The sequence below is a fragment of the Streptomyces sp. V3I8 genome (genome assembly GCF_030817535.1).
In the GTDB taxonomy this organism is placed as follows: Bacteria; Actinomycetota; Actinomycetes; order Streptomycetales; family Streptomycetaceae; genus Streptomyces.
The window spans coordinates 792,471-849,762 of sequence record NZ_JAUSZL010000002.1 but is presented as its reverse complement, the minus strand read 5'-3'; the positions used below and the strand labels follow the sequence as shown (position 1 = coordinate 849,762).

Sequence of the window (57,292 nt, the reverse complement as noted above, 5' to 3'; positions counted from 1 at the left end):
GACCCACGGACCCGTCCGGTCTCGAGCGCTACTACGTCCTCACGGGCGGCCGCAGCGGACCGGGCGGTTCGTCGTCGAGCCTCGACGTGGCGACCCTCATCACCTCCCGTGCGGCGGCCGGCCCCGGCATGCAGCACGAACACGAGGAGATCCTCCGGCGCTGCCGTGAACCGTTGTCGGTCGCCGAACTCGGCGCCCACCTCGGACTGCCCTTCAACATTCTCGCGGTGCTCCTGGCCGATCTGCTGGACGCAGGCCGCGTTGAAGCCCGTGATCCCATCCCGGCGTCAGGCGCCGGTCGCGGGCCCGACCTCGCGCTCCTTGAGGAGGTACTCAGTGGACTTCAAAGGCTTTGACCATCCCGACCGCCCCCCGGCCGACGGCACGGCCGGTGCCCGCTCGGTGAAGGTGATGATCGCCGGCGGGTTCGGTACCGGGAAGACCACCATGGTCCGCTCGGTCAGCGACATCAAGCCGCTCACCACCGAGGAGACCCTGACGCAGGCCGGCGCAGACGTCGACAACCTGATCGGTGTGGCGGACAAGCAGGAGACCACCGTCTCCCTGGACTTCGGCAAGATCGGCATCAACGACCAGCTGATGCTCTACCTGTTCGGCACCCCCGGGCAGGAACGATTCTGGTTCCTGTGGAACGGCCTGTTCAAAGGCGCCCTGGGGGCCGTGGTCCTGGTCGACACCCGCCGGCTGGCGTCCAGTTTCCGGGCCATCGAGGAGATGGAGCGGCAGGACGTGCCGTTCGTGATCGCCCTGAACGTGTTCCCGGACTCCAAGGACCACCCGGTCGAGGAGATCCGGGACGCCCTGGACATCCCCCCGGACGTTCCGATCGTGGCCTGCGACGCCCGCGACCGGGCCTCCAGCCGTGATGTGCTCATCGCACTGATACGGCACCTCAAGGAACGTTCCGCAGTGGCACTGGAGTCCCGATGACCGACCAGCCCTCAAACGGTCCCGACGCCCCGCGCGGCTGCCCGGTGGCGCACGGCGGCGGGGGTGACATCACCCGTCTCTACGGACCCGAGGCGGCCGTCGACCCGATCGGCATCTACGGGCGGCTGCGCAAGGAGCACGGGCCCGTCGCCCCCGTCCTGCTGGAGGGCGACGTGCCCGCCTGGCTGGTGCTCGGCTACCGGGAGAACCGGCGGGTGCTCGACAACCCCCGCCAGTTCAGCCGGGACTCGAGGATCTGGCGGGACTGGAACGAGGGGCGCGTCGAGAGCACCTCCCCGCTGATCCAGATGGTGGGCTGGCGGCCCGACTGCGTCTCCCAGGACGGCGAGCCGCACCGCAGACTGCGCAGCGCGGTCACCGACAACCTGCACGCCGTCTCGGGCCGCGGCATCCGCCGGCACGTCATGCACTTCGCCAACAAGCAGATCGACGCGTTCGCCGGCACGGGCAGCGCCGACCTGGTGTCCGAGTACGCCGAGTACCTGCCGATGCTCGTCCTCACCAGGGTGTTCGGGCTCGCGGAGAGCGAGGGGCGGCGGCTGGCCGAGTCGTCCGCGCAGGTGATCAAGGGCGGCGCGGAGGCCCTCGCCCACAACGAGCGCATCATGCGGATCCTCGGCGAACTCACCGAGCGCAAGCGGGCGGAGCCGGGTTCGGACTTCACCACCGGTCTGCTGGAGCACCACGCCGACCTCGACGAGGACGAGATCGTCAACCACCTGCGGCTGGTGCTGATCACCGCGCACACCACCACCAGCAACCTGCTGGCGCGGGTGCTGCAACTGGTGCTGACCGACGCCGCCCGGCTCTCCGGTCTGGTCGGCGGGCAGCTGAACATCTCCTCCGTCGTGGAGGAGGTCATGTGGAACACACCGCCGCTGGCCGTCCTGCCGGGGCGGTTCGCGACCGCCGACATGGAACTGGGCGGGCACCGGCTCCAGGAGGGCGACCTGCTGGTGCTCGGGCTGACCGCGGGCAACATCGATCCGGAGATCCGGCCCGACGTCGGGGTCTCCGTGCACGGCAACCAGTCGCACCTCGCGTTCAGCGGGGGACCGCACGAGTGCCCCGGGCAGAGCATCGGGCAGGCGATCATCGAGACGGCCGTGGACGTGCTGCTGCACCGGCTTCCCGGGCTGCGGCTCGGGGTGACCGCGCAGGAGCTCACCTCCACCGCCTCCACGTGGGAGGCGCGGCTGGACCGGCTTCCGGTCCTGTTCGCCGCGTAGGCCCCGCCCGCCGGGGAGGGACCGGCCGGCGTCCGTCGGACGCCGGCCGGTCGTGGCCGGCCGCGCGGTTCCCCGCGTCCCTTCCGGGGCGCGGGGAACCCGCTCTCAGACTGCCAGCAGGTCGTCCAGGGAGCCCCGGCCCGCCAGTTCGGCCGTGGCCGCCGGGGACTCCTTGTCGGCGGCGTAGCGGCCCGAGGTCAGGGCCCACTCGTAGTTGCCGTTGATCCAGTGCTGGATGGCCTCGACGCCCAGCCGGACCCGGGCGCGCTCCCCCTCGTCCAGTCCGAGCTCGTCGCACATCCGCGGTACCTGCGACTCCAGTTCGAGGTACTCGGCGAGGCGGTCCGAGGTCATCCGGTACGCCTCGTCGGCGGCCTCCTGCCAGCTGCACCGACGCTCGCGGTGCAGCACGGCTATCAGGTTGTGGCCGTCCCCCCGGCGCTTCTCGCGCTCGAAGGAGTGGATGTCGTTCATGAACCCGATGGTGTCGGCGGCCCGGTCCCGCATCCGCTCCATCAGCGGGTGCGCCTGCACCTCGGCGGGCACCTCGAAGCCCCGGCTGCGCTCCCCGGCGTCGATGCTGTGGTGGATGCCGACCGTACGGCGGCGGAAGGCGGCGTACTCCTCGAGGTCGAGCGTGCCGGCCAGACCGCGGGCGGCCAGGTCGACCTCCTCGGTGTGGGCCACGAGGAAACGGCCCCAGGAAGCCGCGAACCGCGTCCGCCATGTCAGAGACATGCCATCCGAAAGATGGGTCCAGACCTCCGCCCACGCCACCGTGACGGGGCAGACCACCCGGGGGGTGATGCCCGCGGGCCGCAGCGGCGTGACGATGAGCTCCCGCGCCACCTCCGCTATCCGGTCGGCGCGGTCGGGCCTGCCCGAGTCGAACTGGTCGTCGAAGAGGAAGGCCAGCGAGAACCAGTTCATCAGGACGACCATGTCGGCGGCCGAGGCGTGGGGGTAGGTGCGGGCGGCCGCCTGGGGGAGGTCCCAGGAGCGGTACTCCTCGAAGCCGGCCTGGCTGCGCACCAGGCCCCTGTCCCACACCCAGCGCAGATGGCGGGCCCGGGCGTGTTCGAGGTGCTCGCTGACGGGGGTGGCGAAGGGGAGATCGAACCTGACGTCCTGCGGCATTCGCGTCCTCTCTTGCGGCGGTTCGCAGGGCCCCCACCCCCGCGCGCGGGCATGCGAAAGTGCCGCCCACTGACTCGAACTGCGTTTCCCGAGGCGAAAGTTGACCCGAATTACGCTACGAGGCTGCCCTGATCGTAAATGATCTGTGCGACGACCCCGGTGACGCTGCCGTGACCTGCGTTACACTCCCGCGGGTCCCCGGCGATTTGTCGGCCTCCGTGGCCGAATGCGCGTGGTCGTCCCCCGCGGCCCCCTCGCCGGCCGCTCGCGCGGGCTGTTCCGCGCACGACGGGGTACCCGGACCACGGAGCAGCGGACGGACGGCCGTTCGCGCTCGGTCGGTCTTCGGAGGAGATATGGCACTGGTAGTGGCAGGCTTCGTGGTGTTGGACTGCTCCGAGCCCGAGAAACTCGCCGCGTTCTACACGGAGTTCCTCGAGGGCGAGGAGAGTGACGCGACGGCGAACCGCGTGGAGATCCGGGGCGCCGACGGGATGCGGATGGCGTTCCGCCGGGACGTGAACGCCACCCCGCCCAGCTGGCCGCGCCCGGAGAACTCCCTCCAGGCCCACCTGGACTTCTACGTCGAGGACCTGGACGAGGCCGAGCGCAAGGTCATCGCGCTCGGCGGGCGGCCGCTGGAGACCAAGGACGCGGGCGGCCCGTACGAGGAGCGGGGCTACTCCGACCCGTCCGGGCACTCGTTCACCCTGCGCTGCACGCGCGTCACCGCGCCCAAGCAGGGCTGAGCAAGCAGGGCCGAACCACGCACGGACGCCGGGCTCGTTCAGCCGCGGCGCGCACGCAGGGCCGCCAGGGCGCGGTCCGCGTGCGCGCTCATGCGCAGCTCGCTGCGCACGACCTCCAGCACCGTCCGGTCCTCGGCGATCACGAAGGTGACCCGCTTGGTCGGCGCGAGCGAGAAGCCGCGCTTCACCCCGAAGCGCTCGCGGACCGCGCCGTCCGGATCGGACAGCAGCGGGAACCCGAGCGTGTGCTGCCGCGTGAACTCCTGCTGGCGCTCGACCGTGTCACCGCTGATCCCCACCGGCCGTGCCCCGGCGGCCTCGAACTCGGCGGCCAGGTCGCGGAAGTGGCATGCCTCGGCGGTGCAGCCCGCGGTGAGCGCCGCCGGATAGAAGAACAGTACGACGGGGCCCCCGCCCAGCAGCTCGGAGAGCTGCCGGGGCGTGCCCGTCTCGTCGGGGAGGGTGAAGTCCTCGACGGTGTCACCCACCGCTGTCCGGTCCGTCACGACGGGCTCCCTCGACTGTCGGCCACCTGGACGAGGACCAACCGTACTGGACGGTAGGGCGCGTCAGTCGCGGCCCCCCTTGTCGTCGCCGGGCCACACTCCGGTGGACCGCTCGATGGCCGTCGCACCCGTGCGGTCCACCGCGCTGCGCACGACCGCGAAGATCGCGCCCTGCACGGCCGCGGCGAGCAGCACCTCGCCCCAGCCGCGGTCCTTGTCCAGCGCGTCGGGCGCGTCGTCCTCGTGGCGGATCATCTTCCAGGTCTTCTGGAACGCCATGCCGGCGAGCGTTCCGCTCGTCCAGCCGAGCAGGAACCCGATGGGCTTGTAGACGACGGGCAGACTCTTCTTCTTCGGCACCTGACTCTCCTTCGGATCGTGTTCCCGGTCCGTGTTCTCCGGGACAACTGGCGAGTGTCCAGTTCAGCGGCGAATACGCGGCCCCGCCCCTCAGGGGCGGCCGGCCGCCGGTACCTCTTCCCCTTCGGGGACGGGTCCCGGCGGGCTCCCGTCCCCGAAGGGGCGCCCGCCCAGCTCCTCCCGGCCGTGCGGCGTCAGCCAGCCGGACAGGTCGGGACCGAGCGGCACGATGCGGGTCGGGTTGATGCCCTCGTGGACCTGGTAGTAGTGCCGCTTGATGTGGTCGAAGTCGACGGTGTCCCCGAATCCGGGCGTCTGGTAGAGGTCACGGGCGTACGCCCACAGGACCCGGTCCTCCGTCAGTTTGCGCCGGTTGCACTTGAAGTGGCCGTGGTAGACGGCGTCGAAGCGCACCAGTGTGGTGAACAGCCGGACATCCGCCTCCGTGATGGTGTCCCCGACCAGGTACCGCCGGTCCGCCAGCCGCTGCGACAGCAGCTCCAGACGGCGGAACACGCCCTCGCAGGCGGCCGCGTACTCCTCCTGGCCGGTGGCGAACCCGGCGCGGTACACCCCGTTGTTGACGTCTTCGTAGACCTCCTCCATGACCTCGTCGATCTCCTCGCGGGACCCTTCCGGATAGAGGTCGGGCGCCCCTTCGCGGTGCAGGTCCCGCCACTCGGTGGCGAGGTCCGGGGTGAGCTGCTGGTAGTCGTTGGTCACCAGGCGCCCGCTGGGCACGTCCACCAGCGCGGGCACGCTGACGCCGCCCGGATGGCCCGGCTCGCGCGCCTCGTACGCCTCGGCGAGGTACCGGATGCCGAGCACGGGGTCACGGTCGCCGGGATCCAGGGTGAACCGCCAGCTCCGGTCGTCCTGGACCGGGTCGGTGACCGCCATCGGCAGGGCGTCCTCGAGCCCCAGCAGCCGCCGCGAGATCACCGCCCGGCTCGCCCACGGGCAGGCCCGGCTGACGACCAGCCGGTAGCGTCCCGCCTCGACCGGCCAGCCGTCGCGGCCGTCGGCCGTCACCCGGTCCGCGAAGTGGCTCCTGGACCGCTTGAAGGACTTCTTGCCGTACGCGCTGTTGCCCTCGGTGGCGCTCATCCCACGTCTCCTTCCACAGGTGTGCTCGGTGAGGGTTCCCCCAAATCGCCCGGCACCTCGTGTGAGGCCCGGGGAGCGGGGCATTCGGCGGAGGTGAATCGTGAGTCTTCCTCCCAGTCGGACCGCCGGACCCGTGTCACCGTGCTGGTGGCGCTGGCCGCCAACCTCGTCATCGCCGCGGCCAAGGCGGTGGGCGGGCTGTTCGCCGGATCGCCCGCGCTGCTCTCGGAGGCGGCGCACTCGGTGGCGGACAGCCTGAACGAGGTCTTCCTGCTGGCAGCCCTGCGCCGCAGCCGGCGTCCCGCGGACAGCCGTCACCCGTTCGGTTACGGGAAAGAACGCTTCTTCTGGTCCCTGCTGGCCGCGGTCGGCATCTTCCTGATGGGCGGCTGCTTCTCCTTCTTCCAGGGTTTCGAGGCCCTGGGCAGTGAGAGCTCGGAGTCCCGCAGCGGATACGTGGCGGGGCTCGCCGTCCTGGTGGTCGCGCTGCTCGCGGAGGGCGGGTCCCTGCTGCGCGCGCTCCACCAGGTGCGCCGGCAGGGGGGCTTCTCCGCCGAGATCCGGGACCCGGCGCTGCGGACCGTCATAGCCGAGGACGGCACCGCCGTGCTCGGCGTGCTGTTCGCCATCGCCGGCATGGCCCTGCACATGGCGACCGGCCAGGTCGTCTACGAGGCCTCGGCCTCGATCGCCATCGGGGCGCTCCTCGTCTACGTGGCGTACCGGCTGGGCCGTGACGCGCGCGACCAGCTGATCGGCCAGGCCACCGACGAGGAGTCGGCCGGCCGTATCCGCGCCCTGCTGGAGGCCCAGCCCGAGATCGACTCGGTGGAGTCCCTGCTGACCATGCAGCTCGGCCCCGACTCGACCCTGGTGGCCGCCCGCGTCGACCTGACGCCCGGCCTGGACAGCGAGGAGGTCGAGCTCGTCGCCGTGCGCATCAAGCGGTCCGTCGCCAACCTGGTCCCGGAGGCCGACCAGATCTTCCTCGACGTGACGGACGCCCGTACCGCACGGCACGCGGCCGCCGCACACGAGAATGGCCCCGCCGCGACGGGGGAGCGCGGCGGGACCTGACCTCCGGGTGCCCGGCGGTCCACGGTTCATGCGGACCTTTCCGGGACCGGACCGCGTCATTCAGCGGTGATGGGCTCCAGGACGAACAGCGGGATCTCCCGGTCGGTCTTCTTCTGGTAGTCGGCGTAGTCCGGGAACGCGGCAACCGCCCGCTCCCACCACAGGGCCTTCTCCTCGCCGGTCACCTCACGCGCCGTCATGTCCTGGCGGGTCGCGCCGTCCTGCAGCTCCACGTGCGGGTCACTGATGACGTTGTGGTACCAGACGGGGTGCCGGGGCGCGCCGCCCAGCGAGGCGACGGCGGCGTACCGGCCCTCGTGCTCGACCCGCATGAGCGGTGTCTTGCGGATCTTCCCGCTCCTCGCCCCACGGGTGGTCAGCACGATCACGGGAAGTCCCGTGTCCCGCAGCGTCGTTCCCTCGGTACCGCCGGAGCGCTCGTACAACTCCACCTGCTCGCGCACCCACTGGGTCGGGCTCGGCTCGTATGCGCCCTCAAGAGGCATGACATCCATCCCATCGATCGTCGTCGTGCACGGCACGTGCCGTTTCGCGATTCAACACGCCCGCCCAGGACATTTCATCCCGCACGGACCGTTTCACTCCGACGCCCGCCCCGGGTGCGGCCGGACGAGTCGGAGAGCCCTACCCGGCAGGTAATTGTCGTACGTTCCGAAGATCGGCAGTGTGGGGCGTCCGAGAGCGAGCCGGTTCCGGAGAGGAAGCAGATGACCGTCCCCAGCGCGACCCCCAGCACCATTCCCGGCGCCACCACCGGCGCCACCACCGGCGCCGCCACCCGCACCGTCGTCGAGGAGCTGCTGCGCCGCATCGGCCGGGGCGACCCCGCGTGGATCGCCGAGCTGTACGCCGAGGACGTCGACTGGAAGCTCGACTGGCCGCAGAGCGAGCACGGGCGGGCACGGACGCCCTGGATCCGGCGGCGCTCCACCCGGGCAGGCGTGGCCGACCACTACCGCCTGCTGGCCGGGTTCCACGTGCCCGGACAGGCGGCCACCGAGATCGAGCGCATCCTCGTCGACGGCGCCGACGCGGTCGTCCTGGGCGAGATCCGCCAGACCGCGGCGCCGACCGGACGCGCCTACCGCGCCCGGTTCGCCCTGCACCTCACCGTCGGGAACGGCCTGGTCGTACGCCACCACGTGTACGAGGACAGCCTGGCCGTGGCGCAGGCGTTCGGCACCGACCGGGCACCGGCCGCCGGACCCAGGGCCCGGGCCCGGCACGGCACTAGAACGGGAAGTGCGCCTGCTGGGTGGCCAGCGTCACCCAGCGGGTGTTGCTGAACGCCTCGATGCCCCAGCGGCCGCCGAAGCGCCCGTAGCCGCTGCCCTTGAACCCGCCGAAGGGGGCGTTCGGCTCGTCGGCGACGGACTGGTCGTTGACGTGCACGATGCCGGTCCGGATCCGGCGGGCGACCCTGAGTCCGTGCGTGCCGTTCTCGGTGATGATCCCGCAGGTCAGCCCGTGCTCGGTGGCGTTGGCGAAGGAGACCGCCTCGTCGTCCGTGGCGAACGTGCCGAGCACGGCGAGCGGGCCGAAGGCCTCACCCCGGTACAGCTCGGCCTCCTCCGGCAGGCCGGTCAGGACGGTCGCCGGGTGCACGGCCCCCTCGGGGGCGCCGCCGCCGGTCAGGACGGTGGCTCCCTTGGCGACGGCGTCCTCCACGAGCGCCGCGACCCGGCGGGCCGCGTCCCGGGTGACGAGTGGGCCGACCACCGTGTGCGGGTCGGACGGGTCGCCGGACGCGAGCGCCTCGGTCCTCGCGGTGAACTTGGCGGTGAACTCCTCGGCCAGGCTCTCGTGCACGAGGATGCGGTCGGCGGACATGCAGATCTGGCCGGAGTTCATGAACACGGAGAAGACGGCCGCGTCGACCGCGTAGTCGACGTCGGCGTCGTCCAGCACGATCACCGAGTTCTTGCCGCCGAGTTCGAGGACCGCGGGCTTCAGGTGCCGGGCCGCGTGCACGCCGATGATCCGGCCGACCCCCGTGGAGCCGGTGAAGTTGACGGCCCGTACGCGCTCGTCGGCGATCAGGGCCTCGGCGACGGCGGCCGCGTCCTCGGGAGCGTTCGTGATCACGTTCAGGACGCCGTCGGGCAGGCCCGCCTCGCGCAGGACGTCCGCGATGAACAGACCGCACGCGATCGGCGCGTCCTCGCTCGGCTTCAGCACCACGGTGTTGCCCGCGGCGAGCGGCGCGGCGACCGCCCGCACCCCCAGGATGACCGGGGCGTTCCACGGTGAGAAGGCCGCCACGACGCCGACCGGCTCGCGGACCGCGAGGCCCAGCACGCCCTCCTCCTGCGCGCTCAGCACCTCACCGCGCGGAGCGGTCACCGCGGCGCCGGCCTCGCGCAGGATGTTCGCGGCGAGGCCCACGTTGAACATGGCCCAGGGCCGGGTGCCGCCGACCTCGCCCGCCATGATCCGTACGGCGTCCTCGGTGCGGGCCTCCAGCAGGTCGGCCGCGGCGAGGAAGATCCCGCGCCGCTGCGCCGGACCGAGCGCGGCCCAGCCCTCGAACGCGGCGTCCGCCGCGTCCACGGCCCGGGTGACGTCCCGGGCGTCCGCCGCGGCGACCGTGGCGTACACCTCCGCGCCGTAGGGGCTCACGTCCTCGGCGGTGCGGCCGGAGGCCGCGGGCAGCTCCTTGCCGCCGATCAGCAGGTCACGATGGAGGGTCATGTGCGGCTCTTCCCGTCGGGCGACGCGACGCGCCGCGCTCCGCGACGGAAACGCCCGCGTTCGTCTGGTGAACAATTGTCCATTTGAATCTTCAATCGGAGTCTGCAACCCGCCGCGTCATCAGTCAATGCCGGCGGACCCGCCGCGCGGAGCGTCGTGGGCGGTGCCGTAGGGGCCGGCCAGCACCCGGGCCGCCCGCCCGGCCCGGGCCGCGGGCTCCGGGCTCCGTCCGATCGCGGCGGTGACCATGGCGCCCTCCGCCAGCAGCTGCAGCTGACCGGCGAGGTCCGGCGGCAGGCCGGCGTCGCGCACCAGCCCGGCCAGGTACTCCCCGAAAGCCCGCTTGTGACGTCGGACCTGCTCGGCGACCGGCTCCGAGACGGCCCCCAGCTCCCCGTACGAGTTGATCCAGGCGCAGCCCCGGAAGTCCGGCTCCCCGAACCACCGCTCCAGCCATGCGAAGACCGCCGGGATCCGCTCCCGCGCGTCCTCGTGCCGCTCCACGTACTCGGCGAGCCGCCGCCGCCACCGGACGTCGCGCCGCTCCAGGTACGCCACCACGAGGTGTTCCTTGGCGGGGAACAGCTGGTAGAGCCGCTTGAGCGAGACCCCCGAGGCGCCCCGGACGTCGTCCATGCCGACGGACTGTATGCCGCGCCCGTAGAACAGGGCCTCCGCCGCGTCCAGGACCCGCTCCCTGGCGACCGTGCTGTCCATGTACCCGCCCACTCCCTGCCGTCTTGACGCGAGAACCACCGTTCTCTAGGTTAGCGGCGACACCGGAGAACGCCCGTTCTCCATCCTGCCGCTCCCGAGGGACCCCGCCATGGCCGACCGTCCGCCCCTGCCGCCCTTCACCCGTGAGACCGCCGCGCAGAAGGTCCAGGCGGCCGAGGACGCCTGGAACACCCGCGATCCGGAGAAGGTCTCGCTCGCCTACTCGCCGGACTCGGTCTGGCGCAACCGCGACACCTTCGTCACCGGCCGTGCGCAGATCGTGGAACTGCTCACCCGCAAATGGCGGCGCGAGGAGGAGTACGCCCTGCGCAAGGACCTCTGGGCCTTCGACGGCAACCGCATCGCCGTCCGGTTCCAGTACGAGTGCCGCGACACCGACGGCCGGTGGTGGCGCTCGTACGGCAACGAGCTCTGGGAGTTCGACGAGCGCGGCCTGATGACCCGCCGCGAGGCCAGCATCGACGACGTGCCGATCGAGGAGGGGGAGCGCCGGATCCACGGCCCGCGGGCGGACTCCGAGCGGGGGCGGCCGCTCCCGGTGCGGTAGGGACGTTCAGTAGGGTTCCCGGGTGACCGAACAGGCCCGTGAACCCTTCCTCTACGTCGTCGTCTGCGCGGCCGCGGTCGCCGACGGCATCGGCGAACTGATCACCCTGGCGCAGGAACGGGGCTGGGAGGTCGGCGTCATCGCCACCCCGCTCGCGACGGGCTTCTTCGACACCGCGGCGGTCGAGGCGCGGACCGGCCGGCCGATCAGGTCCGCCTGGCGCGCGCCGGGCGACCCGCGGCCGTTCCCCGACCCGGACGCCGTCGCCGTGGCGCCCGCGACCTTCAACACCGTCAACAAGTGGGCGGCCGGTATCTCCGACACGCTCGCCCTCGGCACGCTCTGCGAGGCGTCCGGGACGGGCGTGCCGATCTCCGTACTGCCGTGCGTGAGCCGGGCGCTGACGGCCCACCCCGCCTACCGGGACAGCCTGGCACGGCTGCGCGGGATGGGCGTCCGGTTCGGCGAGCACGCCTTCGGCGGCCCCGAGGAGGGCGGATTCCGCTGGGAACAGGCCCTGGACCTGCTGGCCCGCTGACCCGTCGCCGGCCGACGACGGGCCGGCGCCTTGCTCAGCGGGTCCTGCGGACGTAGTCGTCGCTGTCCGGCGTCGACACCTGCACGTCCCGGCGCACGATGCTCAGCCGGTCGCCGAACCCCGCACGGGCCTTGCGCATTCCCTTATCGGTGTACTCCACGACGACCACCCGGTCGTCGAAGGCGTCGGCGTACTCACCGCACTCGTCGTACGCCCCGCACTCCTCCACCACCGCGAAGTCGAGCCCGGCGCGCACACGCTGCCCGGCCAGCTCCACGGTGTTCTTCTGCGCGATCGCCAGCCCACGCGCGTGCGCGTGCGTGGAGAGCAGCTTGATGAACGCCATGGCGTCGTTCGCGTCCAGCAGCTGGTGGGAGCGCGTGTAGCTGTCGTAGTTGTCCGGCTCGACGGCGTCGTAGCCCTTGTCCGCGCAGCCGTCGATCCACTGGTCGACCCGGGCCGCGACCCGCTTCCGCTTGGCGGGGGTACCGATGTCGAGCAGCGGCTCGTCCCAGTCGGCGTCGATGACGACCTCGCCCTTCCCGTCCCGCAGCAGCAGGTCGTCGGGCCAGTCGTCCTTTTCGTCGGGCTGGGCCTGGAAGGCGTTGACGTAACAGATGTTGTAGAGGCCGCGCGCGGGTTCGGCGCCGCGGTCACGGGCGACGATGCGGACGCCGGACGGCGGCGGGTAGGCGCCGCCGATCTGGTAGTCGAAACCGGCGGGCACGGGGGGCAGCCGCACGGCCCCGGAGCCCGGCCCCGTGGGGGAGGCGGACCCCCCGGCGTCCCCGTCGGACGACGAACAGGAGGCCAGGGCGGCGAGGGTGAGCAGGGCGGCGGCCGCCCGGATGAATCCCGCGCGGGGGCCACGCTTGGCGGGCATGTCCGCTCCATCGTTCGCGAGTACGACCCCGCCTCGGACCGTGTGAGGGTCCTGGCGACTTCGGCCGGACTGGGAATCGTTCCGCCACCGGCTGGGCGCACCTCTGGTGCCGGGCTGCGCGCCTCGGCACGTCGCGATCAAATCGCGCGGAAACCCGCACGTCAAATCCGCGCGACCGGGGCGCGCGGCCCCCGGTCCCGGGGGACACACGCCGGATACGGACGCGTACGCCGGGTACGGATGGCGGGGAGAACCGTGACGGATGCAAGGAGAGCCGTGAGCACCCCGCACAAGCCGCTCGTGATCCTGCGCCCCGACCCGCACCCCAGGGAACGCATCTTCCGCCCGGACACGCTGGCCCGGCTCCACGACCGCTTCACCGTCGTCGAGCCGGACACCGAGGAGGCCCTGGACCGCGCACTGCCGGAGGCCTTCGCCGTCGTCGGTCAGCCCGGCCTGCCCGCCGCCCGCCTGGCCCGGGCGGGCCGGTTGCGGGCCCTGCTCAACGTCGAGGGCAACTTCTTCCCGAACGTCGACTACGACGTGTGCTTCCGCCGCGGCATCCACGTCCTGGGCTGCGGGCCCGCCTACGCCCAGGCCGTCGCCGAGTACGCCCTTGGTCTCGCCCTGGACCTGGCGCGCGGCATCAGCCGCGAGGACCGCGCGTTCCGCGCCGGACGGGAGCGGTACGTGTCCGACGGCAACGCCGACGCCGTACTGCTGCGCGGCGCGGACGTCGGCCTGATCGGATTCGGGAACCTCGGCCGCGCCCTGCACCCGCTCCTCGCGCCCTTCCGCCCGACCACGCGGGTGTACGACCCCTGGCTGCCGCCCGCCGTCCTGCGCGAGCAGGGACTCGTGCCGGCCACGCTCGACGAGACCCTGACCCGCAGCACGTTCGTCTTCGTCCTCGCCACCGTCACCGACGACAGCCGCCACCTGCTCGGCGAACGCGAACTGGGACTGCTGCCCGACGGCGCCCGGCTGGTCCTCGTGAGCCGGGCGCCCGTGGTGGACTTCCCCGCGCTGCTGGCCCGGGTCGCCGGAGGCCGCCTGCTCGCCGGGATCGACGTCTGGCCCGACGAACCCGTCGCCGCCGACGACCCCGTCCGGTCCCTGGAGGGCCTGGTGCTCTCCGCCCACCGTGCGGGCGGCGTCCCGGACGCCTTCCTGAGCATCGGCGACATGGTCGTCGACGACCTGACCCTGCTGGCCCGGGGGCTGCCGCCCGCCCGTATGCAGGCCGCCGCCCGCGAACTGGTCGGCCGCTACCGCAACCGTCCCGTCACGTGAAAGGTCCGTCCATGAAGATCCCCTGCGAGGGTCTGCTCCTCGACAACGATGGCGTCCTGGTCGACTCCGACCTCGGCGTCGACCAGGCGTGGAGCCGGTGGGCCCGGGCGCGCGGACTGGACGCCGAACGGGTCACGGCGGCGGTCCACGGGCGGCGCTCCGCCGACACCGTCGCCCTTCTCGTGACCGACCCCGCCGAACGGCCCGCCGCCCTCGCCGAGATCGACCGCCTGGAGATCGAGGCGGCCGCCACCACGACCGCCCTGCCCGGCGCCCTCGACCTCCTGACGGGCCTGCCGCCGGGCAGCTGGGCCGTCGTCACCTCCGGGGTCACCGGGCTGGCCCGGGCCCGTCTCGCCGCCGCGGGCCTTCCGCTGCCGCCCGTGCTCGTCACCGCGGACGACGTCGGCCACGGCAAACCCGCCCCCGACGGCTATCTGGCGGCGGCGGGGAAGCTCGGCGTCGACCCCGCGCGGAGCGTCGTCCTCGAGGACAGCGCCGCGGGCGCCACGGCGGGGAAGGCGGCCGGCGCGTACGTCATCGGTGTCGGACCGCGCGGTCTGCACACCGACGCCCCGGTCGTCGTACGCGATCTGCGCGGGCTCACCTGGCACGAGGGCGTGCTCGACCTGGGCGCGGCCTGCCTGCTGCGCTCCTGACCGCGCGGACCCGCCCGGCTCAGTGCGGCCCCGCCGGCGCGAACTCCGTGCCGCACGGCCCCGCGCCCGCGCTCTGCGGCAGCGGGACGGGATCGCCGCCCATGGTCAGGGTGGGGTAGTGGCGGCCGATGCGTCGCGTGGAACGGCCCACGTAGTGGCCGATGAACGAGCGGCGGAAGCGGTCGGCGCTGCGGTTGGGAGGGGAGCCGTGCACCAGGCTGCCGTTGAAGAAGAGGACGTCCCCCGGCTCCATGCCGACCGGGACGGCGGCCAGACCGGGCGGCGGCGGCACGTACTCGCGCGCGAACGACAGCCCCTCGTCGGCCTCCTCGGGACAGAACACGTCCATGCGGTGGGTGCCGGGGACGACCTCCAGACCGCCGTTGCCCCGGTCGATCACGTCGCAGGCGACCCAGGCCGCCACGCACGTGCCCGGCTCGGTCCGCAGATAGAAGTTGTCCTGGTGCAGCGCCTGCCCGCGGGCCCCGGGCGGCTTGAAGTAGAACATGCTCTGCGCGGCCAGCACCTCCTCGCCCAGCAGGATCTCGAGAACGCCGCGCAGCCGGGGATCGAGGAGGAAACGCCTGGCCAGGGCGTTGATGCGGTGCGGCTGCATGACCCTGGGGCGGACGTGCAGCGGGTCGACGGGCCCGGCGGCCCCGGTCGCGCGGGGCTCGAAGTGCCCGGGCACCGGTCCGGCCGCGTGCAGCGCGGTGAATTCGTCGCACAGCGCGTCGATCTCGGCCGCGGCGAACAGGCCGCGCACCACGACGAAGCCGTCCTCCGCGAAGCGCCGCCCGAGGTCCCGGCCCCGGTCCCGCCGCGCACCTCCCGGCCCGTCCTCGTCCGTCCCGTCCGTACGCCGGTCCGCGCGCCCGCCGGAGTCCGTGTCCGTGCTCGTGCTTGCGCTCCTGTCCGTGACTGCCATGCGACCGCCCTTCGCGCCGGTGTCCTCGGTGCCCTCCGTACGTCACGCTAGGCATGAGCACTTTCCGGGAGGATGCCTGTGCGTGCTGACGCGTTGCCCGAGACCGCCGCGCCGTCCCCTCCGCCGGGCCTGGTGACCGTCGGCCGCTTCGACGAGCGCCCGGGGTACGGCGTCCACCGGCCGCGCGGCGCCGACAGCTGGCTCTTCACCTGGACCACGGGCGGTACGGGGCAGTTGACGCAGGGCGCCACCGGGACCCCGGCCGGCGCGGGCGACCTCGTCGTCCTCGGCCCCGGGGTGCCCCACCGCTACACGGTCGCGCCCGGCGCCCGGCGGTGGACCTTCTGGTGGGTCCACTGCCAGTCCCGTCCGGCCTGGACGGACCGGCTGCGGCCGTACCTCCTCGGCGACCGGTTGCACGCCGTCACGCCGGTGCCGGCCGCCGTCCGGGACCGGCTGGAGCGCTCCTTCCGGCGGATGCTCGCCGACGCGCGGTGGACCGGCGAGGGCGCGCCGCCCGCCGGGGAACCGGGGGAGCCCGGGGCCGGCCGGGTCGCCGTGGCCCACGGCACCGCGGCCCGCGAACTCGCCCTGTGCTCCCTGGAGTCGGTCGTCGTGCTCACCACCGCCACGGCACGCGGGGCGGCGGACCGGTCCGGTGTCGACCCGCGCGTCCGCCGGGCCGAAGCACGCATCGCCGCGGACCCGGGCGCCCCGCACACGGTGGCGACACTGGCCGCGGAGGTGTCGTTGTCGGCCTCCCGGTTCGCCCACCTCTTCACCGGGCAGCTGGGCCAGTCGCCGATGCGGGCGCTGCTCGCCGCCCGGCTGCTGCACGCGGCGCGGCTGCTGGAGGCCACCGACCTGCCGGTGGAACGGGTCGCGGCGGCGGCCGGTTTCGCCAGCCCGTTCCACTTCAGCCGGGTCTTCCGGCAGCGCTACGGAACCCCGCCCGGCGCGTACCGCGCGGGGCTCCGGCGCCGAACGGGAATGTGACCACAGGGCCTAGGAGCGCGGACGGCGCTCGGCGGCGAAGGCCGCCAGCCAGGCCAGCGGGGCGTTCCAGTTGACGGTCACCTCGTTGGTGGAGTACGAACCGATGTCGTCGATGTAGCAGGCCGCGGGCGCGCACCCGGCCAGGTGCTCCTGCGCCACCGGATCCTGCAGACCGCTGTTGGGACCGCCCGCGAGGGAGCCCGTCGGCGGGTTCGGCAGCGAGGCGTCGTACTGGTGCGCCCAGAACCGGTGGTGCTGGTTGCGGGCGTACGCGTCGCCGTAGCCGGTGACGTACGACAGGTCCAGGGTGTTGCGGCCCAGCAGGTAGTCCATCGACTCCAGCACGCCCGCCCGGTACCGCTGTCGTCCGGTCAGCGCGTAGGCGGTCGCCACGACGATCGCGTTGTTGGTGACCTGGCTGTTGGAACCCCACACGTATCCGGTCGCGGGGATGGGTACCGCGTAGCCCTGCCCGGCCATCGTGGCGAGATGCCCGTCGGCGGCGGCCGTCACCGAGGCCCGTACCCGCCGGATGTCGGAGGCGGGCAGCCCGTTCGGCGCGGTGGCCAGGGTCAGCCGGCCCAGGGCGGCGGTGTCGGCCCAGTTGAAGCCGCCCGGCGTGAGCGCGTCGGCCGAGGTGTGCCAGGGGGAGGAGGTGACGGCGTCCCGGTAGGCGCGCTCCCCGGTGGCCGCGTACAGCTCGCTCGCCGCCCAGTAGAAGTCGTCCGTCACCCGGGTGTCGTTGTAGGGGCCGCCGCCCGTGCTGTCCGTGTCCGGCGCGTACAGCGCGGGCTCGGCCTTCGCCGCGGTCCACGCGGTACGGGCCACGCCCAGGCACCGCTTCGCGTACGCGGGGTCGTACGGACGGAAGACCCGCGCGCACTGGGCCGCCGTGGCGGCGAGGTTGAGCGTGGCGGCGGTCGACGGGCGGTGCAGCTCGCGTGCCTGGCCGTCCAGTTCGGGCCGGGTCGGGATGCCCGTCCAGGCCGCGTCATGGATCTTGTGAAAGGCCATGCCCGCGTAGGGCTTCCCCGCCGGGACCTGCATCCGCATCAGGAAGTCGAGCTCCCAGCGGGCCTCGTCCAGGACGTCCGGCACGCCGTTGCCGCGCTCCGGGACCCGCAGGGTCGAGTCGCCGAGCGCGGACGCGGTGCCGGCCCGCTCGGCCCGTGCGAAGGAGTCGACCAGGAGCCAGACGGAGATGCCGCCGTTGACGACGTACTTGCCGTGGTCGCCGGCGTCGTACCAGCCGCCCCGCACGTCCTGGGAGTAGTCGCACACGCCGGCCTGGCACGGCACGTCCGTGTCGCCCTGGTTGGGGGCCATCCCGACGTGTCCGGCGGGCCGCGCGTAGGCGGGACCCACCAGCGAGGCCTCGATCGGGGTGCCGCTGCGCTGGTGGTAGAAGAAGGCCATCGCGTCGTACCGCAGGGTGTCGTACAGGTCCGCGCGGATGTCGAAGGGCGCGCTGCTCCACCCGTCGACCACCAGGACGAAGCCGGAACCGGACTTCCGGTAGGCCGAGAAGTCCGCCAGGTGGGTCGCCTCGCCCGAGGCCGCGTCGGCGCCGCGCACGACGGTCCTGCCGGAGGCGGCCACGGCGCCCGACGCACCGCGCAGTTGCCAGGCCAGCGGCTCGGCGGCCGTCGTGACGACCGTGGCGCGCTTGGGGCCGTCGGGCAGGTAGCCCGCCTGGTTGACGCGTACCGGTGTGGTGGCGGCGGTGCCCGGATCGGCTACGGCGTCGGTGGCGGCGGACGGCGCTCCGGCGGCGCCGGGGGCGAGGGCCAGTGCGCCCGACAGCAGGGTGGCTGTCAGCAGGGCGGCCGTCACGCGTCTGGTGGTGCGCCGCCCCGTAAGGCGGCTGTGCACGTGCGGGAACGTGAGCATGGAGCGCCTCCCGGTGTCTGGATCGGGGTCCATGGATGCCGTCCGGTGGGCCGGTGGGCTGATGGACCGGCGGGGACGACAGAGTAGTGGGAGCGCTCCCAGGACGGGAGCATTGCATGGTCATGTCACAGCGTCAATGCTCTGCGCGCGACACCCCTCGTACGGGTGATTCAGCTGCCGAACACGGTCAGTGAGACCCAGAGCGCGGCCACCGCCGGGACCAGGGTGGCGGGCACGGTGACCAGGCCGAGCCGGGTGAACTCGCCGAGTTCGACCTCGTGGTCGTGCTGGTGGACGATCCGCCGCCACAGCAGGGTCGCCAGTGAACCGGCGTACGTGAGGTTCGGGCCGATGTTCACCCCCAGGAGGACGGCGAGGATCGGCCCCGGTCCGCCGGCCGCGGCCAGGGGCAGCAGGACGAGGACCGCCGGCAGGTTGTTGATGAGGTTCGCCAGCAGGGCGGCGAGGACGGCGATGCCGAGCAGCGCGGGCAGGCCCGCCGAGTCGGGGACCAGGTGCCCGATCGCGTCCGACAGGCCGTTGTCGACCACCGCCCGCACCACGATGCCCAGCGCCAGGACGAAGGCGAGGAAGGGCAGCGAGACGGCCCGCACGACGGCGAGCGGGGTGGTGCGTCCGTGGGCCAGGGCCCGCACGGCCAGCACGAGGGCGCCCGCGAGCGCCGCCCAGGCCGGCTCGATGCCGAGCGCCGACGTCACGACGAAGCCCGCGAGGGTGCACGCGACGGTGGCGAGCGCGAACACGGGCACCTCGACGGACTCGGCTCCGGACTCGGCTCCGGGTTCGGCTCCGGACCCGGCCGCTCGCGCGGAGTCCGCCTTCAGGTCGTCGGCGAAGAACCGCCGGAAGACCAGGTACTCGGCACCGACGGCGACCACCCACGCGGGCCCCATCAGCAGGGCGAACCGCGTGAAGCTCAGACCGCTGGCCGTGAACGCGAGGAGGTTCGTCAGGTTGGACACGGGCAGCAGCAGCGACGCCGTGTTCGACAGGTGCGCGCACGCGTACACATGGGGTTTGGGGCGGGCGCCGAGGCGGGCCACGGTCACGAACACCACCGGCGTGAGCAGGACGACCGTGGCGTCCAGGCTGAGCACGGCCGTGATGACCGAGGCGAGCAGGAAGTTCGCGGCCAGCAGCCGTTGCGGCCGCCCTCCGGACGTACGGGCCAGCCAGGCGCCGCAGGCCTGGAAGAGCCCTTCGTCGTCGCAGAGTCTGGCGAGCACGAGCACCGCCGCCAGGAAGCCCACGACCGGGCCGAGCAGTTCCGCCTCGGCCCGCGCGTGGTCGAGCGGGATGGCGCCGGTGACCATCACCAGAGCGGCCGCCGGGACGGCCACGGTGGCCTCCGGCAGACCGAAGGGGCGGATCACGGCACCGGCCAGGACCGCCACGAGCAGAACGGCGGAGAGGATGGTCGCGAGTGCGGGGCTCAGGGTGCGTCCTTCGGAGGTGCATGTCGGATTCGTCCGGCCCCACTGAAGCAGACGGGGGGCCGGTGGCGTGAACGGGGGCGCGGGTGTCGCCGCCCACTCCTTCTGCTCGCTCCCGTGTTCCGTATTCCGGCGGAACGGCGAGTGCGTCCGGTATTCCGAACCGGCACCGGGTTCCTGTTCTCCGCAGGTCCGGTTCCGCACGAATGGCACGCCTCGGATCAGCGGTCCGGAGGTCCCGCCCGGCCGGCCCGGCGCCCGTCGGCGGACTCGACGGCGAAAGGCGCGGTCTCCGACACGGGTTGACCCGGGTGAACACTGACTTTCCTTCAATACGCGGATGTTGCCGAAGTGGCCCCGAATACCTTGTTGGGCGAGAGCGGGATGTGCAAGGGTGAACGTCCTCGCACATGGCCCATGGCCAGGTCTGATTCACCGCCCGGGATTCCCTCGTGCCGCCGGGCCCCAAAAGGCTCGCGGCCGACGGCCGACTCCTCTGTGCCATTTTGTGCCTTGGAAGGAAACCGCTCAGTGCACACCCCCCACCCTCCCCGCCCGCCCTCTTCGCCCGGCCCGGGTGACGTTCCCGGAGAATCCGACGAGAGCCTCGTGGCCGCCCTGCGGGCGCGGCCGGAGGGCGAACCCGCCCACTCCGTCGCGCTGCTGCTCGCGCGGCACTGGCAGCCGGCCCACGACTACGCGGTCATCTGCCTCGCCTCCTCCGCGAACGTCGCCTCGATGGTCACCGCGGCCGCTTTCCAGCAGGTTCTGGAGCGGCTCGGGAACGCCGGGTCGGCCGTCGCCCTGCGTCCGCAACTCCTCCTGGCCGTACGGGACATCGTCAGGGTCTGGTCCGCGGACGACCGGATCTCCGAGGTGCTGCCCGAACTCGGGAAACCGGCCGGCGGCCGCGGCATGCGCGTCACGAAGTCCATGACACCGGAAAACCGGAAGCTCGCGGAACGTTCTTTCCAGGCCCTTCCCGGACTCGCCCAGTGCGTGCTCTGGCACACCGAGGTCGAGGCCGAGCACATATCCGTACCGGCCGGTCTGCTGGGTATGGACGCCGACACCGCGTCGATGGTGCTGGAGCAGGCCCGCGAGAAATTCCGTGAGGGCTGTGTACGGGCCCATCACGAACTCGCGCCGAACAGGGAATGCCGCCACTACAACCGTCTCCTCGACATTCCGATTCGACGCGGCGGTGCCCTGCTCCCCGATGTGCGGCAGCATCTGCTGTCATGCCGTTTCTGCCGCCACGCGGCCGAACAGCTGAGCCATTTCGAAGGCGGGCTCGGCGGCCTGCTCGCCGAGGGCGTGCTCGGCCGGGGCGCCCGGCGGTACCTCGAGTCGCGGCCGAGCCGCGGCCACCCGGGCTTCCGGACGGCCCGCCACGACGGCAGCCGTCCCGGCCGACGGGGCCGCCTCCGTCCGCCGTCCCCGTTCTCCGCCCGGCCGGGGCGCCACTCCTCACCCGGCCCGCGGCACTCGAAGGCCCTGCTCGCCGGGGCGGGCCTGGTCTCCGTGGCGCTGCTGACGACCGTCCTGGTCGCCACCCTGTGGTCGCCGGACGACGGCGGCGCGGACCCCTCGGCCAGCACCGGGGTGTCCGGCAGCCTCACCCCGGGCGGGCCGGTGCCGCCCGCCAGGTCCTCGTCCCCGCCCGACTCGGCGGGCCTTCCCACCGGTCCGGTCCGGACCCGGCTGCGCAACCTCGCCGCCGACCTCTGCCTCGACATCAAGGGCGGCACGGCGAGGGCGGGCGCCGGCACGGAGCTGGACACGTGCTCGGCGGCCGGCACCCAGAAGTGGACGTACGAGAAGGACGGGCTCCTGCGCAGCGCCGCCGAACCCGGGCTGTGCCTGGACTCCCGGGTGGACGCCGGAGTGGTGGTCCTCGGCCGGTGCGTCGCCGCGTCCGCGGCGCGGGGCGACGACGTGCGCTACGACCTCACCGTGCAGGGGGAGCTGCTGCCCCGCTGGCAGGCGGGGCTCGCCGTCGCGCCCGCCTCCGACGACGTCCGGGCGGACGTCGTGGTGAAGATCCGGGACCGCGGTGACGACCAGCGCTGGCGCACCGACACCACCGCGGCCGGCCCCGGGTCGCTGTCGATAGCGGGCACCGGGTCGCCGTCCGACGGCTCGGCCGCCGAGCCCCCGGCCGCCGGCACCCGGGTCGGCTCGGACTCCGCGTGCGCCGACGCGACGTGCGTGGCGCGGCCGCGGTCCCGCGCAGCGGACGAACGGACGGAACCGGACGCGGACGCGGTCACCGAGCCGGCCCCCGCCGCGTCGAGTCCCTACGCGCCGCGCCGCGCCACCACGGTCGACGACTCCGACCCGCCGCCCGCCGGACCGCTCCCCGCGGGCCCGCTGCCCTCGCTGCTGGTGGGGGCGCTCACCGGCCTCGGTCTGTGACGGAACGGCCGGGAGGCGCGGGCCGTACGGGACCGGGTGCGCGACCTCCTGGCGACGGGGCCCGGACCGCCGTCACGCGGTCCCCTCCTCCAAGTCGTCGGCGCCGAGGTCCGCAGGGCCCGCGTGCCCCGACAGGGCGAGGGTGAGGTCGAGTTCGGCGAGCAGGCAGCGGATGACGTGCTCGACGCCCGCCTGCCCGTCGAGGCCGAGCCCGTAGGCGTACGGGCGTCCGACGAGGACCGCCTCGGCGCCCAGGGCCAGCGCCTTGAAGATGTCGTCGCCCGTGCGGATCCCGCTGTCGAAGAGGACCGCCAGCCGGTCCCCGGCGGCCTCGACCACCCGGGGCAGGGCGTCGGCCGCGGCGACGGCGCCGGCCACCTGACGGCCGCCGTGGTTGGAGACGACCACGCCGTCCATCCCGGCGTTGACGGCCCGCCGGGCGTCGTCCGGGTGCAGGACGCCCTTCAGGACGATCGGGCCGTCCCAGTTCTCCCGCAGGAACTCCAGGTCGGGCCACGTCTTGGCGGGATCCGCGAACATCCCCACGAAGTGCATGACCGCCGCGTTCGGGTCCTCGTGCACGGGCTTGGCGAGACCCGCCCGGAACGCCGGGTCGGAGAAGTAGTTGGCGGTGCCCACACCGTGCAGGAACGGCAGGTACGCCTGGTCCAGGTCGCGTGGCCGCCAGGCCAGCAGGGGCGTGTCCAGCGTGACGAACAGCGCGCTGAACCCGGCGGCCTTCGCCCGGTCCAGGAAACTCCGCGTGACCTCGCGGTCCTTGGCCCAGTACAGCTGGAACCACCGCTCCCCGTCGCCCATCGCCTCCGCGACCTGCTCCATCGGCGTACTGGACGCCGACGACAGGATGAACGGAACTCCCTGCGCGGCGGCGGCCCGGGCCGCCGCCGACTCGGCGTCCGGGTGCATGATCGACAGGACTCCGACCGGTGCGAGCGCGAGGGGCGCGGGCAGCGGGCGGCCGAACACCTCGACGGACAGGTCGCGTTCGTGCACGTCGCGCAGCATCCGGGGCACGATCCGGCGGCGGTCGAGCGCGGTCCGGTTCGCCCGCGCCGTGCTGCCGCTGCCCGCGCTGCCCGCCACGTAGCCCACCGGGCCGGGGCCCAGCCGCTGCTCGGTCAGCTCTTCCAGCCGGGTCAGGTCGGTGGGCAGCCGCGGCACCGCGCCGGTCATCCCGTTCAGATAGATCTCGTACTGGAAGTCGGCCCAGTGCTTCGTCATCCGTACGCTCCGCCTCTCGCCCTGGATCCCGTCGCCGGGACCGCGCCGTTCGCGTTCCGCCCGGGACCGCGCGTCCCGCGACGATCCTGACGAGCGGGACAAGATCCGTCCAGCACGGGGGCGTGCCCGGCGCGGAGACGGAGGCGAAGAAGGAGGGGAGGAGCGAGAGGAAGAACGGGGGAAGAGCGAGGGCGGGGCGGCGTCTACTCCGGGAAGGACACGCGTACGGTGACCGGTCGGCCCGTCGGGTCGAGGTCCGCGGAGACCGGGAACCAGCCGTCGCCCTGGCGGGGCATCGCGCACAGCACACGCGCGCCGCCGACCTCGACGGTGCCGGCCTGCAGCGGGGAGGCGCGGACCGCCCGCATGATCTGCCAGTGGTGGGAGTGCGGGCGGAAGTCCACCATCAGCCGCCGCGCCGGGTCCGCGTCCTTCCAGTCGAAGAGCGCCCCGGCCAGCCGCATCGCCTGCGCCACCGGCAGCCCCGTCCAGCCCCGCACCCCGTCCTCACCCGGTTCGCCCAGGCAGGGGGCCTCGAACTCGACGGCGGCGGCTTCCTCGGACGCGCCCCAGAACGCCACGTCGGCCTGGTCGTCGACGGGTTCGTCGTGCCGCCAGGCGCTCAGCGCGTCGGCGTCCCCGAAGAGCAGACGGGCCCAGTCGACGCGGATCTCCCCGAGCTCCACGGACTTGACGACGGGACAGTCGGCAGGGGAGGGAGCGAGGGGGATCACGATGCCGGTGTCCGTCCCCAGCACCGGCAGCGGCCGGTCCCGGGGCATGCCGCCGACGGCCACCACCGGCACGCCGTGCATCAGGAAGCGGCCCCCTCCCGCTTCCGTACAGCGCCGTACCCGTTCCCGGTGCGGCACCCGCCCGGCGGAGGCGTCGAGCCCGGCGTCGAAGCCGTGCTCCCGGCAGTGCGCCTCGAAGAGGTCGGCCAGCCGGGCCGCTCCGGACGCCGGGATGTCATGGAGTGTCAGGCCGGGCTGGCGGCCGAAGGAGTGGGCCGCGGTGGCCGCGTCCGGACCGGTGACGACGAAGTCCGCCGCCGCGGTCACATCGGCCGCGACCGCGGGGTCGCGGACACCGAACGCCGCCGGGTCCACCAGCGCCGGTGAACCCTCCCCGCTCCACATGCCCAGATGGCCGCCGTCGACGATCACCAGTTCACCGGACGGACAGGTGATCTCGCCCAGCCCGTAGATCTGTCCCATGGCGGGGCAGTCTACGAAGGCCGAGATCCCGGACAGCACCCCTGCCGCAGGAGCTGTCCGGTTTTCGCCCTGCGCCCTCACGCCGCTCGCAGAACCGGCCCGGGACATCGGTGAGGAGGATGCGAGGCGGGCTCAGGCACCGCGGACGGTCGCACCGGGCAGGGGGCCGACCCGGCCCCGGACCGAAGCGGAATGTTTCAGGCCTATTGCTGACCAGGGGAGATCCGGCCAGCGGGCCTCCGGTGTGACCTTGGAACCGCTCAGTTCCAAGGGCGACCTGTTCGCATTCCGTCACTTCGCGCCACTGATTCAATACGCAATGTTACCGAAACGCATGGGGTCGACGTGTGTTTCCGGCGCCGACTCGGCAGACTCGCGCTCGCCGCACCGGCACCACCGAGTCGGTACGGCGACCGAACGAGCGGAAGGATGCACACGATGCCGAACACCGCGCGCTGGGCAGCGACGATCACCCTGACGGCCACCGCCGTCTGCGGTCCCCTCACCGGGACCGCCTTCGCCACCCCTTCGCCGACCTCGCTCTACGCCCCCTCGTCCCTGGTGCTCACCACGGGGCACGGCGAGATCGCGGCCGAAGCCGCACCTGAACGCGCGGTCACCCTGAGCTGTGCGCCGACGGCCTCGGGCACCCACCCGGCCGCGGTCCAGGCCTGCCGCGAACTGCGGGCCTCGGGCGGGGACCTCGACGCCCTGACGGCCGGATCCGACGTCCTGTGCACCCGCGAGTACGACCCCGTCGTCGTCACGGTCGACGGTGTCTGGCAGGGCAGACGGATCTCCTACGAACGTACCTTCGCCAACGAGTGCGTGAAGAACTCCTACGGGACGACCGTCTTCACGTTCTGAGAGCCGGGGTCGCGCGGTCTTCCGGGTGCGTCGACGGAGGCCCGCCGTAGCGGATGGGGAGTGCGAGTCCCGTCGCGGAGTGCCGCGCGACCTCGCCACAGGGGCCGGTGGAGACGGAGTGGGGCCGTCTCCGCCGGCCCTGGCGTCGTCGCGGGGCCGGCGTCACCGGCCGGCGGTGTCCCACGCGGCCGGCGTCACTTCCCGGGTGCCTGCGGCGCCCCGTTCTCCCGCGCGGCCGGGGGCGGGAGTTCCGCCAGGGGAGGGAAGCGGCCGAGCAGGCCGCAGGCGCGCAACAGCCGGTGGATCCGGGGCTGGTCCGAGACCAGGCGCAGGCCGCCGCCGCGCTCCCGGGCCCTGCGCTCGGCCCGGCACAGCTCCCGCAGTCCCGAGCAGTCGAAGAAGTCGACCCGGCGCAGGTCCACCACGACCTGCGGTGCCTCGTCCGAGGCGTCCGAGGTGAGGGCGTCCAACTGCTCGCCGAGGGCACCGGCCGTCGCCATGTCGATCTCGCCCAGCACCTCGACGACCGTGTACCCGGGGCCCGGGCGGCTGCGGGCGTACGGATTCGGCGGCGGGGGATGGGACTTCCGCACGTCACCCTCGGGCGGTCCGGCGGCATGATCGTGGCATTTCGCTGGCATAGGCTCCACCTCGACAAGGGCGGGCACATTAGATCCCGGTAGTTACCCCCATCGCGTCGGAACCATCCATACCGCGCAGTTCGCAAGATCTGGTTCACTCGAGTAAGTGAAATTCGGCTTCAACTATTGACTTTTGGTCTTTGTGTTTGCGCAATACGGCCTGTTCACCCGGATGTTGTGGTCGTACAGTCGCCGTGCTGCCCCGGACCCTGGCCGCATCATGTGCACACGACTGTCTGGCCGAGGGGGTTGGCGGTGGGAACGCCGGTACGCGATTCGACGGACGGGCCCGCGCTGCTCACCGAGCACGGGCTGATGGAACCCGTCCAGGAGATGGAGTTCACGGCCCACTTCGCCCGCGCGGACGGGGAGTTCGCGGCCCAGGCGGCCGCCGTGGCGGTCACGCAGGTGATCGAGGCCCCGTTGTCGTTCGTCTCGCCGGTCCTCGACGCCGGCTGCTCCGCTAGCAGGTGCCTGCTGGCGCGCAGTGCCGCCGACACCTGCCGGATCGTGCTCACCGCGGACTCCTCGGGCATCACCGTCGCCGCCACCGACGACGTCGCCGTCCCGCTGGACGCGGGCGACCGGGCCGGCGCCAGGAACCTGCCGCTGCTCGCCGTCGTCGACGGACTGAACGTGCACCACGGTCCCGACGGCCACGTATGGGTCGTGTGGAAGGGCTCCTGGCGACGGACCGCCTGACCCCCGGCGGACCTGTGCCCCCTTAATGCATATGATGCGCAAGTGCGTGACTACTGCATAAGAACGGCGACCCCCGACGACCTCGACGGCGCCCGGTCCGTGATGCTCGACACCGTGTACCGGGACTTCGGCACCGGGTACGTACCCCGCTGGCACGGGGACGTCATCGACCTCCACGGGGCCTACCTCGCGCCCGCCCGGCACACCCTGCTGGTCGCGGCCGACCCGCGCGACGGCACGGTGGCCGCGACCGCCGCGCTCGACTCCCGCGGCCCCGCCCACCCGCCGAACCCGCGCCACCTCGCCGAGCGCTACCCCTCCGGGGAGACCGCGCAGCTGCGCCGGGTGTACGTCCGCCCCGGGGACCGCAGGCAGGGTCTGGCCCGGCGGCTCGTCGGCGGGCTGCTCGACTTCGCGGCGGCCGACGGCGGCTACCGCTCCGTCTATCTGCACACCGACCCCGCGGTGCCCGGCGCCGAGGCGTTCTGGCGCTCGCTCGGCAAGGCGGTCCACGACGAGCGCGAGGAGCCGGGCGGCGGCCAGGGGATCGTGCACTTCGACGTCCCGCTGCCCTGACGTACCGAGGTCTGACGCCCTGCCGACCTGACGTACCGATGGTCCGGCGTCCCGCTGCCCGTGTCCCGCTGTCCCGACGGCCCGGTCTCCGCCGCCCCGAGCCGGGCCGCCCGCCGGTGTGTCACATCCGCACCCGAACGAAAGTCACCATGCTCCCTCTGCCGCGCCGTCGCCGGTTCGCCGCCGGACTGCTGCTCGCCCCCCTGCTCGCCGCGCTCACCGGCTGCTTCGCCTCCGACGGCGGCGACGCCCCCTCCGGCAGCAGTGAAGGGTCCCGGCTGAAGGTCGCGCTCGCCTTCCCGCCCGCCGAGAACTTCTCCCCGTACGGCGCCGACGCCACCCTCCTCAGCAGGCTCGGCGTCACCGAGGGCCTGACCCGGCTGGACGCCAACGGCGCCGCCGCCCCCGCGCTCGCCGAGTCGTGGAGCCGCGACAACGACCGCAGCTGGCTGTTCAGCCTGCGGGACGCCACCTTCCAGGACGGCGCCGAGGTCACCCCGAAGGCCGTCGCCGCCGCCCTCACCCGCGCCGCGGACGCCGAACCCGTGACCGCCGCCCTGTCCGGCGTCGAGCTCACCGCCGAGCCCGCGGGCGACCATCGTGTACGCGTGAGCACCTCCGACCCCGACCCGGTCCTGCCGCTGCGCCTCTCCAGTCCCGGCCTGGTGATCCTCTCGGCCGGGGCGTACGGCGGGAAGGACGCCGTCAGCCCCGTCGGCACCGCCACCGGGCCCTTCGAACTCACCGAGGTCACCGGCACCACCGCGGCCACCCTCGACCGCTTCGACGACTACTGGGGCGGCCGTGCCCAGGCCGCCGGTATCGACGCGAGGTTCATAGCAGACGGCACCGCCCGGACGAACGCGCTGCGCACCGGAGCGGCCGACATCGCCGAGGCCGTTCCCGTCTCGCAGGCCGCCTCCCTCGACGGGGGGACCCGCCGCGAGACCGCCACCACCCGCACCACCAGCCTGCTGCTCAACACCAGGTCGGGCGCGTTCGAAGACCCGCGGACACGTGCCACCGCCCGTGAGGCGATCGACACCTCCGCCCTCGCCGAGGGGGTCTACGAGGGGTACGCCGACCCCGGTGCCGGTCTCTACGGGCCCGCCCTGACCTGGGCCGCCGACAAGCGCGTGCGGCCGGCCGGCCGGGCCGCGGCGGGCGGCGCCGGCGGGAGGACGCTCACGATGGCCACGTACGACAACCGGCCCGAGCTGCCCGAGGTCGCCCAGGTGCTGGAACAGCAGCTGGAGAAGGCCGGGTTCAGGGTGAAGCTGGAGGTGCGCGAGTACTCACGGCTGGAGAGCGACGCGCTGGCCGGGAAGTTCGACGCGTTCGTCTCCGCCCGCAACACCATGCTCGACACCGGCGACCCCGTCTCCGTCCTCGCCAGCGACTACACCTGCCGGGGCAGCTACAACCTGGCGCTGCTGTGCGACAAGAAGGTCGACAAGGCCGTCTCCGGGGCCGAGTCGACCGCCGACACGGCCGAGCGGCGGGACGCGGCCATGACCGCCGAGGCGGCGCTCCTCGGCACGGACGCCCTCGTGCCGCTGGTCCACCAGCGGATCATCACGGGCGTCGCCGCCGAGGTCAGCGGTGTACTGCTCGACCCGTACGAGCGCAGCCTCGTCGGCGTCGGCACCCGGCGCTGACGGGCGGCCGCACACGTGCTCAAGACCGCCGCGCGAACCCCCGCGCGAACCCCCGCGCGAACCCCCGCACGGGCCGTCGTACGGACCTCCGCGAGGGCCGTCCTGCGGGGCGGGGCGCCGGTGCTGCTCTGGCGCGCCGCCCTCCTCGCGGCCCTGCTGTGCGGCGTGGGGCTGCTGCCCTGGCTCTCGCACACGGATCCGGCGCTCACCGTCCTCCGGGCGCGGTCCGCCGAGCGCGCCCCGACCCCCGAGGTGCTGGACGCGATCCGCGCCGGGCTCGGCCTGGACGCCGGACCCGTGCGGCTGCTGGGCGACTGGCTCGGCGGGCTGCTGCACGGTGACGCCGGCCGGTCGTGGATCTCCGGCGCCGAGGTCACGCCCGCCGTCCTCCAGGCGCTCGGCACCTCGCTGCTGCTGATGGGCGCGGCCCTGGCCGTCGCCGCGGTCACGGCGTCCGCCGTGTGCGCCCGCACCCTGTGGCTCGGAGCCGCGGGGCGGCTCGACGAACGGCGCTCCGCGGGCACCGGCTCGGCGGTCCTGGCCACCCTGCCCGACTTCCTGACCGCCTCGGTGCTCGCCTCCGTCGTCGGTGTGCAGCTCGGCTGGCTGCCCGCCCTCGGTTGGTACGGACCCCGGTGGATGCTGCTGCCCGCGCTCTCGCTCGGCCTGCCCGCGGGCGCGCTGCTCGGCCGGATGCTCGACGACCTGCTGCCGGGAGCCTTCGCCGAACCGTGGGCGCTGGCGGCGGCCGCGCGCGGAACGCACGGCCGGAGCGTCGCCCGCCGGGCACTGCGCCGCTGCGTACCGGGACTGCTGCCGAACGTGGGGCTGTTCGTCGTCGGGCTGACCGGCGGCGCGGTCGCCGTGGAGCAGGTCTTCGACATCCCGGGCCTGGGACGGCTCTCCCTGCAGGCCGCGGTGGCGCAGGACCTGCCCGTCCTGCAGGCCGGCACCCTCGCCCTCGTCGTGCTCGCGGCGGCCGTCGGCGGCCTCGCCCGGCTCACGGCGCGCCTCCTGACCGGTCCGGCCCTGCGCGACGGCGCGCTCCCCTCGCTGCACCGCCCGGCACCGTCCCGCCGCACGACAGCGCCTCTGCTGTACGGGGGACCACTGCTCGCCGTCATCGTGTCGGGCCTCGCCCGCGATCCGCTGGCGCTGGACACCACGGCCCGGCTCCGGTCCCCTTCCCGGGCGCACCCGTTCGGCACGGACGCGCTGGGGCGCGACGTGCTGGCCCGGGTCGGCCACGGGGCGCTGGACACCCTCGCCCCGGCCGCCGCCGTCAGCGCGGCCGCCCTGGTCCTGGGCGTACTGCTGGGACTGCTGCCGCGGCTCTCCGGACCGCTGGTCGACACGGTCAACGCCGTGCCGCCGGTCCTCGCCGCGCTCCTCGTCACCGCGGTCGCGGGCGGTGGCCCCGCCACCCCGGCCCTCGCGGTGACCGCCGTCGCCTGGACGCCGCTCGCGGCCCACACCTCGGCCCTGCTCCGCCAGGAACGGGCCACCGCCCACCTCGCGGCCACCCGGGGCCTGGGCGCGGGCCCGCTGCGACTGCTGCGCGACGAACTCCTCCCGGCCGTCCTGCCCCCGGTCCTGCGCCACGCCCTGCTCCGGCTGCCCGGGGTGGCCCTGTCCCTCGCGGCCCTCGGTTTCCTCGGCCTCGGCGCGCAGCCGCCGTCCCCGGAGTGGGGCCTGCTGCTCGCCGAGAACCAGCCGTACGCGGAACGGGCCCCGTGGGCGTCACTGGCGCCCGCGGCGGCGCTGGCCCTGCTGGGGGCGGTGGCGGTCACGGCCGGCGGCGGGGTCCGGTGGCCCCGGGCCCCGCGGATGCGGAGGCGACGTGCCTGAACAGGCGACACGCCCCCGCGGGAGAGCCCACCCGTCCCACTTCCTGGGAACCTTCACGTCCCTCTCGCCGCTGCTGCGTCTCCTCGTCCTCACCCAGCTCGCCTTCAACATCGGCTTCTTCGCGGTGCTGCCCTTCCTCGCCGGGCACCTGGGCACCGCGATCGGCATGGCGGGCTGGCTGGTCGGGCTGGTGCTGGGGTTGCGGACCTTCAGCCAGCAGGGGCTGTTCGTGGTGGGCGGCGCGCTGGCGGACCGGTACGGGGTGCGCCCGGTGGTGCTCGCCGGCTGCGTCCTGCGGATCGCCGGCTTCGGCTGGCTCGGGTACGCGCGGACCACCTGGCAGGTCGTCCCAGCCGTACTCCTGACCGGGTTCGCCGCCGCGCTCTTCTCACCCGCCGTCGAGTCGGAGGTGGCCCGGCAGGCGGTGCGCCGGGAGGAGGCCGGGGAGGGTCCGCGCACCCATGTGCTGGCCCTGTTCACCGTGGCGGGCCAGGCCGGCGCGTTCATCGGCCCGCTCGTCGGCGCGCTGCTGCTGGCCGTGGACTTCCGCGCGGTCTGCCTCACCGGGGCGGGGGTCTTCGTACTGGTCCTGGCCGGACACGCGTGGCTGCTGCCGCGGCACGTCCCCGGCCGGACCCGCACCCGCCGCCGCGGCGGACTCCGGCGCCTGGTGCGCACCCGCGGCTTCCTCGCCCTGTGCTGCGCGTACGGCGTGTATCTGCTGGCGTACAACCAGCTGTACCAGCTGATGCCCGTCGAGGTGGAGCGGGCGGCGGGCTCGCAGGCACCGCTGGCCTGGCTGTTCGCGCTCTCCTCGCTGCTGGTCGTGACGGCCCAGCTGCCCCTCACCCGCTGGGCGGGCGACCGGCTCGGCCTGCGCCGGTCCATGGTGGCGGGGCTGCTGCTCGTCTCGGCCGGATTCGCCGTCGTGGCCGCGGCCCGGCCCGCCGGGTGGACGGGAACGGTGGGGCTCCTGCCTGTGGCCGGTTACGTCGTGCTGCTCACCCTGGGCCAGATGCTGATCGCGCCCGCGGCCCGCGCCTGGGTGCCCGACCTCGCCGAGGACGGCAGGCTCGGCCTCTACACGGGCGCCCTGTCCTCGGTCTCCGGCCTCGTCGTCCTCGTCGGCAGCGCGGCCACCGGCTCCCTCCTGGACACGGGTCTGCCCCCGGCGGTCCCGTGGCTGGTGCTCGCGGCGATCCCGCCGGCAGCGGCAGCGCTGCTGCCGCGCCCTCCAATGGCACGAGCAGGGGCGAAGCCCCGCTTCTGAGGGGCACGGGGAACTGCGCGACCAGCCCTCACGCCGCCGCACCCGACAGCACCACCTGGGGTCGCGCAGGAAACGAGGGGCCGCCGTCTCCCTGAAGACGGCGGCCCCTCGGCCTTGCGGCGACGCGGATGCGTCACATGTGAACGACCGGCGCGGCGTCAGGATCCTGCTCCGGGACCCCGGGCCGGAACAGCAGGAACGTGACCAGCGCACCCGCCGCGAAGAACCCGGCCGACCACCAGAAGGCGGTGGTGTAGCTCTCGATGGACGCCTGGGCCTGGACCAGCTTGTCGGCCGGGTTCCTGCCGACCAGGTAACTCGTCGCGGCGCTCGCGGCGAGCGTGTTCAGGAGCGCGGTGCCGATGGAACCGCCGACCTGCTGCATGGTGTTGACCGTCGCCGAGGCGACACCCGCGTCCTGTGCCGCCACCCCGCTCGTGGCCAGGGCCATCGCGGGCGGCATCACGATGCCGAGTCCCGCGCCCATCAACAGCAGCGGCGGCAGCACGGCGGTCGAGAAGGCGGAGTCGACGTCGATGGCGGTCAGCCAGACCATCGCGACCGCGGCGAGCACGAAGCCCGCCGGGATGACGGTCTTCGGTCCGATCCGCGGCACCAGGACCGTGGTGGACACCTGGGCCATGACCATCAGGGCGGCCATCATCGGCAGGAAGGCCACACCGGTCTTCGTCGGGCTGAAACCGAGGTTCAGCTGCAGGTAGTAGGTGAGGAAGAGGAAGACACCGAACATGCCGGCGCCGGTCACCAGGACGGCGATGAACGAGGCCGCGCGGGTGCGGTCCAGCAGGACGCGCATCGGCAGCAGCGGGTGCGCGGCACGGGTCTGCCACCAGCCGAACACCGCCAGGAGGATGCCGCCCGCCACCAAGAAGCCCCAGGTCCGGGCGGAGCCCCAGTCGTGCGTCTCCGCGTTGGAGAAGCCGTACACCACGGAGAAGAGACCGGCGGAGACCAGCAGCGCGCCCGGCAGGTCGAGCCTGGAGTTCGCGGCGTCACGGTGGTTGTTCAGCAGGATCCAGCCGCCGACGAAGGCGGCGACGGCGAAGACGACGTTGACGTACAGCGTCCAGCGCCAGTCCAGGGCGTCGGTGAGCACACCGCCGAGCAGCAGCCCGAGCGCGCCGCCGGCTCCGGCGATCGCGCCGTACACGCTGAACGCCTTGGCCCGCTCCTTGGCGTCGGTGAACGTCGTGTTCAGCAGCGAGAGCGCGGCGGGCGCGAGGAGCGCGCCGAAGACACCCTGCAGGGCGCGGGCGACGACCAGCATCCCGAAGCTGTTCGCCGCGCCGCCGAGCACGGAGGCCCCGGCGAATCCGGCGACACCGATGAGGAAGGCGGGCTTGCGTCCGAAGAGGTCGGCTATCCGGCCGCCCAGCAGGAGCAGCGAGGCGAAGGCCAGCGCGTACGCCGTGACGATCCACTGCCGGTTGCCGTCGGTGAATCCGAGGTCCGCCTGCGCCGAGGGCAGCGCGATGTTCACGATGGTCGCGTCCAGCACGACCATCAGCTGCGCGATGCCGATGATGGCGAGGATCCACCACCGGTTCGCCGCCGGCGCCGTCGCGCCGGGTGCGTCCGTGGTGCCCTTGCGGGCGCCTTCGGACAGGGTCCGGGTCTTGGACATGAGAGCCACTCCAGGGAAAGTTCACTCGGAACGGGGAGTACGTAAACGAAACTGTTTCGTACCCTTCGAGGCTAGACCACTTTCATCGAAACGACAAAGTTTCGCTAGGAGAGGGACATCACACGCGTGCAGGTCAACCCGTGCGCCCCGGCCCGGGTCCTAGCGCAGCTGTCGCCGGACCAGCTCGTGCAGACGGCCGCCGGTGTCCGCGAGGAGCTGTGCGGGCGTGCCCTGCTGGGCGATCCGGCCGTCCTCCATCACGATGACGCGGTCCGCGTCCATGACGGTGGACAGACGGTGCGCGATCACCACGCGGGTGGCCCGGAGCGCGCGGGTGCTCTCGATGACCGTGCGCTGGGTCTCGTTGTCGAGGGCGCTGGTCGCCTCGTCGAAGAAGAGGATGCGCGGGCGGCGGACCAGGGCCTGGGCGATCATCAGCCGCTGCCGCTGGCCGCCGGAGACCGCGTCGCTGCCCGAGACGACGGTGTGCAGCCCCATCGGCATACGCCTGATGTCCTCGGCGAGCCCCGCCATCTCCGCGGCGGCCATCGCCTCCTCGGGCGTGCAGGGCTCGGTCCCGCGGATGACGTCCAGGATCGAGCCGCTGAACGGCTGCGCGTGCTGGAGCACCACACCGCACTGGCGGCGCACGGCGGGCCGGTCGAGGGCGGCCAGGTCCTGGCCGTCGTACAGCACACTGCCCGAGACCGGCTCGTCGAAGCCGATGAGCAGCCGCAGCAGGGTGGACTTGCCGCAGCCGCTGGGACCGACGACGGCCACGAACTCGCCGGGCCGGATGGCGAAGGACACGTCGTCCAGGACCAGCGGCCCGTCGTCGGTGTACCGGAAGGACAGCTTCTTCGCCTCGACGGCGCCGGACAGCTCGGCGGGACGCGCGCTCGCCACCCGCACCTCCGGCTCCGCGTCGAGAACCGGCTTGATCTCCTCGAACAGCGGCAGCGCGGCGACCACCGACACGAAGGAACCCGTCAGCTGGGTGACCGACGTCAGCAGCATGGTCATCGAGGTGTTGAACGTCAGGAAGGCGGCCGCCGACAGCGATCCGCGCGCCGGCCCCGCCAGCAGCACGAACACGATGAGCGAGCAGAGCGGCAGGTACACCGCGCCCAGCACGGTCGTGAGGTTCTTGATCCGGCCCACCCGCCGCTGGAGCTCGCGGCTGCGCGCGAACCCGCCCGCCCAGGCCGCGTACGCGTAGTTCTCCGCCGCCGCGACCCGCAGTTTGGGCAGCCCGCGCAGGGTCTGGAACGCCTGGTTGTTCAGCTTGTTGCCCAGCACGACCAGCCGGCGCTGCCAACGCACCTGCCACAGCCCGAGTCCGAGGAACACCCCCGCGATCACCACGAGCATCCCGATCGCGGCGAGCGCCATCGGGACGCTGAACCAGAACAGCAGCGCCAGGTTCATCGCGCCGACCGTCACCGACTGGACCACCACCGGGCCGACGCCCGCCATCATGCGGCGGACGGCGCTGACGCCCATGGCGGCACCGGCCAGTTCGCCCGTGGAGCGCGAGGTGAAGAACGCCGTCGGCAGCCGCAGCAGCCTGTCCCACACGGCCGGCTGCAGCGTGGCCTCGATACGGCCCTCCAGACGCAGCACGGTCAGGTTCTGCATCAGCGTGAACGCCGCCGACACCACGCCGGCGACCATGACGGCCAGGCACATCTGGACGATCAGGCTCTGCTGGGCCTTCGGCACGTACTCGCCCAGCACCTTGCCGGTCGCGACCGGCACCAGCGCGCCGAGCGCCACCGTCACCAGACCGCTCAGCGCCAGGTTGCGCAGATCCCCGCCGGTGCCCCGCAGGCAGAACCGCAGAAGCCGCAGCGGGGTGAGCCCGCGGTCGGGCAGCGGCCGGTAGAACATCACCGCACGCGGCTCGAACTCCGCCGCGCCGACCTTCTCGACCGGCGTCTCCCGCCCGCTCGACGGATGCACCGCCACATAGCCGCCGCGCCGCCACAGCAGCGCGACCGGCGCACCCGACGCGGCCCGGTGCCCGACGAGCGGGCCCACGTCGTCGCGCCACCAGCGCCCGTCGAGCCGCACGGCACGCGCCCGGACCCGGGAGGCGAGCGCGATCCGCTCCACCGGGTCGAGCCGGTCGCTCCGCGCACCGCCCTTCGCGGGGTCGGCGAGCGTGATCCCGGCCGCGCGGGCGACGAGCCTGCACGCCGCGTACGTGGCATCGGCGCCGGCCGCACCGGTGTCCCGTCCCGGGCGCCCGGAGACGGAGGCCAGCAGGGTCCGGTCGGCCCGGACGCGGACCGCCTCGCCCGCCTCGATGCCCGCGGCCGTCCGGGTCTCGTGGGCGCGCTCCAGCTGCTCGATCCAGCGGTCGAGCGTGGTCAGCAGGCGGTACTGCCGGTCGGCCATCGCCCGCCACAGCGCCGGGTCCACCAGCAGGTCGGCCGCGGCCTCGGCGCCGTACAGGGAGCCGTACCGCACACTGCCGGGCGGCACCTGCGTCCACAGGACGTCGTCGTCCGTCGGCGCCGCGCCGTGCCCGGTGGCGAGGGGCGCCTCGAACAGGACGGCCAGGCCCCGGCCGGTTCCGAGGGAGAGGGCGTACTCCAGCGGGCTGGTGGCGGGGGGCACGTACTGGGGGTTGCCGTACGCGTCGTACGTCCACGTCTCGGTCTGCGGCGGCCGGTACAGCTCGCGCAGCCCGACGCGGCGCAGGACGCACGCGCGCAGCGGCCTGCCGACGAGCGTGTGCCGGGGCCCCGCGACCGGGCCGAGCAGCAGCGTGCCCGCCTCCAGCCGGCCGAGGTGGTGCCAGGGGCCCTGCCGGTCGGCGTCGACGGCGAACAGGTCCATGGCGCCGGCCGCGACGAGCCACAGGACGTGCGGTCCTTCGAGGTCGAGGCGGGTCGGGCCCGAGCCGTCGACGGGGGTGCCCAGGCCGCCGAGAGCGGCCAGCACGTAGTCGCCCGCACCGGCGGCGGGCTGTTCCTGTTCCTGCTGCTGATACGGGTGGTTCGGCGGGTACGCGGACGTCATCTCAGTGCTCCCCGACCAGCTCGGCGTACGCGCCGCCGGCCGCCACCAGGGCGTCGTGACGCCCGCGTTCCACGACCGTGCCGTGCCGGAGCACCACGATCTCGTCGCTGTCGCGCACGGTGCTGAGCCGGTGCGCGATCACCACACAGGCACAGCCGCGCCTGCGCAGGTTGTCCATCACGAGCTGCTCGGTCTCGGCGTCCAGCGCGCTCGTCACCTCGTCGAGCACCAGGATGCTGGGCCCGCGCACCAGCGCCCGCGCGATCTCCAGGCGCTGGCGCTGGCCGCCGGAAAAGTTGCGGCCGTCCTGCTCGACCCGGCCCCGGATGCCGCCCGGGCGGCGCATCACCACGTCGTACAGCGCCGCGTCCCGCAGCGCGGCGACCACCGCCTCGTCCGGGACCGACGGGTCCCACAGGGCGATGTTGTCGCGGACCGTGCCCTCGAAGAGGAACACGTCCTGGTCGACGAAGGAGACCGAGGAGGCGAGCGCGCCACGCGGGATGTCCTCCAGCCGCTGGCCGTCGATCCGGATCACGCCCTCCCAGGGCGCGTACAGACCCGAGATCAGCCGGGACACCGTCGACTTGCCGCTGCCGGACCCACCGACGAGAGCGACCTGCTGCCCGGGCCCGACCGTCAGCGAGAACCCGGACAGCAGCGGCTCGTCGAGCGGGCTGTAGCCGAAGGTGATGTTCTCCAGCTCGACATGGCCGCGCAGCCTGCGGGTGCTGTCGCCCGCGCCGCGCCGCGAGTGGAGCGGGTCGGCGGCGAAGTTCTCGACGTCCTCGAGCCGGGCCACGTCGGCCGCGAAGTCCTGGATCCGGCCCGCGACGCCGTTGAGTCTCGTGATCGGGGCGGTGAAGCGGGTCACCAGCGCCTGGAACGCGACGAGCAGACCGACGGAGACGTGCCCCTCCACGGCCCGCATCCCGCCGATCCACAGGATCAGGGCGCTGTTGAGCGTGGCCAGCGTCGGCGCGACGACACCCAGCCAGGCGCCCGGCACCCCGAGGCGCTGCTGCTCCTCCAGCGTGGTGGCGTGCTGCCCCGCCCAGGTGCGGAAGTAGCCGTCCTCCCCGCCGGTCGCCTTCATCGTCTCGATCAACTGCAGTCCGGTGTACGCCGTGTTGGTCAACCGTGCGCTGTCGGCCCGCAGCTTCGCCGTACGCGTCGCGCGCAGCCGGATCACGATCCTCATCGCCACCACGTTGAGCAGGGCGACCCCGATGCCCACGGCCGTGAGCTGCGGGTCGTAGGTGTAGAGCAGCACGGCGTAGAGGACCACGACGACCGCGTCCACGCCCGCCGCCGCGAGGTCCCGGGCCAGTGTCTCGGCGACCGCGTCGTTGGACTGGAGGCGCTGCACCAGGTCGGCCGGGCTGCGCTGCGAGAAGAAGGTGACCGGCAGGCGCAGCAGGTGCCGCAGGAACCTCGCGCTGCTGAGCGTGGAGGAGATGAGCCGGCCGCGCAGCAGGTTGGCCTGCTGCAGCCAGGTCAGCACCGCCGTCAGCAGCACGCTCGCGCCCATCGACGCGAACAGCACCCCGAGCAGCGAGGTCTGCCCGCCGATCAGGAACATGTCGATGTAGGTACGGCTGAGCGCGGGCACGGCCGCGCCGACCGCCACCAGGAGCAGGCTGGCGAGCACGGCCGCGGGCATGGTGCCCGAGGTGCCGCGCAGCCGGGCCGGCACGGCGCCCATGACCCCGGGCCTGCGACCGCCCTTCTCGAAGTCCGGTCCCGGCTCCAGGACCAGTACGACGCCCGTGAAGCTGGTGTCGAAGTCCTCCATGGGGACGAAACGGCGGCCCTTGCCGGGGTCGTTAACGTGCACCCCGCGCCGGCCGAAGCGGCGGCCCGTCCCGTCGTAGACGACGTAGTGGTTGAACTCCCAGAACAGGATCGCCGGCGCGCGCACCTCGGCGAGCGCCGCCGTGTCCATCTGCATGCCCTTGGCGGTCAGACCGTAACCGCGCGCCGCCTTCAGCAGGTTGCTCGCCCGAGAGCCGTCGCGCGAGACGCCGCAGGCGATGCGCAGCTCCTCCAGCGGGATGTGCCGCCCGTGGTGGCCGAGCACCATCGCCAGGGAGGCGGCGCCGCACTCCACGGCCTCCATCTGCAGGACGGTCGGCGTGCGGACGCTCCTGCCCCGGCCCCGGGGGACCTTGCGCTTCGGCGGCGCGGCGCGGCGGCGGCCCCGTACGGGAGGCGGCGGTCCGGTGTCGGCGGTGCGCGGGGCTGCCGAGGTGTCCTGGGGCGCGCTCACGGCAGCAGCCAGTCGATCGGGCGCTGGTCGTCCAGGCGGATCGAACCGGAACCCATGGTCATGGAGTCGAGCCGGAACGGCGGTCCTTTGACGGACGACCACGTGTAGCCGGACTCCGTGCCGGAGGACCGGTCGAGCCGGACGAGGACGGCCACCGGTCTGCCCTTGCGCGTGAACTGCTCGCCCAGCTGGCTGTCGCCGAGGAAGGCGGCGATCTGCTGCGGGGACTGGGCGGCCCGGTCCACCGACTTCACATGGCCGCGCAGCACCCCGTACTCCTGGGCCGGCACGGACTGGACGGTCAGGTCGACGGCGGCGCCCGGGGGAACGGCGGCGGCGTTCTCGGCGGGCACGTACACCGTCGCGTACAAGGGGTCGTCGGCGTCGGCGACCTTCTCCACCGCGGCGACGTCCGTGCCGGTGTCGACGATGGCGCCGATCGTCGCGGCGAGTGCGGTGACCCGGCCCGCGGCCACGCCGCGTACGACCGCCTCGCCCTTCGCCGTACGCACCTTGAGGACGGGGGCGTTCGCCGGGATCCGCCGGCCCTGTTCGGTGAGGACGGCGGTGACCTGGCCGGAGACGGGGCTCTGCAGGAGGTAACTGCCCTGCCCGTGGGTGAGGATCGCGGGCGCGTTCACCGTGGACGCCACGGAACCCGTCACGGCCCAGACCGACGCGGCGGCCATCACGACGACCGTCACGGCCAGGACGAGCCGGCCCTGCGGGCGGGCGAAACGTACCGGCAGGTCCAGCTCCTGCGGTGACTGCAGCTTGGCGAGGGCCTGCTGACGGAACTGCAACGGACCTTCCTCACCTGCGGGAGCGCATACGGGACCTGGGTACGGGGAGGCCCGGCACGAACCCGTGAGTCCCGGAACCGGGGGGTGGTTCCGGGACGCACGGCATGTCAGGCGACCAGGGGAGTGGTCAGAGACCGGCGACCAGGCCGGTGACCGGAGCGGTGTTCAGGCCGGTCGTGCCCTCGACGGTGCCGACGACCGTGTCGACCAGGCCGGAGACCGGGGCGATGCCACCGACGACACCGGTGACGGTGCCGACGGCGTTCACCGAGAGACCACCCGAGACGTTGTCGAGGTCGGCGTCGGAGATCTCGGCGGTCTGGAACTGGGGGGTGGAGTTCATGATGAACTTCCCTTCCTCAATCGGTATTACATGGGGGGAGACCGTAAACCGGAACCGGAATTCCGAACGGCCCCCGCGGTGCAACGGATCAAAGCACGGTGTCGCTCCGGGCCTCCAGTCAAAGGACTCGGTGATCGGGGTATGTGCGGTCCTGACGGGGCCGTCCGTGCAGGACCGCGCACCGCCCGGTGGCGAATTCTTCACACGTGCCGGGGAGTCGTCCACAGGTCGGCGGCGCGCGCCGGGACGCTGAATCGGGCACACCTCTCCAATGGCGTGGCACACGACATTCCTTTGTGCGGATCCTTCGCACGGCGTGACCCGGCTGCGTATTCGCTGTGCAGATTTCCTGCAGCCGGCATTCGACGGCGACGGGTGAACGACATGTCACAGGATGATCGCGGAGTGTGAGCGGCGTGTCCGGCCCGGTCGGTTCCCGCTGTTTCCTGCGGGTTCCCGCTTTCGCAAAGGAAGTTGGGGGGCGGCGTTGAACGCCCCGCGCGCCGCGTGCGTATCAACAGCCATCCAGGCACCCGCAGTCAGCTGCCACCCGGCGGCTCGGACCCCCCAGTCCCCAGGAGGTCAAGAAGTTGAGTCACAAGCGGATACCGAAGCGCAAGGCCGTCATCGCCGCAGGAAGTGTGGTCGCGCTCGGCGCGGCGGCTCTGATCCTGCCCAACGCCATGGCGTCCCAGAACGGTGCGACGGAAGGTGCCGCCCCCAGAACGCTGAAGGCCGCGGACGCGTCGGACCTCGCCTCGCAGCTGGCGGAACAGCTCGGCGAAGCCTTTGCCGGTGCGTATTACGACACGGGCAAGCAGCAGCTCATCATCAACGTCGTGGGCGACGACAACAACATCATCCTGGCGGAGAAGGCGGGTGCGGTCGCCCGGCAGGTCGACAACAGCACGGCCGAACTCAAGGCGGCCTCGCAGACGCTCAAGGCCAAGGCGACCGTCCCCGGCACCGCCTGGTCCGTCGACCCCCGGACCAACAAGATCCAGGTCACCGCCGACAGCACCGTCACGGGTGCCAGGTGGGACCGGGTGGAGTCGACCGTCGAGACGCTCGGCTCGGGCGTCGCGACCGTCAAGAGGTCCGCCGGTGAGTTCAAGACGTTCGTCGAGGGCGGTGACGCCATCTTCGGTGGCGGTGCCCGCTGTTCGCTCGGCTTCAACGTCGTCGCCGACGACGGGGCGCCGGCCTTCCTGACCGCCGGGCACTGCGGTGTCGCCGCCGCCGAGTGGTCGGACGCGCAGGGCGGGGCGCCGATCGGCACGGTCGAGACCGCCACGTTCCCCGGGGACGGCGACTTCGCGCTCGTCAAGTACGACGACGCGGCGACCGAGGCGCCCAGCACGGTGAACACCGGCGAACAGAGCGTGGAGATCCTGCAGGCCGCGGAGGCCGCGGTCGGCGAGGCGGTCATCCGCATGGGCAGCACCACCGGGCTCAACGACGGTGAGGTCACGGGGCTGGACGCCACCGTGAACTACCCGGAGGGCACGGTCACGGGGCTCATCCAGACCAACGTCTGCGCGGAGCCCGGTGACAGCGGCGGGTCCCTGTTCACCGCGGACGGCAGCGCGATCGGGCTGACCTCGGGCGGCAGCGGCGACTGCACCATCGGCGGCGAGACGTTCTTCCAGCCGGTGACCACGGCGCTGGCCGCCGTGGGCGCGACGCTCGGAGCGGGGGATGCCGGCGCGGGCGCCGGTGAGGAAGCCGGGGCCGGTGAAGAGGCCGGGGCCGGTGGCGACGCGGTCGGCGGTGAGGAAGCCGGTGCTGGTGAAGAGGCCGGGGCCGGTGAGGAAGCCGGGGCCGGTGGTGACGCGGTCGGCGGCGACCAGGCCGGCGAGGTCGGTGACGGGCACGGGCAGTGACCTGACCGTACGCGGTCGTCGGTAGCTGTGCTGTTCGGAGCGGGTCCGGTCCCTCGGCGGGGGGATCGGACCCGCTCCGTGCTGTGTCGGGTGCGGGTCCGGTGGGGGCCGGTCGCGCAGTTCCCCGCGCCCCTGAGGGGCCCCGTCCCTCAGGAGCGGGCGGTGGTTCTCAGGAGGAGCAGGGCCACGTCGTCCACCCGTTCCTCCGCCGTGCCGCTGTGCCGGACGAGGGCGTCCGCCACCTCGTCCAGGGGGGCGTCGCCCGTCTCGGCCAGGCGCCTCGCGCAGCCCGCCAGGGCGTCCTCGATGTCGACCCCGGGGGATTCGACCAGCCCGTCGGTGTAGAGGGTCAGCAGCGAGCCGGGCGGCAGGGCGACCTCGGTCGTCGGATACGTGGCGTCCGGGTCGATGCCGAGCAGCGGGCCGCCGGCCAGGTCGAGCACCCGCACCCTGCCGTCCGGCCTGCGCAGCAGCGGCGGCGGATGGCCCGCGCGGGCCATCACGGCCTGTCCCCTCACCGGGTCCAGCCGCAGGTAGACACAGCTCGCGAAGAGCTCGGCGCCCAGGTCGAACAGCAGCCGGTTGGTGCTGCGCATGACCTCCCCCGGTGACTGCCCGACGGTCGTGTACGCGCGCACCGCGGTGCGGATCTGGCCCATCAGGCCCGCCGCCGTGACGTTGTGCCCCTGCACGTCCCCGATCACCGCCACCGCCTGCCCGCAGCCCAGCGGGACCAGATCGTAGAAGTCCCCGCCGATCTCCATGTCCCGGGTGGCGGGCAGATAGCGGGCGGCCGCCTCCACACCCGGCAGGGACGGCAGCGAGGGCGGCAGCAGCGCGGCCTGCAGACCGTGCGCCAGCCGGTGCTTGACGTCGTAGAGGCGCGCCCGGTCCAGCGCCTGCGCGACGAGGCCGCTGAGACTGGTCAGTACGGCCCGCTCGTCGGCGGGGAAGGGATGCGGCGCGGTGTACGCCAGGACCCAGGTACCGACCGGCCGCCCGGACACGATGAGCGGCAGGTACGCCCAGGCCGCCATGTCTCCGGCCGGCCGCTGGTCGGGATAGCGGCGCGCCAGCTCCCGCCGGGACGCGAAGAAGGCCGGCACCCCGGTCCGCAGGGCGTGCGTGCCGGGTGTGTGCTCGGCCAGCGACATCCCGTCGAACCGGTCCAGGTCCCGCGGGTCCGGATAGCCGCGCTGTCCGAGCACGTGCAGCCGTCCGCCTCCGGAGCCGAGCATCACCAGCCCCTGACCGCCGACGGCCGGCACGATCTCGTCGGCGACCAGTTGCACCACGTCCTGCACGCCGACCGCCTCGGTGAGCGCCCCGGCCAGGCTCAGCACCTGGGAGATGGTGACGAGCCGGGTGCCGGTGTCCCCGTGCTGGAAGGCCGCGCCCCCCTCCCGCGCCACGGCCCGCGCCCGGGTGATGCGCAGGGTCAGCCCGTTCGTACTGGGGTGGAGCCGGAACGACAGCCAGTCCGAGGGCGGCCGCAGCGCCACGAACGCCGTCGTGTGCTGGCCGACCAGCGCGGCCCGGTAGCGGTCCTCGTAGACGGGGTCGTTGAGCCAGGACACCGACGTCCACAGCTGGGTGCCCAGCAGGGCACTGACCGGCAGCCCCAGCAGGTCGGCCGCCGCCGCGTTGGCGAAGGTGATCCGCCCCCGCAGGTCCAGCGCGCACAGCCCGTACGGCAGCCGGGCCACCATCCGTGTGGCCTCGGCCGTGCCCAGGGTGCCCGCCGGGCTCGTCATCGGCGCCGGGGCCAGCAGATCGGGTTCCGGCCGGACCGCGTGGCCCCTGTCGTGGGCGCGCTCCAGCCGCATCGCGAGCCGGCCGCAGGCCGCCGTGAGATGGTCCCGTTCCCTGTCGGACAGGTCGGGAGGGTGCGCGCCCGGCCAGGTCACGAAGACCGCCCCGTACACGGCACGGTCGGTCGCCACCGGCAGCGCGGCCAGCGCGAACGGGTACGGCAGGACCATCGAGATCCGCGGATAGCGGCGGGCCATGTCCTCCTCGCCGCTCACCCACACGAGCCGCCGGTGCCTCGCCGCCTCCGCCACCGGGATCGGCGCGGTCAGTCCCAGCCGCTCCCAGGGGGCCGCGAACGCCCGGGGCAGCCCGGCCATCACCGCCATCTCCAGCACCGGCTCGCCGGGGATCAGCAGGTACACCGCTCCCGAGTGCGCGCCCACCTCGTCCATGAGCGCGGCGAGGGTCAGCGAGAGCAGGGGCCGGCCGACCGGCGCCCCGGCGGCCCGGGGCACGGGCCCGGACGCCTGCCCGTCGGACACGCCGACCACCTCCTCCTTCGGACACGCGAAGGCGTCCGAAGGACAAGGCTCCCCCGTGCGGACGGTTCCCGCACGGCGGGCGTGCCCGCGCCCCCGGTACACGCAGCGTGACCCCCTGTCGGCGGAACGCGCGAAGACCGCCGAGAACTCCCTGTGACACCTCCGCGCGCCCGCCCGCACGGCCCCGCGCGCACCCGTCCGGCACGCCGCGCGACTTCGGAACGGTCACAGGGGCTGCGCCACGGCCGCATAAGCGCTGTAATGACGGACGTGGTCAGTGAGGGCGGTGCGGGACGCGGCACGAGAACGCCGCGTGCCGAGCTTGCCCTCAAAGCGCTCCGCGCGGACCTCCGTTCCCCGGAGCGACTGCGGAGCGTACTCGAACAGGCACTCGTCTACGGCGGTGCGACCCTCGCCGCCGTGTACGCCCCGGGGGAGCACGGTGACCAGCTGTGTCTGATCGAGTCCGCCGGCGTACCCCGGTCCCTGTACGGCGTACGCGACAGCTATCCGCTCTCGGGCGCCTCGCCCGTGGCCGACGTCCACCGTGCCGGACGGTCCGTGTGGCTCGGCCCGGCGGAACTGGCCCTGGTGCCCGGCGGCGCCCGGCACACCCCGGCGGGCGACTTCTGGCTGGCCGTCCTGCCCCTGCCGCCCGACCCGCGCGGCGGCGGCTGCCTGCTGGCCGTGAGCGAGAGCCCGGGCGGCTTCGGCACCGAGGACCGCGCGTGCCTGGAACTGTTCGCGGAGGCGGTCTCCTTCCCGCCCCCGGCCGAGCCGGGTGACACCGAGGTGCTGCCCAGTTCGTTCAGCCTGGCCATGGACTCGGGGCGGGTCGAGATCGACGACGAGATGCTGGAGCTGTTCGGACTGGTGCCGGACGACTTCGACGGCAAGGTCGAGACCCTGCTGAGCATGACGGTGCCGGAGGACCTGCCCACGCTGATGTCCGTGGTGGAGGCCGACCACATGTCCATCGGCGAGCGCGAGCTGGAGTTCCGCATCCTGCAGCCCTCCGGTGAGCAGCGCTGGCTCAGGCTGCGGGCCCGGCTGCTGCCCGCCGCGGCCGGCCGCCCGTCCCGGCTGGTGGGCACCGTCACCGACGCCTCCAAGCTGCGCTCCGGCGGCAACGAGGTGGCCCGCGTCCAGCGCCTGGCCGCCGCCCTCGCCACCGCGGGCACCGTCCGCGACGTCGGCCAGGCCGTCGTCACCGCGCTGCGCCGGCCCCTGATGGCGGACCGCATCGCGCTGGCCGAGCTGGAGGGCGACCGGCTCGTCGTCACCGTCCTCGACCCGCCGCAGCCGGAGGCCTGGCCGGAGGTGTGGCGCACCGAGTGGCGCTCGGAGTGGCCCGACGCTCCCGTGCGCACCATGCCCACCCTCCAGGCGGCCCTGCGGGAGGGCCGCGCCGCGATCTGGCCCGCCGGCACCCCGCTGGAACCCGCCCTCGCCGACGTCGGCCCCGGCGGCCTCGCGGTCCTGCCGCTGCCGGCCGGCGGCCGCATGGCCGGCGCCTGCCTCATCGGCTGGGACACCCCGCACGACTTCGGCCCCGACGAGCGCGCCCTGCTCACCGCCTCCGCGGGCCTCGCGGGACAGGCCCTGATGCGCGCCCACGCCTTCGACGCCGAACACGAACTCGTCGGCATGCTCCAGCGCACCCTCCTGCCGCGCAGGCTGCCGCCGCTGCCCGGCGCCGAGGCCGTCGCCCGCTACCTGCCCACCACGGCCGGTCTGGAGGTCGGCGGCGACTGGTACGACGTGATCCCGCTGCCCGACAACCACGTCGCCCTCGTCATCGGCGACGTCCAGGGACACAACGCGCAGGCCGCCACCCTGATGGGCCAGATGCGCACCGCACTGCGCGCCTACGCCGTCGAGGGTCACCCCCCGGACGTGGTCGTCTCACGCGCCAACCGGCTGCTCATGGGCATGGAGACCGACCTCTTCGCCACCTGCTGCTACGTCGACGTCGACATGGCGGAGGGCACCGCCTGGTGCGTGCGCGCCGGGCACCTGCCGCCGGTGCTGCGGCACCCGGACGGCACCACCGCCGTCGTCGTCACCGAGGGCGGACCGCCCCTCGGCGTCATCACGCAGGCCGACTTCCCGATGAGCCCGCTGCCGCTCCAGCCCGGCACCCTGGTCGCCCTCACCACGGACGGCCTGGTCGAGTCCGCCGAGCTCGACATGGAGGACGGCCTGAACCGGCTGGCCGGCCGACTGGCCGCCGCCGACCCCGCCCACCTCGGACTCGTCGCGGACGCCCTGCTCACCGGCGCCAACCGCAGCGACGACGTGGCCCTGCTCCTCATGCGCTACGACGGCCTCGCGCTGCGGCCGCTGCGCGAGAGCTGGACGGTGTGGCGCGTCCCGGAGGCCGTCCGCCACGCCCGCCGCTTCACCCGCCGCGCCCTGCGCGCCTGGCGCGTCACGGACGAACCCGACGCCGTCCTGCTGGTCGTCTCCGAACTCGTCACCAACGCCCTCGTGCACACCGACGGCCAGGTCCGCCTCGACCTCACCCTCATCGGCAACCGCCTGCGCGTCGCCGTCGCCGACGTCTCACCCCGTACCCCCATCAAGCCCACCAGCATCGGCTGGGAGGCCACCGGCGGCCGGGGCATCCTCCTCGTCGAGGCCCTCTCCGCCACCTGGGGGACCGTGCCGGTCAGCGGCGGCAAACAGGTGTGGGCCGAACTCCCGCTGACCGAACTCCCGCCGACCGGGCCCGTCGGGGGCTGAGCGGGCAGACTGATCCGTATGCGCCTTCTGCTGATGTCCGACACCCACCTCCCCAGGCGCGCCAGGGAACTCCCCGCGCAGCTCCTCGCCGAACTCCCGCGTGCCGACGTGGTGGTCCACGCCGGGGACTGGGTGGACACCGGGACCCTGGACCTCCTGGAGAGCCGCTCGCACCGGCTCGTCGGCGTGTACGGCAACAACGACGGTCCAGGCCTGCGGGCCCGCCTCCCCGAGGTCGCCCACGTCGTGCTCGACGGCCTGCGCCTGGGGGTGATCCACGAGACCGGCGACGCGCGGGGCCGCGAACAGCGGTGCGCCGAGCGCTTCCCCGACCTCGACGTACTGGTCTTCGGCCACAGCCACATCCCCTGGGACACCACGGCCGCCACCGGACTGCGCCTCCTCAACCCCGGCTCGCCCACCGACCGCAGGCGCCAGCCGCACTGCACGTACATGACCGCGACCGTGCGGGGCGGCGTCCTCGACGACGTCCGGCTGCACCGCCTGCCGCCGCGCGTCCCGCGCGAGCGTGCCTGACCCGCCCCCTACCGCTGCGGCCGCGGGTGGATCTCCCCGTCCGTCGCCGCCAGCGGGGCGCCGCTGCCGCCCCAGCGCAGCGCGACGATCTCGGCGGCCACGGACACGGCCACCTCCTCCGGCGTACGCGCCCCGAGGTCGAGCCCGACCGGTGAGCGCAGCCTGGCCAGCTCGGCCCGCGTCAGCCCGCCGTCCCGCAGCCGCTTCATCCGGTCGTCGTGCGTACGGCGGCTGCCCATCGCCCCGATGTACGCGGCCGGGCGGCGCAGCGCCTCCTCCAGGAGCGGCACGTCGAACTTGGGATCGTGGGTGAGGACGCAGACCACCGTGCGTTCGTCGGTGTCCGTCCCCCGCAGGAAGCGGTGCGGCCACTCGACGACGACCTCCACGCCCGCCGGGAAGCGTTCCGGGGTCGCGAAGACGGGCCGCGCGTCGCACACGGTGACCCGGTAGCCGAGGAAATCCCCGATGCGGGCCACGGCCGCCGCGTAGTCGATCGCCCCGAAGACCAGCATGCGCGGCGGGGGAGCGAAGGAGTGCAGGAACACCGTCACCGCGTCCTCGCGCCGTTCGCCGCGCGGCCCGTAGTGCCGCAGACCGGTCGCCCCCAGTGCCAGTTCGCCGCGCGCGTCGGCCGTCACGGCCACGTCCAGACCGGTGGTGCCGAGGGTTCCGGACACCTCGTCCGCCCACACGGCCAGGGTCGCGCCGCGCTCCGCCGGGCCGTCGGCCACCGTCGCCACCGTGACCGGGCGGCCCGCGGCCACCGACTGCGCGACCGCCCCGAAGGACGGATCGAGGGCGGCCGTCACCGGCCGCACGAGGAGGGTGATCTCGCCGCCGCAGGTCAGCCCGACGGCGAACGCGTCCTCGTCGCCGTACCCGAAGGTCTCCAGCCGGGTCCCGCCGGACTCCACGGCCTCCCGGGCCAGTTCGAGGACCGCGCCCTCGACGCAGCCGCCCGACACACTGCCCACCACCTCGTCGCCGGGCCCGACGGCCATGGCGGCGCCGGGGTCCCGGGGCGCGCTCCGGCTGACGGCGACGACGGTGGCGAGACCGAAGGGCGTGCCCTTCGCGTACCACCGGCCGAGCGCCGGGAGGATCTCACGCATCGTCCGCTCCTCTCACCACCGCCGCCAGACGTTCCAGCGCGGCCAGACTGTGGCCCTCGACGAACGCGTCCACGCTCGGCAGCGCCGCCGCCATCCCGGCGGCCAGGGGTGCGTAGCCGGGGCGGGCCTTGCGCGGATTGGCCCACACCACCCGGTGCGCCAGCCGGTGCAAGCGTCGCATCTGGGCGGCGAGCAGGGCCGGATCGCCACGCTCCCAGCCGTCCGACAGGACGACGACCACCGCGCCGCGTGCCATGCCGCGCTGCCCCCACCGGTCGAGGAAGGCCCGCAGCAGTTCACCGAGCCGGGTGCCGCCGCGCCAATCGGGCACGGCCGCCGCCACCGCGGCGAGTGCGGCGCCCGGGTCGCGGTGGGTGAGTTCACGGGTCACCCGGGTCAGCCGCGTACCGATCGTGAACACCTCCGTGCGCACCCGGCCGCCGTGCGCGGCGGCGTGCGCGAACCGCAGCAGCGCGTCCGCGTACGCCGCCATCGAACCGCTCACGTCCACCAGCAGCACCACCCGCCGCGGCCGTGTCGTCCGTGCCCGCCGGCGGGGCGGCGTGAGCTCGCCGCCGTGCCGCAGCACCTCCCGCACGGTGCGCCGCGGGTCGGCCGCCCCGCGCCGGGCCGGACGCAACCGGGCGGTGCGCCGGGGCTCGCCCGGTAGCGCGAACACGGCGAGCAGACGGTGCAGTTGGGCCCGCTCGGCCGCGGTGAGCTCGGCGAAGTCGCGGTGCCGCAGCACCTCGGCCGAACTCGCGAGCACCGCCGCGGGCACGGCGTCCTGCCTGCCCTCGGCGCCGGTCCGGGGTGCGGGCCCGGCGTCCCGGACGGTCGCCCGCAGCCGGACCGCGGGCGCGCCGCGCACCACCCCGCCGGCCCCCGCGCCCCCGAAGTACGCGGCGAACACCCGGTCGTACCGCTCCAGATCGTCCCGGCTCCCGCACAGGGTGAGCCGCCCCGACCAGTACACGTCGGACCGCACCCCCGGCCGCAGTACGCCGAGCGCGCCGATCAGCGCCTGTACGCGGTCGGGGCCGGCGTCGACCCCGGCGGCGCGCAGAGCACGGGCGAAGCCGACCAGCACGGCGGGGCCGTCGGCCTCCGGCCCGGTGTGCGCCACCTCATGCCCCGCGTACCGAGAGCAGGGCCGTCAGGTCCAGTGCGCGGGCCCGCTCCAGGTCCTCCCGGTACTTCAGCACCGAGCCCAGCGTGGCCACCGCCAGCTCCGCGTCCACCTCCGTGGCACCCAGCGCGGCCATCGCCTCCGCCCAGTCGACGGTCTCCGCGACCCCCGGCGGCTTGACCAGGTCCTGCGCCCGCAGCGCCTGCGCCAAGGCGGTTACCTGCTCGGTCAGACGTGCCGACGCACCCGGCACCCGCCTGCGCACGATGGCGAGTTCGCGGGCGAAACCGGGGTGGTCGAACCAGTGGTAGAGGCAGCGCCGCTTCAGCGCGTCGTGCACCTCCCGGGTCCGGTTGGAGGTGAGCACCACGACCGGCGGCGACTGCGCGCGCAGCGTGCCGAGTTCGGGGACCGTCACCGTGTACTCGGACAGCAGCTCGAGCAGGAACGCCTCGAACTCGTCGTCGGCGCGGTCGATCTCGTCGACGAGCAGCACACAGGACGCGGTCTCCAGCGCCTGCAGCAGCGGGCGCGCGATCAGGAACCGCCGCCCGTACAGCTCGCCCTCCAGCCGGTCCGCGTCGGTGGCCCCGGCCACCTCGGCCGCCCGCAGATGCAGCAACTGGCGCGGGAAGTCCCAGTCGTACAGTGCCTGCGAGGCGTCGATGCCCTCGTAGCACTGGAGACGGATCAGCGGGGCGTCCAGCGCGGTGGCGAGAGCCGCCGCCAGCGCGGTCTTGCCCACGCCCGCGTCGCCCTCGCAGAAGATCGGCCGCCGCAGCCGCAGGGCCAGGAAACAGGCGACCGCCAGCCCGTCGTCGACGAGGTACCCGCCCTCTTCGAGCCGGGCCCGCACGTCGCCGGGTCCCGCCGGCCACGCCTCGTGTCCGTCGTCGCGTCCGATCGGCCTCATCCCATCCTCGCGGCGGCCAGCACCGCACGCCGTGTGAGTATCCGGGCGAGATGTGCCCGGTATGCGGCGGAGACCGCGGGCTCGGCGGTCGGCCGGGTCCCCTCCGCCGCCGACTGCGCGGCCCGGGCCACCCCGTCCGCGCCCACGCCCGCCAGCGCCTCCTCGGTCGCGGTGGCCCGCAGGGGGGTCGCCCCCATGTTGGTCAGGCCGATCCGCGCCTCCGCGATGCGGCCGTCGTCGCGCCGCACGAGCGCGGCCACGCCGACCATGGCCCAGGCCTGCGCCACCCGGCTGAACTTCTCGTAGCGGAAGCCCCATCCGTCGGACCCGTCGGTCTTCGGGATGCGGACCTCCACCAGCAACTCGTCCGGCCGCAGAGCGGTCTGCAGGTAGTCGACGAAGAACTCCCGGGCCGGGACGACCCGTCGGCCGTCCGGGCCCACTGCGACCAGTTCCGCGTCCAGCGCGAGTGCCACCGCCGGCAGGTCACCGCCCGGATCGGCGTGCGCGAGCGAACCGCCGAGGGTGCCCCGGTGGCGTACGGCCGGGTCGGCGACCGTCGCCGTGGCGGCGGCCAGGAGGCCCGCGTACCGGCGTACCAACGGGTCGGTGACGACGGCGTGGTGGGTGGTCAGCGCGCCGACGACCAGCGTGCCGCCCTCCTCGCGGACCCCGCGCAGCCCGGGTATCCGGCCCACGTCGACGACCAGTTCGGGGAAGGCGAGCCGCAGCCGCAGCAACGGCAGCAGGCTCTGCCCGCCCGCCAGGACCTTCGCGTCCTCGCCCGCGCCGGCGAGGGTGCGTACCGCCTCGTCCACGCTCGCGGGCCGCGCGTACTCGAATGCCGGAGGAATCATGACCGCCCCTCCCTCTGAGCGGACTGAGCGGACTGAGCGGACTGAGCGGGCTGAGCCGCCCGGGTGTCCTGGGCGGACTGCAGGGCCTCCCAGATCCGCCCCGGTGAGCAGGGCATCCGCACGTCGCGGACGCCCAGCGGCCGCAGCGCGTCCACGACCGCGTTGACGACGGCGGGTGTCGAGGCGATCGTCCCCGCCTCCCCGACCCCCTTGACCCCCAGGGGGTTCGACGTGGCGGGTGTCTCCGTACGGCTCGTCGTGAACTCGGGCAGGTCCGGCGCGCCCGGCACCAGGTAGTCGGCCATGGTGCCGGACACCAGGTTGCCCTCGTCGTCGTACACCGCCTCCTCGTACAGCGCCTGCGCGATGCCCTGCGCCAGCCCGCCGTGCACCTGGCCCTCCACGATCACCGGGTTGACGACCCGGCCGACGTCGTCCACGCAGACGTACGAACGGATCGAGGTCCGCCCGGTCTCCGTGTCGATCTCGACCGCGCACAGGTGGGTGCCGTGCGGGTAGGAGAAGTTCTCCGGGTCGACCAGGTGCTCGGCGTTGATGGTCGGTTCCATGCCGTCGGGCAGATCGTGCGAGGAGAACGTCTCGAAGGCGACCTCCTGGATCGTCCTGCGCGCCTCGGGCGACCCCTTCACGGAGAACACGCCGTCCGCGAAGTCCAGGTCGCGCTCGTCGGCCTCCAGCAGGTGCGCGGCCACCCTGCGCGCCTTCCCGACCACCTTCTGCGCCGCGTGGTGGACCGCGGCGCCACCGACGACCAGCGACCGCGACCCGTACGTGTCCATGCCCTGCGGCGCCGACCTGGTGTCGCCGTGCACGACCTCCACGTCCTCGAAGGGCACCCCGAGCACGTCGGCGGCGATCTGGCTCCAGCAGGTCTCGTGGCCCTGCCCGTGCGGGCTGGTCCCGGTGACCACCTCGACCTTGCCGGTGGGCAGCATCCGGATGCTCGCCGCCTCCCAGCCGCCCGCCGTGTACCGCAGATCGCGCAGCACCCGGCTCGGCGCGAGCCCGCACATCTCGGTGTAGGTGGACACACCGATGCCGAGCCGCACCAGGTCGCCGCTCTCGTTGCGCTTGGCCTGCTCGGCCCGCAGCTCGTCGTACCCGAAGAGGGCGAGCGCCTTGTCGGTGGCGGCCTCGTAGTTGCCGCTGTCGTAGGTCAGCCCCGAGATCGACGTGTACGGGAACTCCTCGTGCCCGATCCAGTTGCGGCGCCGCAGCTCCACCGGGTCCAGGCCCACTTCGACGGCCAGCTCGTCCATGATCCGCTCGATGGCGTAGGTGGCCTCCGGGCGCCCGGCACCCCGGTACGCGTCCGTCGGCGTCCGGGTCGTGAACACCCCCGTGCAGCTGAACTCGTACGCGTCCATCTTGTAGATCGCCGGGAACATGAAGGCGCCCAGGATCGGGATGCCCGGCGTGACGAGCATCAGGTACGCGCCCATGTCGGCCAGCAGGTCGACCTTCAGGCCGAGCAGCCTGCCCTCGCGGGTCGCGGCGACCTCGATGTCCTGGATCTGGCCGCGTCCGTGGTGGGTGGCGAGGTAGCCCTCGGAGCGGGACTCGGTCCACTTCACCGGTCGGCCCAGGCGCCGTGCGAGGTCGAGGGCGATGACCTCCTCGCCGTACACCTGGAGTTTGGAGCCGAAGCCGCCGCCGACGTCGGGGGCGACCACGCGCAGTTTGTGCTCGGGGACGCCGGTGACCATGGAGAGCATCACCCGCAGGACGTGCGGGACCTGGGTCGCCGAGTACACGGTGTACTCGCCGGACGCGGCGAGCGGGGTGACGACGACCGCCCGCGGCTCCATGGCGTTCGCGATGAGCCGCTGCTGCAGGTAGCGGCGGCGCAGGACGACGTCGGCGCGCTGCCTGACGGCCCGGTAGTTCTCGCCCGTGGCCAGCGGCCAGACGTAGCTGCGGTTGGTGCCCTTGTCCGCGTGCACCAGCGGGGAGCCGTCGGCGAGCGCGGCCTCCAGGTCCAGTACCGGCGGCAGCGGCTCGTAGTCGACCTCGACCGCCTCGAGCGCGTCGGCGGCGGTGTACCGGTCACGGGCCACGACGACCGCCACCGGATCACCCGCGTACCTGACCTCGTCGACCGCGACGGCCGGGTGGTCGGGCAGCACGATGTCCTCGGTCACCGGCCAGGCGCACGGCAGCGACGCCGTGCTCCGCGCGAGGTCGCGGCCGGTGAACGCGGCGACGACACCGGGCCGCGCCAGCGCGGCGGAGACGTCGACGCGGGCGAGGCGGGCGTGCGCCATCGGGCTGCGCAGGATCGCCAGGTGCAGCAGTCCGGAGACGGTGATGTTGTCGGTCCAGTTGGTCTGTCCGGTGACGAGCCGCGCGTCCTCCTTGCGGGGCCGCGACCGCCCCACCTCACGCCCGTCCGTCCGTTCTCCCGTCCGCTCGCTCATGTCGACACCCCCTGGACGGAGGAACCGGCGGTCTCGGATCCGGTGGCCGCGGGCCCGGCGGCCGCGGGCCCGGCGGCCGCGGAGGCCGCGAGGACCGCGCGCACGATGTTCTGGTAGCCGGTGCACCGGCACAGGTTGCCCTCCAGGGCGTGCCGCACGTCGTCGGCGCTCGGCCCGGGGTTCTCACGGAGGAGATCGCGCGCGGCCATGATCATCCCCGGGGTGCAGTAGCCGCACTGCAGGGCGTGCCGCTCGTGGAACGCCTTCTGCAGGGGATGCCACTCCCCGTCCGTGGCGAGCCCCTGGACCGTGGTGACCTCGCTCCCGTCGGCCTGGACCGCGAGCACCGAGCAGCTCTTGGCGGTCGCGCCGTCCAGGTCGACCGTGCAGGACCCGCAGTTGGAGGTGTCGCAGCCGATCGGCGTACCCGTCAGGCCCAGCCGGTCACGCAGGTAGTGGATCAGCAGGAGACGCGGTTCCACCTCGTCCTCGTACGTCGTGCCGTCCACCTTCACCGAGATGCGGGTCATGTGCCCTCCCAGGCAACCGTGCGAGGGAAATCAGCCACCGGACGTGATGGGCGTCACTCTAGGACCGTGTCCCGGGAGGGGCGAGTGCCACGACAGGGGTTTGTCGACGGTTAATCCGTTGCTCCCGGACGCTGCCGCCTGCTGCACTGCGGGGGAGCGGTCCACCGGGGCCGGCCGGGACGAAGGAGCAGTAATGCGAGCACCGTCGATGTCCGCCCAGGAAGGAATCCCCCTCATCGCGAAGGACATGACACACGGTGCACGCACTGAACCTCGGCATCCTGGCGCACGTCGACGCCGGTAAGACGAGTCTGACCGAGCGGCTGCTGCACGCCGCCGGGGTCATCGACGAGATCGGCAGCGTCGACGACGGCAGCACACAGACCGACTCCCTCGCGCTGGAACGCCGGCGCGGCATCACCATCAAGTCCGCCGTGGTCTCCTTCGAGATCGACGACGTCACGGTCAACCTCATCGACACCCCCGGCCACCCGGACTTCATCGCCGAGGTGGAGCGGGTGCTGGACGTGCTCGACGGAGCGGTGCTCGTGATCTCGGCCGTGGAGGGCGTCCAGGCCCGGACCCGCGTCCTGATGCGGACGCTGCGGCGGCTGCGCATCCCGACGCTGGTCTTCGTCAACAAGATCGACCGCCGCGGCGCCGACACCGACCGCGTCCTGCGGAGCATCGCCGACCGGCTCACCCCGGCGATCGTGCCCATGGGCACCACCGGCGGCCTCGGCACGCGCGACGCCCGGGCGATCCCGTGCACGGGGTTCACCCCCGGCACGCTCGACGTCCTCTCGGCGCACGACGACGGCCTCCTCGCCGCGTACGTCCAGGACGGCACGGTCCCCTGCGGCCGCCTCCGTGCCGCGCTCGCCGAGCAGACCGGGCGGTCCCTGGTCCATCCGGTCTTCTTCGGCTCCGCCATGACGGGCGCCGGGGTGGACGCCCTGATCTCCGGCATCGGGGAACTGCTGCCCGCCGCCGCGGGCCGGCCCGAAGGCCCGGTGTCCGGCACCGTGTTCAAGGTCGAGCGAGGACCGGCGGGCGAGAAGATCGCGTACGTGCGGATGTTCTCGGGGACGGTGCACACCCGGGACGTCCTGACCTTCGGCGACGGCGGCAGCGAGGGAGCCGGAGCCGGAGCCGGCACCGGCGGTGACGGCGTCCGCAGGCGGGGCAAGGTCACCGCGGTGGGTGTCTTCGAGCGGGGCGCGGCCCGCCGGGAGACCTCGGTGGCCGCGGGGCGGATCGGCAAGCTGTGGGGCCTCGGCGACATCCGGATCGGCGACACCATCGGCGTACCGCGCGAGCGGGTCGAGGAGTTCGCACGGGCGGCGCCGGCGGGGCGGCAGCACTTCTCCCCGCCCACGCTGGAGACCGTCGTGGTCCCGTGCCGGCCCGCCGACAAGGGGGCGCTGCACGCCGCGCTCACCCAACTCGCCGAGCAGGACCCGCTGATCGGCCTGCGGCAGGACACGGTACGCCAGGAGATCTCCGTGTCCCTCTACGGCGAGGTACAGAAGGAGGTCGTCCAGGCGACGCTCGCCGAGGAGTTCGGTCTCGACGTCGGCTTCCGCGGGACGACGACCCTCTGCGTCGAGCGCCCGCTGGGCAGCGGGGAGGCGGTCGAGTTCAACGGCGGGGACGCCCACCCCTTCCTCGCCACGGTCGGACTGCGCGTCGACCCGGCCCCCGCCGGCGCGGGGGTGCGGTTCCGGCGGGAGGTCGAGCTCGGCTCGATGCCGTACGCCTTCTTCCGGGCCGTCGAGGACACGGTGGAGGAGGTGCTCGGCCAGGGTGTCCACGGCTGGCAGGTCGTCGACTGCACGGTCACGATGACGCACTGCGGCTACTCGCCCCGGCAGAGCCACGCCCACCAGGGCTTCGACAAGAGCATGTCGAGCACGGGCGCGGACTTCCGCGGACTCACCCCGCTCGTCCTGATGGACGCCCTGCGACGGGCGGGTACCCAGGTGTACGAGCCGGTGCACCGTTTCCGCCTCGAAGCCCCGGCGGACACGCTCGGCGCGCTGCTGCCGGTCCTCGCCGCGCTGGGGGCGGTGCCCGGGACCACACGGACGCGCGGTGACTCGTGCGTACTGGAGGGCGCGGTCCCCGCGGCCCGGGTGCACGAACTGCAGCAGCGGCTGCCGGGGCCGACCGGCGGTGAGGGTGAGCTGGAGGCCGTCTTCGACCACTACGCACCCGTCGCCCACGGTGTGGTGCCAAAGCGGCCGCGCACCGATCACAACCCGCTCGACCGGAAGGAGTACCTGCTGAACGTGACCCGGCGGACGGGCGGGTGATCGGCACAACGGCCCGGAGCGAAAGGTGACTTACTCTCAAGTCAGGATGCTTGACGGGGCGGCGGCGCGCACGGGACTGTTGCGGACATGCCAAAGCTGCGTGCGCATCTGCTCGGCGTCCTCGTCCTCCTGACAGGGCTCCTGACGACCACGGGCACCCCGTCCGCCACCGCCCTGCCGGACGACCTGTGGTTCGACCCGGCCGCCGCCGCGACCCTCACGGTCGGGAACGGCC

General features: G+C 73.5%; 48 protein-coding genes and 1 pseudogene (2 of these 49 only partly in view). 23 read left to right on the top strand and 26 right to left on the bottom strand.

Annotation, left to right across the window (positions count from 1 at the left end; all coding sequences use genetic code 11):
* The 3 genes in view from QFZ75_RS04080 to QFZ75_RS04070 are tightly spaced (each overlapping or abutting the next) and all read left to right on the top strand, a layout consistent with a single transcriptional unit that may run on beyond the window.
* Positions 1-356, top strand: the 3' portion of a protein-coding gene (locus tag QFZ75_RS04080; RefSeq protein WP_307533884.1) for a DUF742 domain-containing protein. 16 nt of this gene lie to the left of the window's left edge; only the last 356 of its 372 coding nucleotides appear in the window; its start codon lies beyond the left edge, outside the window; the stop codon is at positions 354-356.
* On the top strand, positions 337-951 hold the full coding sequence (locus QFZ75_RS04075) for an ATP/GTP-binding protein (RefSeq protein WP_307533883.1): 615 nt from the start codon (positions 337-339) through the stop codon (positions 949-951). The genes QFZ75_RS04080 and QFZ75_RS04075 overlap by 20 nt, the downstream gene beginning before the upstream one ends.
* A complete protein-coding gene (locus tag QFZ75_RS04070) occupies positions 948-2,201 on the top strand; it encodes a cytochrome P450 (RefSeq protein ID WP_307533882.1) in 1,254 nt (417 codons plus the stop codon). Before QFZ75_RS04075 ends, QFZ75_RS04070 begins: the two co-directional genes overlap by 4 nt.
* A gap of 105 nt (positions 2,202-2,306) precedes the next feature.
* On the opposite strand, the gene QFZ75_RS04065 is transcribed toward QFZ75_RS04070, so the two are convergent.
* Positions 2,307-3,338 carry a 7-epi-alpha-eudesmol synthase gene (locus tag QFZ75_RS04065; protein WP_307533881.1) on the bottom strand — a complete coding sequence of 344 codons (1,032 nt, stop codon included), beginning with the start codon at positions 3,336-3,338 and terminating at the stop codon, positions 2,307-2,309.
* A 356-nt stretch (positions 3,339-3,694) separates the two neighbouring features.
* On the opposite strand from QFZ75_RS04065, the gene QFZ75_RS04060 reads away from it, so the two are divergent.
* The gene (locus QFZ75_RS04060) at positions 3,695-4,087 is read left to right on the top strand and encodes a VOC family protein (protein WP_307533880.1); all 393 of its coding nucleotides are present in this window, start codon (positions 3,695-3,697) and stop codon (positions 4,085-4,087) included.
* Between the two features lie 38 nt (positions 4,088-4,125).
* On the opposite strand, the gene QFZ75_RS04055 is transcribed toward QFZ75_RS04060, so the two are convergent.
* From QFZ75_RS04055 to QFZ75_RS04045, 3 genes are all read right to left on the bottom strand, one after another.
* On the bottom strand, positions 4,126-4,593 hold the full coding sequence (locus tag QFZ75_RS04055; protein ID WP_307533879.1) for a peroxiredoxin: 468 nt from the start codon (positions 4,591-4,593) through the stop codon (positions 4,126-4,128).
* Positions 4,594-4,656: 63 nt separating this feature from the next.
* Positions 4,657-4,953 carry a DUF4235 domain-containing protein gene (locus tag QFZ75_RS04050; protein WP_307533878.1) on the bottom strand — a complete coding sequence of 99 codons (297 nt, stop codon included), beginning with the start codon at positions 4,951-4,953 and terminating at the stop codon, positions 4,657-4,659.
* 90 nt (positions 4,954-5,043) lie between these two features.
* Positions 5,044-6,060, bottom strand: a complete 1,017-nt coding sequence (locus QFZ75_RS04045; protein ID WP_307533877.1) for a glutathione S-transferase family protein — start codon at positions 6,058-6,060, stop codon at positions 5,044-5,046.
* Between the two features lie 93 nt (positions 6,061-6,153).
* On the opposite strand from QFZ75_RS04045, the gene QFZ75_RS04040 reads away from it, so the two are divergent.
* Positions 6,154-7,137, top strand: coding sequence for a cation diffusion facilitator family transporter (locus QFZ75_RS04040; protein ID WP_307533876.1), 984 nt, complete (start codon positions 6,154-6,156; stop codon positions 7,135-7,137).
* Between the two features lie 56 nt (positions 7,138-7,193).
* Here the strand turns inward: QFZ75_RS04040 and QFZ75_RS04035 are convergent, their stop codons facing one another.
* Entirely contained in the window at positions 7,194-7,643 is a 450-nt protein-coding gene (locus QFZ75_RS04035) for a nitroreductase family deazaflavin-dependent oxidoreductase (RefSeq protein ID WP_307544210.1), read from the bottom strand.
* Between the two features lie 222 nt (positions 7,644-7,865).
* Between QFZ75_RS04035 and QFZ75_RS04030 the strand changes: the two are divergent.
* Positions 7,866-8,351: pseudogene (locus QFZ75_RS04030) on the top strand (nuclear transport factor 2 family protein); the annotation flags it as partial.
* A gap of 37 nt (positions 8,352-8,388) precedes the next feature.
* Here QFZ75_RS04030 and QFZ75_RS04025 read toward each other — a convergent pair.
* Positions 8,389-9,849 (bottom strand): aldehyde dehydrogenase family protein, encoded by a 1,461-nt coding sequence (locus QFZ75_RS04025; protein ID WP_307533875.1) that lies wholly within the window; start codon positions 9,847-9,849, stop codon positions 8,389-8,391.
* Between the two features lie 120 nt (positions 9,850-9,969).
* Complete coding sequence (locus QFZ75_RS04020) at positions 9,970-10,566, bottom strand: TetR/AcrR family transcriptional regulator (protein ID WP_307533874.1); 597 nt, start codon at positions 10,564-10,566, stop codon at positions 9,970-9,972.
* A gap of 109 nt (positions 10,567-10,675) precedes the next feature.
* On the opposite strand from QFZ75_RS04020, the gene QFZ75_RS04015 reads away from it, so the two are divergent.
* A complete protein-coding gene (locus tag QFZ75_RS04015) occupies positions 10,676-11,134 on the top strand; it encodes a nuclear transport factor 2 family protein (protein WP_307533873.1) in 459 nt (152 codons plus the stop codon).
* A 22-nt stretch (positions 11,135-11,156) separates the two neighbouring features.
* A complete protein-coding gene (locus QFZ75_RS04010; protein WP_307533872.1) occupies positions 11,157-11,672 on the top strand; it encodes a flavoprotein in 516 nt (171 codons plus the stop codon).
* Between the two features lie 34 nt (positions 11,673-11,706).
* On the opposite strand, the gene QFZ75_RS04005 is transcribed toward QFZ75_RS04010, so the two are convergent.
* Positions 11,707-12,555 carry an endo alpha-1,4 polygalactosaminidase gene (locus QFZ75_RS04005; protein ID WP_307533871.1) on the bottom strand — a complete coding sequence of 283 codons (849 nt, stop codon included), beginning with the start codon at positions 12,553-12,555 and terminating at the stop codon, positions 11,707-11,709.
* 276 nt (positions 12,556-12,831) lie between these two features.
* Here QFZ75_RS04005 and QFZ75_RS04000 point away from each other — a divergent pair, with 276 nt between their 5' ends.
* Both QFZ75_RS04000 and QFZ75_RS03995 read left to right on the top strand, forming a co-directional pair.
* The gene (locus QFZ75_RS04000) at positions 12,832-13,848 is read left to right on the top strand and encodes an NAD(P)-dependent oxidoreductase (protein WP_307533870.1); all 1,017 of its coding nucleotides are present in this window, start codon (positions 12,832-12,834) and stop codon (positions 13,846-13,848) included.
* An 11-nt stretch (positions 13,849-13,859) separates the two neighbouring features.
* Positions 13,860-14,507 (top strand): HAD-IA family hydrolase, encoded by a 648-nt coding sequence (locus QFZ75_RS03995; protein WP_307533869.1) that lies wholly within the window; start codon positions 13,860-13,862, stop codon positions 14,505-14,507.
* Positions 14,508-14,526: 19 nt separating this feature from the next.
* Here QFZ75_RS03995 and QFZ75_RS03990 read toward each other — a convergent pair whose 3' ends face one another.
* On the bottom strand, positions 14,527-15,435 hold the full coding sequence (locus QFZ75_RS03990) for a phytanoyl-CoA dioxygenase family protein (RefSeq protein ID WP_307533868.1): 909 nt from the start codon (positions 15,433-15,435) through the stop codon (positions 14,527-14,529).
* 72 nt (positions 15,436-15,507) lie between these two features.
* On the opposite strand from QFZ75_RS03990, the gene QFZ75_RS03985 reads away from it, so the two are divergent.
* Positions 15,508-16,431, top strand: a complete 924-nt coding sequence (locus QFZ75_RS03985; protein WP_307533867.1) for a helix-turn-helix domain-containing protein — start codon at positions 15,508-15,510, stop codon at positions 16,429-16,431.
* A gap of 9 nt (positions 16,432-16,440) precedes the next feature.
* Here the strand turns inward: QFZ75_RS03985 and QFZ75_RS03980 are convergent, their stop codons facing one another.
* Both QFZ75_RS03980 and QFZ75_RS03975 read right to left on the bottom strand, forming a co-directional pair.
* Positions 16,441-18,321 carry a glycoside hydrolase family 9 protein gene (locus tag QFZ75_RS03980; protein ID WP_307533866.1) on the bottom strand — a complete coding sequence of 627 codons (1,881 nt, stop codon included), beginning with the start codon at positions 18,319-18,321 and terminating at the stop codon, positions 16,441-16,443.
* 170 nt (positions 18,322-18,491) lie between these two features.
* Positions 18,492-19,778: an SLC13 family permease gene (locus tag QFZ75_RS03975; protein WP_307544209.1), complete on the bottom strand. Its 1,287-nt coding sequence runs from the start codon at positions 19,776-19,778 to the stop codon at positions 18,492-18,494.
* A 528-nt stretch (positions 19,779-20,306) separates the two neighbouring features.
* Here QFZ75_RS03975 and QFZ75_RS03970 point away from each other — a divergent pair.
* Positions 20,307-22,193: an RICIN domain-containing protein gene (locus QFZ75_RS03970; RefSeq protein ID WP_307533865.1), complete on the top strand. Its 1,887-nt coding sequence runs from the start codon at positions 20,307-20,309 to the stop codon at positions 22,191-22,193.
* A gap of 72 nt (positions 22,194-22,265) precedes the next feature.
* Here QFZ75_RS03970 and QFZ75_RS03965 read toward each other — a convergent pair whose 3' ends face one another.
* Both QFZ75_RS03965 and QFZ75_RS03960 read right to left on the bottom strand, forming a co-directional pair.
* On the bottom strand, positions 22,266-23,435 hold the full coding sequence (locus tag QFZ75_RS03965; protein WP_307533864.1) for a lactate 2-monooxygenase: 1,170 nt from the start codon (positions 23,433-23,435) through the stop codon (positions 22,266-22,268).
* Positions 23,436-23,638: 203 nt separating this feature from the next.
* Positions 23,639-24,652, bottom strand: coding sequence for a hypothetical protein (locus tag QFZ75_RS03960; protein WP_307533863.1), 1,014 nt, complete (start codon positions 24,650-24,652; stop codon positions 23,639-23,641).
* Positions 24,653-25,090: 438 nt separating this feature from the next.
* On the opposite strand from QFZ75_RS03960, the gene QFZ75_RS03955 reads away from it, so the two are divergent.
* Positions 25,091-25,519: a protease inhibitor gene (locus QFZ75_RS03955; protein ID WP_307533862.1), complete on the top strand. Its 429-nt coding sequence runs from the start codon at positions 25,091-25,093 to the stop codon at positions 25,517-25,519.
* A 194-nt stretch (positions 25,520-25,713) separates the two neighbouring features.
* Here QFZ75_RS03955 and QFZ75_RS03950 read toward each other — a convergent pair whose 3' ends face one another.
* Positions 25,714-26,160: an STAS domain-containing protein gene (locus tag QFZ75_RS03950; RefSeq protein WP_307533861.1), complete on the bottom strand. Its 447-nt coding sequence runs from the start codon at positions 26,158-26,160 to the stop codon at positions 25,714-25,716.
* A 255-nt stretch (positions 26,161-26,415) separates the two neighbouring features.
* On the opposite strand from QFZ75_RS03950, the gene QFZ75_RS03945 reads away from it, so the two are divergent.
* The 5 genes from QFZ75_RS03945 to QFZ75_RS03925 all read left to right on the top strand — a co-directional run bounded on the left by QFZ75_RS03945 (position 26,416) and on the right by QFZ75_RS03925 (position 32,214).
* Positions 26,416-26,862 (top strand): hypothetical protein, encoded by a 447-nt coding sequence (locus QFZ75_RS03945; protein ID WP_307533860.1) that lies wholly within the window; start codon positions 26,416-26,418, stop codon positions 26,860-26,862.
* A 42-nt stretch (positions 26,863-26,904) separates the two neighbouring features.
* On the top strand, positions 26,905-27,438 hold the full coding sequence (locus tag QFZ75_RS03940; RefSeq protein WP_307533859.1) for a GNAT family N-acetyltransferase: 534 nt from the start codon (positions 26,905-26,907) through the stop codon (positions 27,436-27,438).
* A 149-nt stretch (positions 27,439-27,587) separates the two neighbouring features.
* Positions 27,588-29,096: an ABC transporter substrate-binding protein gene (locus QFZ75_RS03935; RefSeq protein WP_307533858.1), complete on the top strand. Its 1,509-nt coding sequence runs from the start codon at positions 27,588-27,590 to the stop codon at positions 29,094-29,096.
* Positions 29,097-29,198: 102 nt separating this feature from the next.
* Positions 29,199-30,944 (top strand): ABC transporter permease subunit, encoded by a 1,746-nt coding sequence (locus QFZ75_RS03930; protein WP_373466023.1) that lies wholly within the window; start codon positions 29,199-29,201, stop codon positions 30,942-30,944.
* The gene (locus QFZ75_RS03925; RefSeq protein ID WP_373465806.1) at positions 30,937-32,214 is read left to right on the top strand and encodes an MDR family MFS transporter; all 1,278 of its coding nucleotides are present in this window, start codon (positions 30,937-30,939) and stop codon (positions 32,212-32,214) included. The genes QFZ75_RS03930 and QFZ75_RS03925 overlap by 8 nt, the downstream gene beginning before the upstream one ends.
* Positions 32,215-32,347: 133 nt before the next feature.
* Here the strand turns inward: QFZ75_RS03925 and QFZ75_RS03920 are convergent, their stop codons facing one another.
* The 5 genes from QFZ75_RS03920 to QFZ75_RS03900 form a co-directional block, all read right to left on the bottom strand.
* A complete protein-coding gene (locus QFZ75_RS03920; protein WP_307533856.1) occupies positions 32,348-33,859 on the bottom strand; it encodes an MFS transporter in 1,512 nt (503 codons plus the stop codon).
* A gap of 159 nt (positions 33,860-34,018) precedes the next feature.
* Positions 34,019-36,886, bottom strand: coding sequence for an NHLP bacteriocin export ABC transporter permease/ATPase subunit (locus tag QFZ75_RS03915; protein WP_307533855.1), 2,868 nt, complete (start codon positions 36,884-36,886; stop codon positions 34,019-34,021).
* A gap of 1 nt (position 36,887) precedes the next feature.
* Positions 36,888-39,155: an NHLP family bacteriocin export ABC transporter peptidase/permease/ATPase subunit gene (locus QFZ75_RS03910; RefSeq protein ID WP_307533854.1), complete on the bottom strand. Its 2,268-nt coding sequence runs from the start codon at positions 39,153-39,155 to the stop codon at positions 36,888-36,890.
* Positions 39,152-39,958, bottom strand: a complete 807-nt coding sequence (locus tag QFZ75_RS03905) for an HlyD family efflux transporter periplasmic adaptor subunit (protein ID WP_307533853.1) — start codon at positions 39,956-39,958, stop codon at positions 39,152-39,154. Before QFZ75_RS03905 ends, QFZ75_RS03910 begins: the two co-directional genes overlap by 4 nt.
* Before the next feature lie 127 nt (positions 39,959-40,085).
* On the bottom strand, positions 40,086-40,301 hold the full coding sequence (locus QFZ75_RS03900) for a type A2 lantipeptide (RefSeq protein ID WP_307533852.1): 216 nt from the start codon (positions 40,299-40,301) through the stop codon (positions 40,086-40,088).
* A gap of 590 nt (positions 40,302-40,891) precedes the next feature.
* On the opposite strand from QFZ75_RS03900, the gene QFZ75_RS03895 reads away from it, so the two are divergent.
* Positions 40,892-42,184, top strand: a complete 1,293-nt coding sequence (locus QFZ75_RS03895) for a S1 family peptidase (RefSeq protein ID WP_307533851.1) — start codon at positions 40,892-40,894, stop codon at positions 42,182-42,184.
* A gap of 149 nt (positions 42,185-42,333) precedes the next feature.
* On the opposite strand, the gene QFZ75_RS03890 is transcribed toward QFZ75_RS03895, so the two are convergent.
* Positions 42,334-44,487 carry a SpoIIE family protein phosphatase gene (locus tag QFZ75_RS03890; RefSeq protein ID WP_307533850.1) on the bottom strand — a complete coding sequence of 718 codons (2,154 nt, stop codon included), beginning with the start codon at positions 44,485-44,487 and terminating at the stop codon, positions 42,334-42,336.
* 252 nt (positions 44,488-44,739) lie between these two features.
* Between QFZ75_RS03890 and QFZ75_RS03885 the strand changes: the two genes are divergently transcribed.
* On the top strand, positions 44,740-47,223 hold the full coding sequence (locus QFZ75_RS03885) for a SpoIIE family protein phosphatase (RefSeq protein ID WP_307533849.1): 2,484 nt from the start codon (positions 44,740-44,742) through the stop codon (positions 47,221-47,223).
* An 18-nt stretch (positions 47,224-47,241) separates the two neighbouring features.
* Positions 47,242-47,760, top strand: a complete 519-nt coding sequence (locus QFZ75_RS03880) for a metallophosphoesterase (RefSeq protein WP_307533848.1) — start codon at positions 47,242-47,244, stop codon at positions 47,758-47,760.
* 8 nt (positions 47,761-47,768) lie between these two features.
* Here QFZ75_RS03880 and QFZ75_RS03875 read toward each other — a convergent pair whose 3' ends face one another.
* From QFZ75_RS03875 to QFZ75_RS03850, 6 genes are read right to left on the bottom strand one after another with little or no spacing between them, the layout of a single operon-like run.
* Entirely contained in the window at positions 47,769-48,875 is a 1,107-nt protein-coding gene (locus QFZ75_RS03875) for an XdhC/CoxI family protein (protein ID WP_307533847.1), read from the bottom strand.
* A complete protein-coding gene (locus QFZ75_RS03870; protein ID WP_307533846.1) occupies positions 48,868-50,001 on the bottom strand; it encodes a VWA domain-containing protein in 1,134 nt (377 codons plus the stop codon). The genes QFZ75_RS03875 and QFZ75_RS03870 overlap by 8 nt, the downstream gene beginning before the upstream one ends.
* Before the next feature lies 1 nt (position 50,002).
* On the bottom strand, positions 50,003-50,917 hold the full coding sequence (locus QFZ75_RS03865) for a MoxR family ATPase (RefSeq protein ID WP_307533845.1): 915 nt from the start codon (positions 50,915-50,917) through the stop codon (positions 50,003-50,005).
* Positions 50,914-51,774, bottom strand: coding sequence for a xanthine dehydrogenase family protein subunit M (locus QFZ75_RS03860; RefSeq protein WP_307533844.1), 861 nt, complete (start codon positions 51,772-51,774; stop codon positions 50,914-50,916). Before QFZ75_RS03860 ends, QFZ75_RS03865 begins: the two co-directional genes overlap by 4 nt.
* Positions 51,771-54,212, bottom strand: a complete 2,442-nt coding sequence (locus QFZ75_RS03855) for a xanthine dehydrogenase family protein molybdopterin-binding subunit (RefSeq protein ID WP_307533843.1) — start codon at positions 54,210-54,212, stop codon at positions 51,771-51,773. The genes QFZ75_RS03860 and QFZ75_RS03855 overlap by 4 nt, the downstream gene beginning before the upstream one ends.
* Positions 54,209-54,742 carry a (2Fe-2S)-binding protein gene (locus QFZ75_RS03850; RefSeq protein WP_307533842.1) on the bottom strand — a complete coding sequence of 178 codons (534 nt, stop codon included), beginning with the start codon at positions 54,740-54,742 and terminating at the stop codon, positions 54,209-54,211. The genes QFZ75_RS03855 and QFZ75_RS03850 overlap by 4 nt, the downstream gene beginning before the upstream one ends.
* A gap of 257 nt (positions 54,743-54,999) precedes the next feature.
* Between QFZ75_RS03850 and QFZ75_RS03845 the strand changes: the two genes are divergently transcribed.
* Together QFZ75_RS03845 and QFZ75_RS03840 are read left to right on the top strand one after the other, a co-directional pair.
* Positions 55,000-57,057 (top strand): translation factor GTPase family protein, encoded by a 2,058-nt coding sequence (locus QFZ75_RS03845; RefSeq protein WP_307533841.1) that lies wholly within the window; start codon positions 55,000-55,002, stop codon positions 57,055-57,057.
* Positions 57,058-57,144: 87 nt separating this feature from the next.
* On the top strand, positions 57,145-57,292 hold the beginning of the coding sequence (locus QFZ75_RS03840) for a cellulase family glycosylhydrolase (protein ID WP_307533840.1). 1,715 nt of this gene lie beyond the right edge of the window; only the first 148 of its 1,863 coding nucleotides appear in the window; it begins with the start codon at positions 57,145-57,147; its stop codon lies off the right edge, out of view.

Coding starts and splice junctions, on each gene's coding strand:
- QFZ75_RS04070 (WP_307533882.1), top strand. CDS start 948: ATGACCGACCAGCCCTCAAACGGTCCCGACGCCCCGCGCGGCTGCCCG.
- QFZ75_RS04065 (WP_307533881.1), bottom strand. CDS start 3,338: ATGCCGCAGGACGTCAGGTTCGATCTCCCCTTCGCCACCCCCGTCAGC.
- QFZ75_RS04060 (WP_307533880.1), top strand. CDS start 3,695: ATGGCACTGGTAGTGGCAGGCTTCGTGGTGTTGGACTGCTCCGAGCCC.
- QFZ75_RS04045 (WP_307533877.1), bottom strand. CDS start 6,060: ATGAGCGCCACCGAGGGCAACAGCGCGTACGGCAAGAAGTCCTTCAAG.
- QFZ75_RS04035 (WP_307544210.1), bottom strand. CDS start 7,643: ATGCCTCTTGAGGGCGCATACGAGCCGAGCCCGACCCAGTGGGTGCGC.
- QFZ75_RS04025 (WP_307533875.1), bottom strand. CDS start 9,849: ATGACCCTCCATCGTGACCTGCTGATCGGCGGCAAGGAGCTGCCCGCG.
- QFZ75_RS04020 (WP_307533874.1), bottom strand. CDS start 10,566: ATGGACAGCACGGTCGCCAGGGAGCGGGTCCTGGACGCGGCGGAGGCC.
- QFZ75_RS04015 (WP_307533873.1), top strand. CDS start 10,676: ATGGCCGACCGTCCGCCCCTGCCGCCCTTCACCCGTGAGACCGCCGCG.
- QFZ75_RS04005 (WP_307533871.1), bottom strand. CDS start 12,555: ATGCCCGCCAAGCGTGGCCCCCGCGCGGGATTCATCCGGGCGGCCGCC.
- QFZ75_RS03995 (WP_307533869.1), top strand. CDS start 13,860: ATGAAGATCCCCTGCGAGGGTCTGCTCCTCGACAACGATGGCGTCCTG.
- QFZ75_RS03990 (WP_307533868.1), bottom strand. CDS start 15,435: ATGGCAGTCACGGACAGGAGCGCAAGCACGAGCACGGACACGGACTCC.
- QFZ75_RS03985 (WP_307533867.1), top strand. CDS start 15,508: ATGCCTGTGCGTGCTGACGCGTTGCCCGAGACCGCCGCGCCGTCCCCT.
- QFZ75_RS03980 (WP_307533866.1), bottom strand. CDS start 18,321: ATGCTCACGTTCCCGCACGTGCACAGCCGCCTTACGGGGCGGCGCACC.
- QFZ75_RS03965 (WP_307533864.1), bottom strand. CDS start 23,435: ATGACGAAGCACTGGGCCGACTTCCAGTACGAGATCTATCTGAACGGG.
- QFZ75_RS03960 (WP_307533863.1), bottom strand. CDS start 24,652: ATGGGACAGATCTACGGGCTGGGCGAGATCACCTGTCCGTCCGGTGAA.
- QFZ75_RS03955 (WP_307533862.1), top strand. CDS start 25,091: ATGCCGAACACCGCGCGCTGGGCAGCGACGATCACCCTGACGGCCACC.
- QFZ75_RS03950 (WP_307533861.1), bottom strand. CDS start 26,160: ATGCCAGCGAAATGCCACGATCATGCCGCCGGACCGCCCGAGGGTGAC.
- QFZ75_RS03935 (WP_307533858.1), top strand. CDS start 27,588: ATGCTCCCTCTGCCGCGCCGTCGCCGGTTCGCCGCCGGACTGCTGCTC.
- QFZ75_RS03920 (WP_307533856.1), bottom strand. CDS start 33,859: ATGTCCAAGACCCGGACCCTGTCCGAAGGCGCCCGCAAGGGCACCACG.
- QFZ75_RS03915 (WP_307533855.1), bottom strand. CDS start 36,886: ATGACGTCCGCGTACCCGCCGAACCACCCGTATCAGCAGCAGGAACAG.
- QFZ75_RS03900 (WP_307533852.1), bottom strand. CDS start 40,301: ATGAACTCCACCCCCCAGTTCCAGACCGCCGAGATCTCCGACGCCGAC.
- QFZ75_RS03885 (WP_307533849.1), top strand. CDS start 44,740: ATGACGGACGTGGTCAGTGAGGGCGGTGCGGGACGCGGCACGAGAACG.
- QFZ75_RS03880 (WP_307533848.1), top strand. CDS start 47,242: ATGCGCCTTCTGCTGATGTCCGACACCCACCTCCCCAGGCGCGCCAGG.
- QFZ75_RS03875 (WP_307533847.1), bottom strand. CDS start 48,875: ATGCGTGAGATCCTCCCGGCGCTCGGCCGGTGGTACGCGAAGGGCACG.
- QFZ75_RS03865 (WP_307533845.1), bottom strand. CDS start 50,917: ATGAGGCCGATCGGACGCGACGACGGACACGAGGCGTGGCCGGCGGGA.
- QFZ75_RS03860 (WP_307533844.1), bottom strand. CDS start 51,774: ATGATTCCTCCGGCATTCGAGTACGCGCGGCCCGCGAGCGTGGACGAG.
- QFZ75_RS03855 (WP_307533843.1), bottom strand. CDS start 54,212: ATGAGCGAGCGGACGGGAGAACGGACGGACGGGCGTGAGGTGGGGCGG.
- QFZ75_RS03850 (WP_307533842.1), bottom strand. CDS start 54,742: ATGACCCGCATCTCGGTGAAGGTGGACGGCACGACGTACGAGGACGAG.